The sequence below is a fragment of the Caulobacter sp. FWC2 genome, assembly GCF_002742625.1.
Taxonomy (GTDB): Bacteria; Pseudomonadota; Alphaproteobacteria; order Caulobacterales; family Caulobacteraceae; genus Caulobacter.
On sequence record NZ_PEBF01000001.1, the window covers coordinates 4,717,820 to 4,775,166 of the forward strand.

The 57,347-nt window shown below is 67.5% G+C and carries 47 protein-coding genes and 1 pseudogene (2 of these 48 running past the window's edge); 14 read left to right on the forward strand and 34 right to left on the reverse strand.

The genetic code is table 11. The annotated features are described in order from the left end of the window. The 5 genes from CSW62_RS22275 to phnC form a co-directional block, all read right to left on the reverse strand. Window positions 1-340, reverse strand: partial view of an OprO/OprP family phosphate-selective porin gene (locus tag CSW62_RS22275; protein WP_099581663.1) — the 5' end (the start) only. The gene continues 920 nt to the left of window position 1, outside the view; 340 of the gene's 1,260 nt are visible here — the first part of the coding sequence; its start codon is at window positions 338-340; the stop codon falls past the left edge of the window. Window positions 341-635: 295 nt separating this feature from the next. Continuing rightward, window positions 636-3,044 (reverse strand): TonB-dependent receptor, encoded by a 2,409-nt coding sequence (locus CSW62_RS22280; protein ID WP_099581665.1) that lies wholly within the window; start codon window positions 3,042-3,044, stop codon window positions 636-638. Between the two features lie 409 nt (window positions 3,045-3,453). Further along, window positions 3,454-4,302: a phosphonate ABC transporter, permease protein PhnE gene (gene phnE / locus CSW62_RS22285; RefSeq protein WP_099581667.1), complete on the reverse strand. Its 849-nt coding sequence runs from the start codon at window positions 4,300-4,302 to the stop codon at window positions 3,454-3,456. Window positions 4,303-4,310: 8 nt separating this feature from the next. After that, window positions 4,311-5,336, reverse strand: a complete 1,026-nt coding sequence (gene phnD, locus CSW62_RS22290; protein WP_099581669.1) for a phosphate/phosphite/phosphonate ABC transporter substrate-binding protein — start codon at window positions 5,334-5,336, stop codon at window positions 4,311-4,313. Then, the gene (phnC, locus tag CSW62_RS22295; RefSeq protein WP_099581672.1) at window positions 5,333-6,124 is read right to left on the reverse strand and encodes a phosphonate ABC transporter ATP-binding protein; all 792 of its coding nucleotides are present in this window, start codon (window positions 6,122-6,124) and stop codon (window positions 5,333-5,335) included. The genes phnD and phnC overlap by 4 nt, the downstream gene beginning before the upstream one ends. Window positions 6,125-6,360: 236 nt before the next feature. Here phnC and CSW62_RS22300 point away from each other — a divergent pair, with 236 nt between their 5' ends. The 3 genes from CSW62_RS22300 (at window position 6,361) to CSW62_RS22310 (ending at window position 9,686) form a co-directional block, all read left to right on the forward strand. After that, complete coding sequence (locus CSW62_RS22300) at window positions 6,361-7,620, forward strand: type III PLP-dependent enzyme (protein ID WP_099581674.1); 1,260 nt, start codon at window positions 6,361-6,363, stop codon at window positions 7,618-7,620. 162 nt (window positions 7,621-7,782) lie between these two features. Then, window positions 7,783-8,850 (forward strand): deoxyhypusine synthase, encoded by a 1,068-nt coding sequence (locus CSW62_RS22305; RefSeq protein ID WP_199170675.1) that lies wholly within the window; start codon window positions 7,783-7,785, stop codon window positions 8,848-8,850. 62 nt (window positions 8,851-8,912) lie between these two features. Continuing rightward, the gene (locus tag CSW62_RS22310) at window positions 8,913-9,686 is read left to right on the forward strand and encodes a phosphatase PAP2 family protein (RefSeq protein WP_099581678.1); all 774 of its coding nucleotides are present in this window, start codon (window positions 8,913-8,915) and stop codon (window positions 9,684-9,686) included. A 69-nt stretch (window positions 9,687-9,755) separates the two neighbouring features. Here the strand turns inward: CSW62_RS22310 and CSW62_RS22315 are convergent, their stop codons facing one another. Beyond that, window positions 9,756-10,301 (reverse strand): hypothetical protein, encoded by a 546-nt coding sequence (locus tag CSW62_RS22315; RefSeq protein ID WP_099581681.1) that lies wholly within the window; start codon window positions 10,299-10,301, stop codon window positions 9,756-9,758. A 325-nt stretch (window positions 10,302-10,626) separates the two neighbouring features. Between CSW62_RS22315 and CSW62_RS22325 the strand changes: the two genes are divergently transcribed. Both CSW62_RS22325 and CSW62_RS22330 read left to right on the forward strand, forming a co-directional pair. Further along, window positions 10,627-11,112: a Fur family transcriptional regulator gene (locus CSW62_RS22325; protein ID WP_099581683.1), complete on the forward strand. Its 486-nt coding sequence runs from the start codon at window positions 10,627-10,629 to the stop codon at window positions 11,110-11,112. 120 nt (window positions 11,113-11,232) lie between these two features. Continuing rightward, window positions 11,233-12,180 (forward strand): thioesterase family protein, encoded by a 948-nt coding sequence (locus CSW62_RS22330; RefSeq protein WP_099581685.1) that lies wholly within the window; start codon window positions 11,233-11,235, stop codon window positions 12,178-12,180. A 66-nt stretch (window positions 12,181-12,246) separates the two neighbouring features. Here the strand turns inward: CSW62_RS22330 and CSW62_RS27155 are convergent. Both CSW62_RS27155 and CSW62_RS22335 read right to left on the reverse strand, forming a co-directional pair. After that, window positions 12,247-12,321: pseudogene (locus CSW62_RS27155) on the reverse strand (hypothetical protein); the annotation flags it as partial. Then, window positions 12,318-13,208 (reverse strand): alpha/beta fold hydrolase, encoded by an 891-nt coding sequence (locus tag CSW62_RS22335; protein WP_099581687.1) that lies wholly within the window; start codon window positions 13,206-13,208, stop codon window positions 12,318-12,320. The pseudogene CSW62_RS27155 and the gene CSW62_RS22335, both read right to left, overlap by 4 nt. A 71-nt stretch (window positions 13,209-13,279) precedes the next feature. Here CSW62_RS22335 and CSW62_RS22340 point away from each other — a divergent pair, with 71 nt between their 5' ends. Further along, window positions 13,280-13,714, forward strand: coding sequence for a DUF488 family protein (locus CSW62_RS22340; RefSeq protein WP_099581688.1), 435 nt, complete (start codon window positions 13,280-13,282; stop codon window positions 13,712-13,714). A gap of 126 nt (window positions 13,715-13,840) precedes the next feature. Here CSW62_RS22340 and CSW62_RS22345 read toward each other — a convergent pair whose 3' ends face one another. Then, the gene (locus CSW62_RS22345) at window positions 13,841-14,632 is read right to left on the reverse strand and encodes an SH3 domain-containing protein (protein ID WP_099581689.1); all 792 of its coding nucleotides are present in this window, start codon (window positions 14,630-14,632) and stop codon (window positions 13,841-13,843) included. 101 nt (window positions 14,633-14,733) lie between these two features. On the opposite strand from CSW62_RS22345, the gene CSW62_RS22350 reads away from it, so the two are divergent. After that, window positions 14,734-15,594: a crotonase/enoyl-CoA hydratase family protein gene (locus tag CSW62_RS22350; protein ID WP_099581690.1), complete on the forward strand. Its 861-nt coding sequence runs from the start codon at window positions 14,734-14,736 to the stop codon at window positions 15,592-15,594. A 3-nt stretch (window positions 15,595-15,597) separates the two neighbouring features. Here the strand turns inward: CSW62_RS22350 and CSW62_RS22355 are convergent, their stop codons facing one another. The 7 genes from CSW62_RS22355 to CSW62_RS22385 form a co-directional block, all read right to left on the reverse strand. Beyond that, the gene (locus CSW62_RS22355) at window positions 15,598-17,025 is read right to left on the reverse strand and encodes an alpha/beta hydrolase (RefSeq protein ID WP_099581691.1); all 1,428 of its coding nucleotides are present in this window, start codon (window positions 17,023-17,025) and stop codon (window positions 15,598-15,600) included. 75 nt (window positions 17,026-17,100) lie between these two features. Continuing rightward, window positions 17,101-17,862 carry a MipA/OmpV family protein gene (locus CSW62_RS22360; protein WP_099581692.1) on the reverse strand — a complete coding sequence of 254 codons (762 nt, stop codon included), beginning with the start codon at window positions 17,860-17,862 and terminating at the stop codon, window positions 17,101-17,103. 68 nt (window positions 17,863-17,930) lie between these two features. Then, window positions 17,931-19,169: a pentapeptide repeat-containing protein gene (locus CSW62_RS22365; RefSeq protein WP_099581693.1), complete on the reverse strand. Its 1,239-nt coding sequence runs from the start codon at window positions 19,167-19,169 to the stop codon at window positions 17,931-17,933. 148 nt (window positions 19,170-19,317) lie between these two features. Continuing rightward, window positions 19,318-19,518, reverse strand: a complete 201-nt coding sequence (locus CSW62_RS22370) for a hypothetical protein (RefSeq protein ID WP_099581694.1) — start codon at window positions 19,516-19,518, stop codon at window positions 19,318-19,320. A gap of 20 nt (window positions 19,519-19,538) precedes the next feature. Continuing rightward, on the reverse strand, window positions 19,539-20,498 hold the full coding sequence (locus CSW62_RS22375; protein ID WP_099581695.1) for a magnesium transporter CorA family protein: 960 nt from the start codon (window positions 20,496-20,498) through the stop codon (window positions 19,539-19,541). Window positions 20,499-20,563: 65 nt separating this feature from the next. After that, window positions 20,564-21,265 (reverse strand): CHAP domain-containing protein, encoded by a 702-nt coding sequence (locus CSW62_RS22380; RefSeq protein WP_099581696.1) that lies wholly within the window; start codon window positions 21,263-21,265, stop codon window positions 20,564-20,566. Window positions 21,266-21,332: 67 nt separating this feature from the next. Further along, complete coding sequence (locus CSW62_RS22385; protein WP_099581697.1) at window positions 21,333-22,430, reverse strand: acyltransferase; 1,098 nt, start codon at window positions 22,428-22,430, stop codon at window positions 21,333-21,335. Window positions 22,431-22,561: 131 nt separating this feature from the next. Here CSW62_RS22385 and CSW62_RS22390 point away from each other — a divergent pair, with 131 nt between their 5' ends. Continuing rightward, window positions 22,562-23,350: a TerC family protein gene (locus CSW62_RS22390; protein WP_099581698.1), complete on the forward strand. Its 789-nt coding sequence runs from the start codon at window positions 22,562-22,564 to the stop codon at window positions 23,348-23,350. Between the two features lie 67 nt (window positions 23,351-23,417). Beyond that, window positions 23,418-25,016 (forward strand): MDR family MFS transporter, encoded by a 1,599-nt coding sequence (locus tag CSW62_RS22395; RefSeq protein WP_099581699.1) that lies wholly within the window; start codon window positions 23,418-23,420, stop codon window positions 25,014-25,016. Here CSW62_RS22395 and pstS read toward each other — a convergent pair whose 3' ends face one another. Beyond that, a complete protein-coding gene (gene pstS, locus CSW62_RS22400) occupies window positions 25,017-26,030 on the reverse strand; it encodes a phosphate ABC transporter substrate-binding protein PstS (protein ID WP_158235478.1) in 1,014 nt (337 codons plus the stop codon). 129 nt (window positions 26,031-26,159) lie between these two features. After that, entirely contained in the window at window positions 26,160-28,319 is a 2,160-nt protein-coding gene (locus tag CSW62_RS22405; protein ID WP_099581701.1) for a primosomal protein N', read from the reverse strand. Window positions 28,320-28,444: 125 nt separating this feature from the next. Here CSW62_RS22405 and CSW62_RS22410 point away from each other — a divergent pair, with 125 nt between their 5' ends. The 3 genes from CSW62_RS22410 to CSW62_RS22420 all read left to right on the forward strand — a co-directional run bounded on the left by CSW62_RS22410 (window position 28,445) and on the right by CSW62_RS22420 (window position 32,181). Continuing rightward, on the forward strand, window positions 28,445-29,122 hold the full coding sequence (locus CSW62_RS22410; RefSeq protein ID WP_099581702.1) for a DUF484 family protein: 678 nt from the start codon (window positions 28,445-28,447) through the stop codon (window positions 29,120-29,122). After that, window positions 29,119-30,048, forward strand: coding sequence for a tyrosine recombinase XerC (locus CSW62_RS22415; RefSeq protein ID WP_099581703.1), 930 nt, complete (start codon window positions 29,119-29,121; stop codon window positions 30,046-30,048). Before CSW62_RS22410 ends, CSW62_RS22415 begins: the two co-directional genes overlap by 4 nt. A 144-nt stretch (window positions 30,049-30,192) precedes the next feature. Further along, window positions 30,193-32,181, forward strand: a complete 1,989-nt coding sequence (locus tag CSW62_RS22420) for a methyl-accepting chemotaxis protein (RefSeq protein WP_099581704.1) — start codon at window positions 30,193-30,195, stop codon at window positions 32,179-32,181. A gap of 220 nt (window positions 32,182-32,401) precedes the next feature. On the opposite strand, the gene CSW62_RS22425 is transcribed toward CSW62_RS22420, so the two are convergent. Both CSW62_RS22425 and lpdA read right to left on the reverse strand, forming a co-directional pair. Then, a complete protein-coding gene (locus CSW62_RS22425) occupies window positions 32,402-32,683 on the reverse strand; it encodes a hypothetical protein (protein WP_099581705.1) in 282 nt (93 codons plus the stop codon). A gap of 91 nt (window positions 32,684-32,774) precedes the next feature. Beyond that, window positions 32,775-34,175 (reverse strand): dihydrolipoyl dehydrogenase, encoded by a 1,401-nt coding sequence (lpdA, locus tag CSW62_RS22430; RefSeq protein ID WP_099581706.1) that lies wholly within the window; start codon window positions 34,173-34,175, stop codon window positions 32,775-32,777. A gap of 263 nt (window positions 34,176-34,438) precedes the next feature. On the opposite strand from lpdA, the gene CSW62_RS22435 reads away from it, so the two are divergent. Further along, window positions 34,439-35,134, forward strand: coding sequence for an AcvB/VirJ family lysyl-phosphatidylglycerol hydrolase (locus CSW62_RS22435; RefSeq protein ID WP_099581707.1), 696 nt, complete (start codon window positions 34,439-34,441; stop codon window positions 35,132-35,134). Here CSW62_RS22435 and CSW62_RS22440 read toward each other — a convergent pair. From CSW62_RS22440 to CSW62_RS22500, 13 genes are all read right to left on the reverse strand, one after another. Further along, a complete protein-coding gene (locus tag CSW62_RS22440; protein WP_099581708.1) occupies window positions 35,131-35,475 on the reverse strand; it encodes a DUF3088 family protein in 345 nt (114 codons plus the stop codon). The two genes, CSW62_RS22435 and CSW62_RS22440, sit on opposite strands and share 4 nt — an antisense overlap. 69 nt (window positions 35,476-35,544) lie before the next feature. Further along, window positions 35,545-36,777 carry a 2-oxoglutarate dehydrogenase complex dihydrolipoyllysine-residue succinyltransferase gene (odhB, locus tag CSW62_RS22445; RefSeq protein ID WP_099581709.1) on the reverse strand — a complete coding sequence of 411 codons (1,233 nt, stop codon included), beginning with the start codon at window positions 36,775-36,777 and terminating at the stop codon, window positions 35,545-35,547. Between the two features lie 59 nt (window positions 36,778-36,836). Continuing rightward, a complete protein-coding gene (locus CSW62_RS22450; protein WP_099581710.1) occupies window positions 36,837-39,800 on the reverse strand; it encodes a 2-oxoglutarate dehydrogenase E1 component in 2,964 nt (987 codons plus the stop codon). A gap of 178 nt (window positions 39,801-39,978) precedes the next feature. Beyond that, window positions 39,979-40,863 carry a succinate--CoA ligase subunit alpha gene (gene sucD / locus CSW62_RS22455; RefSeq protein WP_099581711.1) on the reverse strand — a complete coding sequence of 295 codons (885 nt, stop codon included), beginning with the start codon at window positions 40,861-40,863 and terminating at the stop codon, window positions 39,979-39,981. Further along, a complete protein-coding gene (gene sucC / locus CSW62_RS22460) occupies window positions 40,864-42,063 on the reverse strand; it encodes an ADP-forming succinate--CoA ligase subunit beta (protein WP_099581712.1) in 1,200 nt (399 codons plus the stop codon). A gap of 270 nt (window positions 42,064-42,333) precedes the next feature. Then, window positions 42,334-43,947, reverse strand: a complete 1,614-nt coding sequence (locus CSW62_RS22465; protein ID WP_099581713.1) for an esterase family protein — start codon at window positions 43,945-43,947, stop codon at window positions 42,334-42,336. A gap of 72 nt (window positions 43,948-44,019) precedes the next feature. Further along, window positions 44,020-47,397, reverse strand: coding sequence for a glycosyltransferase (locus tag CSW62_RS22470; RefSeq protein ID WP_099581714.1), 3,378 nt, complete (start codon window positions 47,395-47,397; stop codon window positions 44,020-44,022). Between the two features lie 111 nt (window positions 47,398-47,508). Next, window positions 47,509-48,834, reverse strand: coding sequence for an MFS transporter (locus CSW62_RS22475; protein WP_099581715.1), 1,326 nt, complete (start codon window positions 48,832-48,834; stop codon window positions 47,509-47,511). 85 nt (window positions 48,835-48,919) lie between these two features. Beyond that, a complete protein-coding gene (locus CSW62_RS22480; protein WP_099581716.1) occupies window positions 48,920-51,160 on the reverse strand; it encodes a TonB-dependent receptor in 2,241 nt (746 codons plus the stop codon). A 323-nt stretch (window positions 51,161-51,483) separates the two neighbouring features. Further along, the gene (locus tag CSW62_RS22485; RefSeq protein WP_099581717.1) at window positions 51,484-52,170 is read right to left on the reverse strand and encodes a TetR/AcrR family transcriptional regulator; all 687 of its coding nucleotides are present in this window, start codon (window positions 52,168-52,170) and stop codon (window positions 51,484-51,486) included. A gap of 92 nt (window positions 52,171-52,262) precedes the next feature. Continuing rightward, window positions 52,263-53,726, reverse strand: coding sequence for a carotenoid oxygenase family protein (locus tag CSW62_RS22490; RefSeq protein WP_099581718.1), 1,464 nt, complete (start codon window positions 53,724-53,726; stop codon window positions 52,263-52,265). Window positions 53,727-53,737: 11 nt separating this feature from the next. Then, window positions 53,738-54,184, reverse strand: coding sequence for a DUF2141 domain-containing protein (locus tag CSW62_RS22495; RefSeq protein ID WP_099581719.1), 447 nt, complete (start codon window positions 54,182-54,184; stop codon window positions 53,738-53,740). 31 nt (window positions 54,185-54,215) lie between these two features. Continuing rightward, window positions 54,216-54,776 carry a DUF2306 domain-containing protein gene (locus tag CSW62_RS22500; RefSeq protein ID WP_099581720.1) on the reverse strand — a complete coding sequence of 187 codons (561 nt, stop codon included), beginning with the start codon at window positions 54,774-54,776 and terminating at the stop codon, window positions 54,216-54,218. A 149-nt stretch (window positions 54,777-54,925) separates the two neighbouring features. Here CSW62_RS22500 and CSW62_RS22505 point away from each other — a divergent pair, with 149 nt between their 5' ends. Beyond that, complete coding sequence (locus CSW62_RS22505; RefSeq protein WP_233206760.1) at window positions 54,926-55,666, forward strand: LytTR family DNA-binding domain-containing protein; 741 nt, start codon at window positions 54,926-54,928, stop codon at window positions 55,664-55,666. Between the two features lie 13 nt (window positions 55,667-55,679). On the opposite strand, the gene CSW62_RS22510 is transcribed toward CSW62_RS22505, so the two are convergent. Continuing rightward, window positions 55,680-57,347 carry the 3' portion of a hypothetical protein gene (locus tag CSW62_RS22510; RefSeq protein WP_143324447.1) on the reverse strand. Its footprint extends 498 nt past the window's final position, so 1,668 of the gene's 2,166 nt are visible here — the last part of the coding sequence; its start codon lies beyond the right edge, outside the window; its stop codon occupies window positions 55,680-55,682.

Genomic DNA, 57,347 nt, shown 5'->3' on the forward strand with positions numbered 1-57,347 from the left:
TGACCACGTCGTCCCACGAGGCCGCGCCACCGTTCACCCAGCCGCCTTCGGCCTTGTAGGCGAAGTAGTTGTTCAGCTTGCCTTCGACGCCCAGGAACACCTGGCGACCGCGCCAGTTGCTGGTCTTGTAGTCCCCGCCGGGGCCATCGCGGCTGACGTCCTGGTTGACATAGTCGACCAGGATGCGGCCGCGGAATTTGAACGAGGTGTCGTCGTTCGAGAATTGCGGAGCGCCGCTCCACTTGTAGGCCATATCCTGGGCTTGGGCCGCGACGCCCATGCTCAGAGCAAGCGCGACGCCCAGCGCCGAACCGGCGACCAGCGAGGTCTTGATGCTCATTATGATTTCCCCTTGAAGGTGCCCCTGCCTCTCTCGCCCGATGAAGGACGGGATCAGGATGTCGCGGGCTTACCGGGGCGCCATGACGGTTCCGCCACCGATTTGTGACACCGGCGCGACAACTGTTTTTCACCGGTTAATCTGTGTCGTTACAGCAACATGGCGACATCGAGGGTCGAGGAAGAAAAGTCCGTTTACCGACGGAGTGGTCTGGATCGTGACAGTCGATCCTCGCCCCCCGTTCCGGGTGTCGGAAGGGCGGCCCGTCGCTGGGCCGCCCTTCGTCACGTCAGGCCTAGTACTTCACGCGCAGTTCGATGCCGTAGGTGCGCGGCGGGTTGAAGTTGGCGTAGTCGCCGATCGTGCCGCGGTTGGCGGCCGAGATCCGGTAGATGTGCGACTCGTCCAGCAGGTTGCGAGCCCACAGCGACAGGCTGGCCGAACCGGCGTCGCCCATCGTGATGTCGGCCAGGGTCAGGTTGCCGTTGACGATGAAGCTGCTGTCGCCCTTCACAGCGACGTTCTGGACCAGCTTGCCGGTCGGCGAAACGTCGGCGAACTCGGTCTGGAACGAGTACTGGGCGTCGGCGTAGTTGGCGTCCAGGTGAGCCTTGAACGTCATCGAACCCACCGGCTGCTTGAAGTCGATATAGGCCGAGGCGGCGTTCGGCGGCGTGTAGACCACGTTGACCGGGAACGGCGTGCCCTGCGGGACGTCGGCGTTGCCGGTGAACGGGAACGGCGCGGCCGGCACCTTGACGTCCGTGTAGGCGTACGAGACGCCGACCTGGATCTGGCTGGTGACCTGGGCGGTCAGGTCCGCTTCGAAGCCGCGGATCTTCGAGGTGCCCGGCGCATTGCGGGTTTCCTCGGTGTGCGCGCCTTGCGTCGGGCTGCCGGGGGTGGTGTCGACGTTGTCGAAGTCGATCTGGGTGCCGTCGCGGTTCATGGCGTAGGCGGCCAGGTTCAGACGGACGCGGTTGTCGAGGAAGTCCATCTTGGCGCCGATTTCGTACGCCTTGACCTTTTCGGCGTCGAACGCCTGGAAGGTCTGCGAACGGTCGTTGGCGCCGCCGGCGCGATAGCCGGTCGAGAACTTGGCGTAAAGGTTCACGCCTTCAGCCGCGTCGTAGGCCAGGTTGACCAGCGGGTCGAAGCGGCCCTTGTCGTAGGTGAACGTGAAGTTCGTGGCCTTGCCGTTGACGATGTAGAGCGTGCCGTCGCGCTTGTCCTTGGTGTAGCGACCGCCGACCGTCAGGTGCAGCTTTTCCATCGTGGCCGGCGTGTAGGTGCCCTGGCCGTAGATGGCGTAGCTCTCGGCGTCGGCTTCCGAGGCGCGGGTCAGGAAGCGCGTGCCGCGCTCCCAGCCGGCGGTGCCGGCAGCGGCCTTCGACGTACCCGCCGACGAGCGGATCGTGTAGGCCGTGCCGTCGGCGTTCCACTGGTTGGTGAACGGCGTGGCGGCCGATTCCTTGGCGTGTTCCTTGAAGTAGTACAGGCCGGCGACGTACTGGAACGCATCGCCGAAGTCGCCGACAGCCTGGAATTCCTGGCTGTACTGGTTCTGATACAGGTCCGACAGGCTGTAGCGGCCGAAGTTGGCGTTCGGGGCGAAGACGTTACGGGCTTCGACGCCCGAGTTGTCCCACTGGTTCGTCGCGACGGCGCGGGCCGCCGTGATCGAGCGCAGCTGCAGGTTCGGCGAGACGTTGTACTTCAGCGTCATCATGGCGCCGCCGGTCTCGTCGACGCTGGGCTGCTGGACCGTGCCGATGTCCGAGACGGTCTGGCGGTCGGTATGGACCTTCACCAGCGAGGCCAGCGGGTTGATCGTGCCGGCCGGGGCGCTGGCCGTGGCCGTGACCTCAGCCAGGGTGCGGACGCGCTTGCCATAGGGGTTGTAGTTGATCAGCTGGCTGAAGAACGGGGTGTTCTCGTCCTTCGAATAGTCGACCGAGACCAGGGCGCTGAACTTGTCGTTCGGCTTGTAGAGGCCCGAGATGCGGCCGCCCTTGCGGTCATACTGATTCCAGCCGGCTTGGCCCGCCATCGGGTTCTTGATGGTCGGATCCTGGTGTTGAAGCAGGCCGTCGACCTTGATCGACAGGCCGTTGAACTCCTGGAAGTCCTGGTGCAGCTCGGCGGTGTAGGCGCCGTAGTTGCCGACGCCGGCGACGATGCGGCCGCCGGCCACGCCCGATGGGCCCTTCGAGACGATGCTGACAGCGCCGCCTTCGGTGTTACGGCCGAACAGCGTGCCTTGCGGGCCACGCAGCACTTCGACGCGCTCCAGGTCGAGAAGGGCGACGTTCAGGCCTTGCTGCCGGCCCAGATAGACGCCGTCGACATAGACGCCGACGCCTTGGTCGCGGGCGGTCTGGTTGGCGTCGAAGGGGACGATGCCGCGGATGCCGACGGTCAGCGCCGACTGGCGGGCTTCGAAGGTGGCGACGCGCAGCGAGGGGATGGCGCCGTCCATCAGGCTGATCAGGCTCTCGGCGTGGCGGTCGGCCATGGCCGTGGCGCTCATCACCGACACCGCGATCGGCGTCGATTGCAGGTTGGTTTCACGCTTGGTGGCCGTGATGACGACTTGTTCCAGCGCCGTGCCGTCCGCCTCGGGCGCCGGGTCGGCGGCGTAGGCGGTCGAGGCCGTGGCGGCCATCAGAGCGACGAGAGCCGCCCCACCGAAATAGTTACGCATTAGGAGGTACCCCTGTTTGGTTGGCCGGGGGATAGTCCGCATGCAGTGATGGTTCAGTGACGCCACTATGTATGTTTTAAGACGTGATAATTTTGCGCCACGCGGGCTCTACTCAAAATATCCATTCGCATTCGCCCACCACGCGAGCCCAGACACATAACGTTACGATGCAGAAATAAACCGTCTAAGTCTGGACAAGTTTCAGAAACGCGATATCGGCGTTATCCGTTTCATTCCGATACATGAAGCAGCCGATGAAACTTGGTGAATAGTCCGCCGAATACTGCAGTCCGAAATTCGAGAGGCGTTCCGCTGGCCCCGCTCGGAACGCCATAAACGCGACGGGCGCGCCAGCATGTGGCTGGCGCGCCCGGGCTTTTCGGTCGGGTCGGAATGAAGAACGGACCGCTTAAAGCAGCCGCGTACGGATCACTTGCGACAGCAGGTCGATGATCGACACCGCCACGACGATGACCAGCACGATGCAGCCGGTCTGGTCGAACTGGAAGGCGTTGATCGAGTCGAACAGGATCTGGCCGATGCCGCCGGCGCCGATGATGCCCAGCACGGTGGCCGCGCGGGCGCTCGATTCGAAGCGGTAGAGGGCGTAGCTGGTCCATAGCGGGGCGACCTGCGGGATCACGCCCCAGACGATCTCCTGCAGCTTCACCGCGCCCGTGGCCCGCACGCCCTCGACCGGGGCCTTGTCGATCGACTCGACGGCCTCGGCGAACAGCTTGGCCAGCACCCCGCCAGTGTTGAACATGATCGACATCACGCCGGCGAACGGCCCCAGGCCCACGGCGGTGATGAAGATCAGGGCCACGACAAGGTCGGGGATCGAGCGGATCAGGTCCAGCAGGCGGCGAACCGGCTGCTGGATCCAGATCGGGGCGATGTTGCGCGCGCCCAGCAGGCCCAGCGGGATCGCCGCGATGATCGCCAGGGCCGTGCCCCAAAGCGCCATCTGCACGGTCTGCCACATCTTGCCGATGAACAGGCCCCACTCCATCGACATGAAGAGCTTGGGATCGGTGAACGGCTTGAAGAACAGCTTGGCGAAGGCGCCGGTCCGCTCGGTGTCGGTGAACAGCTGCGGGAACTTGTCGATCTCGGCCGGCCTGAAGCTGACGATCAGCAGCAGGATCACCCCGCCCCACAGCAGGGTGTCGAAGGCCAGGGCCGAGGCCGAGCGCTTGGGCGGCGCGGGAACGCCGCCTGCACTCGGATGGGGCGCGCGGATACCGGCGTCGCTCATCAAGGACCTCAGTTGGCCGGCGTCGCGGCGACGCCCGCCTTGCCATCGGCCGCGACGCGTTCGGCCTTGATGCCTTCCAGCGTCTTCTGGGCCGCGGCGATCTTGGCCTGGTCGCCCGACTCGCGGGCCAGGCCCAGCTGCTCGGTGGCTTCCATTTCACGCACCACCAGCAGGTGGGTGTCGTCAGCCGGCTTGAAGCCGCCGATCGACAGCTTCTTCAGATAGCCGCGCTGCTGCTCGGCGGCCGGCGTGTCGCCCTGGGCGTAGGTCAGGAAGAACTGGCGCAGCTTTTCCTTCACGACCGGGTCGAGATCCTTGCGCCAGACGATCGGGTCTTCCGGCAGGGTCGGCGATTCCCAGATCACGCGGATCTTGTCGGTGACGCCCTCGCCGCGCGCCTTGGACAGGTTGATGGCCGTGGAGTTGTTGGTCGCCGCGTCCAGCTTGCCGTTGGCCACCGCGAACAGGTTGGCCTGGTGGTTGGCGCTGAGCACGGTCTTGAAGCAGTCCTCGGGCTTCTTGTTGGCCGGGATGAACACATAGGTCATCGGCGCCAGGGTGCCCGAGGTCGACTTCTTGTCGCCGATGCCGAAGTCCAGCGACTTGTCGCATTTCAGCAGGTCCTGGAGCGTCTGGATCTTGCTGGCGGCCGGGACGATGATCACCGACTTGTAGCCGTCGGTGCCCGACGGATCGAACGTGCGGGCGAACACCTCGCCGTTCGAGCGGCGCACGGCTTCCAGGCCCGACTGGTTCGAGAACCAGCCCACATCCGTCTGCTTGGCGCCCATGGCCACGATCAGCGACGAGTAGTTGGACGAGAAGAACGGCTTCACCTTGAGGCCGGTCTGCTTCTCCATGTCGGCCAGGATCGGCTTCCAGTAGCCTTCCATGTTCTGGGCGGACTCGGTCGACAAGATCGAGAAGGTGATCGTGTCCTTGGCGGCCGAGGCCTCGGGCTTCTTGGAGCACGAGGCGAGGGCCAGGGCCGAAAGGCCGGCGGCGAACACGAGGGCCGTACGGCGGCTGATCATTGGGGGGCTCCTTCCCAGAACACGTCTTCGAATTCCGGCCCGTAGATATCGATGAGTTTTTCACGCTTCAGGCCGGAGGCCGGGCCGTCATAGACCTTCTGGCCGGCCTTCAGCGCCACGACCCGGTCGCAATAGCGCAGGGCGTAGTCCACCTGGTGCAGGGTGACGACAACGGTCAGGCCGTCGCTTTGATTGAGATCACGCAGGATCTCCATGACCTTGCGCGCCGAGACGGGGTCGAGCGAGGCGACCGGTTCGTCGGCGAGAATGATCTTGGCCTTCTGGACCAGGGCGCGGGCGATGGCGCCGCGCTGCTGCTGGCCGCCCGACAGGGTATTGGCGCGCTGGCCGGCATAGTCGGCCACGCCGACGCGGGCCAGGGCCGCCATGGCCGCCTCGCGCGTCTCCCTCGGCCAGGCGCCGAACAGACCCTGAAGGAAAGGGATGCGACCCAGCGAGCCGAGCGCCACGTTGCTGAACAGCGACAGGCGGCCGACCAGGTTGAACTGCTGGGCGATGAAGCCGATGCGGATGCGCGCCTTGCGCACCTCGCCCGACACGCGGCCCTTGGCCTGCACCGAACCGCCGAAGGCGTCGATCTGACCGCCCTCATCAATGGTCTGCAGACCGTCGATGGAGCGAAGGAGCGTGGATTTCCCCGAGCCCGAAGGCCCAATGAGCGCGATCATCTCGCCTCGATTGACATCGAGAGAGACGGTGTCCAGCGCACGGCGAGACCCGAAGGTCTTGGAGGCGGCGCGGATCGAGAGAACAGGGTCCGACGTCATGGTCGGGGCGAATCCTTAACGTGGTTTCAGGGCTTGGGAAATGCGTTCTCCGGTTTGGGGCAGGTAAGCAATGAATTTGTGACAACCGGTGGATGGTTTGGTCTCAAAACGGGGCCGCAAAAGGGACTTTACATCCCGGACCATTGCCCCTATTTCGCTCGCTCCGGCGGACCCGAAGTCCTCATAAGCGCTGCTAACGCCGGCCTGGGTTTAACTTCTGCAGGGGTCTACGTGAATTGCACACGTACCATACTCCCCTGGACCTGGTCCGCGAGCGGTCACCGGAACGTCCTGTCGCCCTCGTGCGACCGGACGCGGTGTCGGTAGCGGCGCGCTGGTTCCAGTCCGAATTTAAAGGCGACGTCTTTTACGCGGTGAAGGCCAATCCTTCGCCCTGGGTGATCCGTGAGCTGGCGCAGGCCGGCGTGCGGTCGTTCGACGTCGCGTCGCTGAACGAGATCGAGCTCGTGGCCAACGAGGCCCCGGGCTCGCGCATGGCCTTCATGCATCCGGTCAAGAGCCGGGTGGCCATCGCGGCCGCCTATTTCGACCACGGCGTGAAGACCTTCTCGTTCGACACCCATGAAGAGCTGGCCAAGATCCTGGACGCCACCGGCCAGGCCAAGGACCTCAACCTGATCGTCCGCATGGGCGTGCAGGCCGAGGGCGCGGCCTACAGCCTCTCGGGCAAGTTCGGCGTCGAGCCGCACAACGCCCCGGGCCTGCTGCTGGCCGCGCGCCGCGCCACCCAGGACCTGATGGGCCTCAGCTTCCACGTCGGCAGCCAGTGCATGCGCCCGACGGCCTACCAGGCCGCGATGGCCCAGGCCTCGCGGGCCCTGGTCCGCGCCGGCGTACTGGCCGATGTCGTCGACGTCGGCGGCGGCTTCCCGTCGATCTATCCGGGCATGGCCCCGCCGGAACTCTCCGAGTACCTGGCGGCCATCGACCGCGGCTTCTCCGAGATGATGGTCCACGAGACCACCGAGCTCTGGTGCGAGCCGGGCCGCGCCCTGGTGGCCGAGGCCTCGTCGCTGCTGGTCAAGGTCGAGCTGAAGAAGGGCGATGCGCTCTATCTGAACGACGGGTCGTACGGCTCGCTGTTCGACGCGGCGCACATGAAGTGGCCCTTCCCGGTCAAGCTGTTCCGCAAGAATGGCGAAGTGGTGGAAGAGGGCCTCAAGCCCTTCCGCTTCTACGGCCCGACCTGCGATAGCGTCGACCACATGCCCGGCCCGTTCTACCTGCCGGAAAGCGTCGACGAGGGCGACTACATCGAGATCGGCATGCTGGGCGCCTATGGCGTGGCCATGTCGACCCGCTTCAACGGCTTCGGCGACAACGAGACCGCCGAGGTCCAGGACGCGCCGATGGCCTCGATGTACGGCCTGGCCAAGCGCTCGATCCCGGCGGTCCGCCAGGAGAACGAAGAGCGCAAGATCGTCCGTTTCTCGCGCCCGAAAGGCGCGGCGGGCAAGCGCAAGCGTCGTCGCTAAATCGACGTGGTTCGTCAGTAGACTGTTTCTGAGTTAAACCGCGCGCCGCACTCGACGTTATGAGACGTCGAGTGCGGTTCGCTTTCAGCCCCCACCGGTCGCTCCGTCCCGGTGGACGGCCACTTTCAACGACGGGCGTCCAAAGTCAGGGAAACCGAAGCGATGAACGCTCCCGTTCCGAACAACACCCCAATTGGCAATACCAAGGCCGAACTGCTGCAGAACGTCGTCGAGCACATCGACATCACGTCGTTCGACGCCCGTCCGATCATCGACTCCATGCGCAAGATGTCGTTCTCGAGCCGCGACACCGCGCGCGCCGCTGACATCTTCAACATGGCCCTGGAAGACAAGGGCTGCTCGCCCTGGCTGATCCTGGCCGGTTCGACCTCGGCCGGCGGCTGCATGCACGTCTACCGCGACATGGTGAAGAACGGCATGATCGACGCCGTGGTCGCCACCGGCGCCTCGATCGTCGACATGGACTTCTTCGAGGCCCTGGGCTTCAAGCACTATCAGGCCGCCGGCCCGGTCGACGACAACGTGCTGCGCGACAACTACATCGACCGCATCTACGACACCTATATCGACGAAGAAGAGCTGCAGAACTGCGATCACACGATCCTGGAGATCTGCAACCGCCTGGAGCCGCGCGCCTATTCCTCGCGCGAGTTCATCTGGGAAATGGGCAAGTGGCTGTCGGAAGGCAACGCCAAGAAGCCCGGCTCGCTGATCCAGACCGCCTATGAAGAAGGCGTGCCGATCTTCTGCCCGGCCTTCGTCGACAGCTCGGCGGGCTTTGGCCTGGTCAAGCACCAGAAGGAACGCATCGCCGCCAAGCAGCCCTATCTGATGATCGACGCGGTCGCGGACTTCCGTGAACTGACCGACATCAAGATCGCGGCCGGCACCACGGGCCTGTTCATGGTCGGCGGCGGCGTGCCGAAGAACTTCGCCCAGGACACCGTCGTCTGCGCCGAGATCCTCGGCGTCGAGGCCGACATGCACAAGTACGCTGTCCAGATCACGGTCGCCGACGTCCGCGACGGCGCCTGCTCGTCCTCGACGCTGAAGGAAGCCGCCTCGTGGGGCAAGGTGAACACCACCTACGAACAGATGGTCTTCGCCGAAGCCACCACGGTCGTGCCGCTGATCGCCTCGGACGCCTATCACCGCGAAGCCTGGAAGGGCCGCGAGAAGCCGCGCTGGAACAAGCTGTTCGGCAAGTAAGCTTGATCCGACTCCAGTGAAAATGCAGGGTCCCCGGAATTGCTCCGGGGACCCTTTTTCATATGCGTGTTCTGGCCTTCGCCGCCGTCCTGGCCCTGACCGGCTGCGCCACGCTCGGCGGCGACACCGCCACGGCCGGCCGTTATCTGACCCAGGCCCAGTTCGACGCGCGCGACCACCTGGCCCCGCCGCCCGCCAAGGGATCGGCGGAGGCGGAGAAAGACCGCCAGATATTCCTGGCCACCCGCAAGCTGGAAGGCACGCCGCGCTGGGCGATCGCCCAGGCCGACGACGCGGAGGAGAACGTCCTGGCGGCCTATAGCTGCGCGCTGGGCTACACGCCGACCCGCGAGAAGAACCCCAAGCTGGCGGCCATGCTGCTGCGCATCAGCCGCGACGTGCGGCCGGCGGTGTCGGGTCCGAAGATGAAGTACCGGCGCGCCCGGCCCTTCCGCTCGCAGAGCGGGCCGCTGTGCATCAAGCCCAGCCTCGGCTTTTCGCTGTCGCCGGACTATCCGTCGGGCCACGCCACCTGGGGCTGGACCGTGGGCCTGCTGCTGGCCGAGGCCGCGCCGGACCGCGCCGAGGTCATCCTGGCCCGGGCCCGCGCCTTCGGCGAGAGCCGGGTGATCTGCGGCGTCCACAACGCCAGCTCGGTCGAGGCCGGCCGCAAGAACGCCGAGGCCCTGTTCGCGGCCCTGTGGGGTTCGGAAGCCTTCAAGAACGACCTGGCCGGCGTGCGGGCCGAGCTGGACGCCACCCGCGCCCAGGCCTCCCCGCCGGATCCGGCCCATTGCACCGCCGAGGCCAACCTGCTGAGCGCGCCGCTGCCATAAGGGCGGCCTTGCTACAGCATTTTCCGACGAAGTGGATCCAGTTCGTCGTGCGCGCTGGGCTTCACGCCGTCACTGACGGCGACGCCGCGCATGTTCGTCACGATGGGCGTTCATGGCTTCGGCATATTCACGGGAGGCCAGAAGCCGCGCCATGTAGCGGATAGGACGGCGCGTGGTGAACGGATAGTCGACATGCGTCCCATTGTCGAACGCACCGCGATTACCACAGCTGAAAGCCCGACAGCCTTCATTGACATCATTGAGGATGATGCCCTGCTTATTAACCGTAAACCTCAGCTCGCAGGGCTGGTTATCGTCAGTTTGCCGAAAGACGAGCGCGTGAGGTTCCAGATCGGCGATCCCCCACAGACTGCAGGTATGCCCGTTATAGAACTCGCTGTGGATGCGAAAATAGGCGGTATTGGGCGTGACCTTGACGACCTCCAATATGTCCTCCGACATATAGGTCTCGCCAGCGACCGTGCCGTTTTTGAAACGCGTCTTATAGACCCCCGCGATCTGATCGATCTGAGGAGCAACGGAGGGCAACACCGCCGGATTTGCCACAGCGCCAACCGGCAACAAGGTCAAGGCCAGAATAAATAGAGCCTTCATCGCCCACCCCTATTGATCTAAGAATTAACTATACATGCCATAAGACCGTCTGCAATCACATATATCTGGCGATAAAGGTGGCCTGGCTCAACCGCTTCGCCTCTGCTTGGTCAAAGACCTCGCGAAGGATGGCCCGGCCCTTTTCGATATCTGGCAGTCTGCTGCGCCCGCAGTTCAACATCGGCGCGGCCTGATGGCGGCGGTCGCCCAGAACCGCAAGGCCGGCCCCACTCCTGACGCGGCTAGGTGCGCGGCGGAGGCGGCGCTGGTCGCCCAGGCCCGCCTCTAGCTTGCGCATACGGGCCGTGGCCTCTACCTGTTGGCCATGGCCCACGGCTCTTCCTGCGGACACGATCACCACAATCACGGCGTCGCCGGCGCCAGCCTCGCGGCCGAGCTCGAGGCGGCCGAGGCCCGCTGCGCGGCCGCCGAGCAGCGCCTGACCGCGCCCCGCCGCCGGGTTCTGGAACTGCTGCTGGAAGCTGGCCAACCGGTGAAGGCCTATGACCTGATCTCGACCTTCGGTGGCGATGGCCCGCCGGCCAAGCCGCCGACCGTCTATCGCGCGCTCGATTTCCTGGAGAAGCAGGGCTTCGCCCACCGGATCGAGAGCCTCAACGCCTATGTCGCCTGCCGCAAGGAGGCCGACGGCCACGCCGCCGCCTTCCTGATCTGCGACTGCTGCGGCGCGACCCGCGAGATCGAGCCCCAGGCCAGCGCCGACATCATCGCCGCCGGCGCCACGGCCGGCTACGCCCTGACCGCCGTGACCATCGAGGCCCACGGCCTCTGCGGCGATTGCCGAAACTGAGAGAACGCGGCTAGGTTCGAACAGCTGTTCAACACCGTTCGAGAGACGCCATGACGACCGCTGAGAGCCTCCCCGGCGTCGAGATCTGGCGGGCCATTCTTGCCTTGAGGGAGCCGCGCCATGACGACCGCTGAGGTTCTTCCTGGTGTCGAGATCTGGCGCGGCGGCGTCAACACCTGGGACTGTGACGAGATGGGGCACATGAACGTGCGCCACTACGTGGTCCGCGCCCAGGAGGGCCTGATCGGCCTGGCCGCCGAGCTGGGTATGCCCCAGGCTTTCTCGCCGCACGCCAATGCCACGCTGCTGGTCAAGGAGCACCACATCCGCTTCCTGCGCGAGGCCCACGCCGGCGCGCCGCTGACCATGCTGGGCGGCGTGATCGAGATGGGCGAGACCGAGGCCAAGCTCCTCCAGCTTCTGATCCATCCGGCCTCGGGCGAGCTGGCCGCGACCTTTCAGACCACCGTGGTCCACGCCACCCCGCGCGAAGGCCAGCCCTTCCCCTGGCCCAGCATCGCCCGCGCGCGCGCTGAGGCCCTGAAGGTCGAGATTCCCGAGAAGGCCCGCGCCCGCAGCATCGACCTGTCGCCGTTCGCCACGACCGCCAGCCTGGAGCGCGCCGACGCCTTGAGCCTCACGCGGATCGGCCTGGGCGGCCTTCTGCCGTCCGATTGCGATGTATACGGACGAATGCGCGCCGAGCAGTTCATCGGCCGGGTCTCCGACGGCATCGGCGCGTTCATCCACCCGTTCCGGGATGTCGTGGTCGACCACGCCGAGCCCAAGCCCACGCGGTATGGGGGCGCGGTCCTGGAGTACCGGATCGTCTACCTGGCCTGGCCCCGGCCCGGCGACCGCGTCGAGCTCCGCTCGGGCCTGATCGGCACGGACGCGCGCACCATGCGCATGGCCCACTGGATGCTGGACCCGGCGACGGGACAGTCCTGGGGAACCTCCGAGGCGGTGGCGATCACCTTCGACCTGGACGCCCGCAAGGTCGTGCCGGTGACCGACGCGGCGCGGGCGGCTTTGGCGGCGCATGAGGTGGAGGGGTTGGCGCTGTAGCGCCCCCTCCGTCTCGCTGCGTATTCGCAGCGATCCACCTCCCCCGCGGGCGGGGGAGGAGAAGCGGCGCCATTCCTCCTCACCCGTGAAACGGGGGAGGTGGCGCGGCGCGAATACGCGCCGTGACGGAGGGGGCGTTAAGCCGTCGCCATATCGAACAGCGCGTCCCGCACCACGTCCGGGCGCTCCATCGGCAGGAAGTGGCTGGTCCCCGGCACGACCTCGATCTTCACGTCCCGGCCCCGCCGCGCGAAGCGGTCGCCGGCCATGCAGGTCGAGTGCTTCTCGGCTTTCAGGATCCGCACCGGCGCCTTGACCCGCTTCACCGCGCGCCACGGGTCATGGGCCTGGGCCGCGTAGTTCGAGGCTTCCCACGCCGGGGCGCAGGCCAGTTCGACCTTGCCGTCCTGGCGCAGGACGAAGCCGCCGGCCACATAGTCGGCCAGCATGGTCTCGGGCCAGGTCTTGAAGGCCCCGCGCCCCTTGTACCCGGCGAACACCTGCTCGCGGTCGTCGAACACGGCCCGGCGGCGCAGGGCCGACTGGACCAGGGGCATGTGCTTCCACAGACGGCCCGAGGTCCACGGCGCCTTGGCGTAGAGGGTGGCCAGCCAGGGCATGATCACCGGGTCCAGCAGGACCAGGCCCTTGACCCGGTCCGGGCGCTCGGCGGCGGCCAGCAGGCTGACCGTGCCGCCCATCGAGTGGCCGGCCAGCACCACCGGCGGACCGTCCAGGACATCCAGCAGGCCCGTCAGGTCGCCCTGCAGATCGCGCCAGGACCGGCGGCCCTCGGGATTGGCCGGCAGCGTGGTGTCGCCGTGGCCGCGCTGGTCGATGGCCAGAATCCGCAGGCCCGCGCCCAGCGGCGACAGCAGCACGCGATAGGTCTGGGCGTTGAAGCCGTTGGCGTGGACGAACACCACGTCGATCGGCCGGTCCTGAGGGCCGAACTCCAGGGCCGCGATCTCGCCGCCGGGTACGGCCACGGAGCGCTTGCGAGGTTCGCGAAAGACGGCCGCGTCCATGGGCGTGGCTCCTTTGGAGTTACGAGCGTTAAGTTAGGCCTGCGAAGCCCCCGCGTCCATGGAACCTTCAGATGAATAAGCTGGCCACCATCGGCTATGAGACCGACACCCAGGGCGGGATGATCGCGCGGCTGAAGGCGGCCGATGTGGAACTGGTCGTCGACGTCCGGGCCGTGGCCAGCTCGCGCAAGGCCGGCTTCTCCAAGACCCTGCTGGGCGCCAGCCTGAAGGACCGGGGCATCGACTATCTGCACCTGCGGCCGCTGGGCACGCCCAAGCCGGGCCGGGAAGCCGCACGGGCGGGCCGGATCGACGAGATGCACCAGATCTTCAGCGCCCACCTAGAGGAGCCGGAGGCCGTGCTCGCCCTGGCCCAGGCGACCGAACTGGCGAAGACAAAAAGGGTCGCCCTCCTTTGCTACGAGGACGACCCCAATTGCTGTCACCGACAGATCGTCGCGGAGCGGATCCGCCAGACGCTGAAGTGCGAGATCATCGACCTCTGAACTTCAGGCCGTAGCGAAGCGGAGAGCCGGGACCCAGGGGCGACCGCACAGGGCTTGGCCCCTGGGTCCCGGACAGCCTCTTCGAGGCTTCCGGGATGACAAGGATTGGGAGCTTGGGTTGACGTTCTAAGCCTGGGTCACCTGCCACTCGCCGCGCGTGTCCTTGCAGGCGCTGTAGCGCTGGCTGGAGGCGCGCTGGGCGCCGCCCGACACCGAGGCGTCGATCACGCGGCAGCTGGCGACCTGCTGGCCATAGGGGCGCACCAGGGAGGCGGCGGCATAGCCGGTCGCGTAGCCGTTGCGGCCCACCAGCACCCAGCCGCCCGTCGGAACCACGCCCAGCGCGTCGAAGCTTTCTCCCGCCGCGACCTTGCCGACCACCTTGGCCTTGGTCGACGGACCGGCGCGCAGGTTGGCGTTGGAGCTGGCGACATAGGCGCCGCCGGCGGCCTCATAGCTGGGCAGGCTCTGGACGCCGGCCGAATAGCGGAGGTTGCGACCGTCGATCGGCGGGCCGTAGCTGGACGAGACCACCGCGATACGGCCCGAATTGCCGGTGCGGCTGTTGGACCAGGTCTGGGCGACGCCGGTTTCCAGCGCCTTCTTGGTGGCCTGCTCGGCCAGGGCTGCGTCGGTCGACTGCATGCGGCAGCCGATATAGCCGCCCGCCGCCGCGCCAGCCGCCGCGCCGACCAGCGTACCCAGGGTCTTGTTCTTGCCGCCGATCTTGTTGCCCAGCAGGGCGCCGGCCGCCGCGCCGATCAAGGCGCCGCCTTCCTGCTTGCCGCCCGAGCCTTCGCAGGCGAACAGGCCGCTGAGGCCGCGCGACTGGGCCAGGACCGGGACGGGCGCGGCGAGCAGGCTGGAAGCCGTCACGGCGGCCAGGGCCAGGGCGGTCGCTGTCTTGCGAGTGGTCATCGCGGAGTTCCTCTTCCGTTAGGTCAGTGTTGTCGCCGTCTCCCGCCGGGTTGATAGTCCGTAGTCAACGACACGAAACGTTTCTTGGGGAGACCAAAGGCATGAGCGGCCACGATCAGGACGAGTATAGCTGTTTCAAGGTCGAGATCGAGGCCGGCGTCGCGCACATCCAGTTGAAGCGCCCCGAAGCCATGAACACCATGACACGGCCCTTCTGGAACGAGCTTCCCGCGATTGTAAAAGATATTGATGACAACGCGCGCGCACGTTGCATCGTCATCTCCTCAACCGGCAAGCACTTCAGCGCCGGCATGGATCTGTCGGTGTTCACCGATGACGAGGGCGTCACCGCCCGCCAGGACGCCGACCGCTGGGTGGCCGCCGAAAGCTTCCGGCGCTTCGTGCACGTGCTGCAGGACAGTTTCTCGTGCCTGGACAAGGCGCGGATGCCGGTGATCATCGCCATCCAGGGCGGCTGCATCGGCGGGGCGGTCGACTTCGTCAGCGCCTGCGACATCCGCTACGCCAGCGCCGACGCCTTCTTCCAGATCCAGGAGATCAACATCGGCATGACCGCCGATGTCGGCACCTTCCCGCGCCTGTGCAAGCTGATCCCCGAAGGCTGGGTGCGCGAGCTGGCCTATACGGGTCGCCGCCTGCCGGCCCAGCGCGCCAAGGAGATCGGCCTGGTCAACGAGGTGTTCGACACCCACGAGGCCCTGGTCGACCACGCGCTGGCCACCGCCCGCGAGATCGCCGGCAAGTCGCCGCTCGCCGTGGCCGGCAGCAAGGTGATGATCAACTACGCCCGCGACCACAGCATCGCCGACGCCCTCGACTACATCGCCACCTGGCAGACGGGCATGTTCTCCGGCCCCCACATGGCCGAGGCCTTCACGGCCAAGGCCCAGAAGCGCGACGCGGTCTATCCGGACCTGCTGCCGCTGAAGAAGAAGATGTAGGGGCTACCCCGCGTAGGTGAACGTCATCGGCGTGTCCGCCGCCGGCAGGCAGGTCCGGTCCACAGGCTTGGTCGGATCCTGGAAGAAGCTCCGGATCATCTTGCGCGTGCAGGGGCTGGCGCGGCTGACGCCGTGGGTGGCGTTGGTGACGATGACCACCTGCGAGCCCTTGTAGCCCTTGGCGGCGGCCTTGGTCAGTTCCGGCGGGCAGCCGGGATCGATCTCGGCGGCCAGGAACAGGGTCGGGATGGCGGTCTTGACCGGCTCCTGCTCGGCCTTGGAGATCGAGCCGACATCGATGGCCTTGCAGACGTCGTGGATGCGCTGCATCGACACCACCATCAGGCGGGCGATCGGATCGTTCTGCGTGCCCTTGGCCACGTCAGCGCGGGCCTCGAACGGGATCTCTTCCTTGCACAGGTGGGTCATGAACTGGCCCTCGCTGTAGTAGTCGCGGCTCTCGACGAAGTCGGCGACCGGCGCGACATCGCCCTCGATCACCTTCCACAGATCGCGCGGCAGCACGCCGGCGGTGAAGTAGCTGGCGTCCATCAGCCAGCCGCCCAGGTCGTCGGCGGTGTATGTCTTGCCGTTGACCGTCTGCGGGCCGGCCAGCCAGCGCTCGGCGACCACGGCCAGCTTGGCCTTCAGGTCCGGGTAGCGCTTGGCGCACTCGGCCACGACCGCGCACTTGGCCATGACGATGTCGATCGAGTTGGAGACCATGGCCGGGCCGCCAACGGTCCAGTCGGCCTCGGGCGGCCAGGGCGAGTCCTGGACCACCGCGCGCACGCCCTGCGGCTCATGGGCCTGGATGGCGGCCTCGATGCGGGTGCCGTACGAACCGCCGAACAGGTCGATCTGCTTGAAGCCCAGGAGCTTGCGGAGGTCCTGGACGTCCTTGGCCACCTCGACGGCGTTGTAGCGCGAGATGTCCACGCCCTTGGCCTGGAAGCCCTTCAGGCAAGCGACGATGCCTTGCGCGTCCTGGTCGGTCGGCGGGCCGGCGTCCGTCAGGTGCGTGCCGGGGCAGTCGAGATTGGGGACGGACTGGCCGCCGCCGCGCTGGTCGATGAACACCCAGTCCTGATCGAGGGCGACGAACTCGCGCGAGGCCTTGCTGGTCAGCAGACGCGGCAAACCCCTCAGGGCCGAGCCGCCAGGGCCGCCGTGGAGGTAAATCACCGGCGGCAGGCCAGCCTTGGGCTCGCTGGCGTGGACCACGGCGAAGGCGACCTTGATGCGGCGGCTCTTGGGATCGCCGCGCGTCTCGTCGACGATCAGGTTTCCGCAATCGACCTTCAGGCCGCTGGCCTTGTAGTCACCGGCGCAGGCGGTCTGCTCGATCGCGGGCGCGGCCGCGTGGGCTGATCCGGCCATGGCCGCCAGGGCGAGGACGCCAGTGGCGGCGATCCAGGACAAACGCGACATCGGAGACTCCCACGGTTTTCGTGCATCAACACCAAGGTTAATGCCTACCGCAAGGCTTCAATGCGCGGCCGCCCGCTAGAACCTGTAAGAGACCGACAGCACCGCCGAGGGCTGGGTCGGGTCGAAGACGATCGGGCTCTTCCTGGCGTCGCCGGTCAGCTTGGTGACCGAGCCGGTCGCGCCCAGGCTGACGCGGTCAGTCAGGCGATAGCTGGCGGTCAGCGAAGCCGAGACGTCCTTGATCCCGCCGCCGGGGCGATAGGCCGGGAGGCCCGAGGCCGCGGCCTGGCTGGCGCTGATCCCGAAATAGCTGCGGGTGTAGGCGCCGTCGGCCCAGGTGGTCGACACGCTGGGGATCAAGGTCAGCCGGTCGGACGGTCGCAGCGGCATGGCCAGGGTCGCGTCGATCAAGGCCCCGTCGAGATCGCCGGACAGCACCTTGGTCGCGCCCAGGCTGGCCATGACCATGCCGGCCTTCATATCGGCGGAGATCCGCGCTCCGGCGCCGCCCGACACCCGGCCGACGCCCGTCGGGGCGTCGCGACGGCGGTAGCCTGGCACGAAGGTCACGCCCGCCCCGACATCCACAGTGTCGCCGTCGACCAGATTGGCGCCGATCCCCCGGCGCGAACCGGCGAAGAAGCGGCCGTATTTCAGGTCGATCACCGGGAACGGCAGTACACGATAGTCCTCGGCGCCCTGGTAAGCCGGCGCGTAGATCACCGCGCCGCCGACGACCGTCCGGTCAGACGCGCGATCCTGGGCGCTGGCCTTGGTGGCGAGGCTCACGGCGGTGAGCACGCAGAGCAGCGCGACTGGCGTTAGAGCGTGGATCATACTGCCTCCCTATCGAAATCCGTGTCCGATCATCGACACAGATACGACCTCAACGCGAAGACAGACGTTTAGGCGCCGCCAAAACCCGACGGCATCTCGGCGTCGGTCAGATCCGCCCCCTCGAGGCGGGCGCGGGTCAGGTCGGCCTCGATGAAACGGGCCCGCCGGGCGCTGACGCCCTTCAGATTGGCCCCGCGCAGCACGGCGCGGGTCAGGTCAGTGCGGATGACCCGGTCCTCGGCGATCTTCAGCGGGCCGAGCTTGGCGCCGGTGAGATCGGCGCGCGTCAGCTGGGCGCCGACCAGGCGCGCGCCGCGCAGGTCGGCCCCCCGCAGCTTGGCGCCGCGCAGGTCGGCGCCGGCCAGGTTCGCGCCCTGCAGGTGGGCGCCGTCCAGGTCCATGCCGAAGAACACCGCCTTGGGCGCGGACAGGCCGCTGAGCCGGCGGTCCTTCAGGCGACGCAGGGGGCGGAAGTCGACCTCGGCAAGGTTCGCCACCTTGCCGTCGCGGCCGTCGGATTTGCAGAACAGCTCGTGGGCTTCCAGCACCTCGTTGAGGGGTAGGTCGTCGACATAGAAGATCGGCGGCGGCGCCCGAAGCACCTCGGTCATGTCGGCGTCGGTCAGGTCCGCGCCGCTGACGTCGACCCCCACCATGATGGCCCGGCGCAGCGAGACCTTGGACATCTCGGCATTGTGCAGGTTGGCGCCCGACAGGTCCGCCCCGTCCATGACCGCATTGGTCAGCTTGGCGCCTTGCAGGGTGACGCCCGTGAGGTCGGCGTCGGTGAAGTCGGCCTGACGCGCGAAGGCGCCCGCCATCTGAGCCCCGTTCAGGTTGGCCCCCTGCAGCATGGCGTAGTCCAGCTCGCCCGGCCGCTTGGAATGCTCCAGGATCCGCAGGCCCTTCTCGCCGTCCTGCACGGCGGTGACGCCCTCGCGCAGATCGCAGCCGGAGAGGTTGGCCCCGCCCAGATTGGCCCCGCGCAGGCAGGCGCCGCGCATGTCGCAACGGGAAAGGTCGGCGTCGCGCAGGTCGGAATCGCGCAGGTCGGTCCCATACAGCGTGGCGCGGCTCAGCTTGGCCCGGCGCAGCGAGGCCCCGCCCAGCAGCGCCCCGGTCAGGTCGGCCTCCGAGAGGTCCACCCCGTCCAGCTCGTAGTTGTTCAGGTTGACGTACTGCAGCACCGCCCGGCGGCCCTTGGGCAGGCCCTTCATGTAGCGCCCATGAGCCTCCAGCGCCTCACGCACCACGGAGGCGTGAAGATTGCGGATCAGGCTCGGTCGTGAAGACGCGGCGGCGGGCATGGCGGGTCGCGGAGCGCTCCGGCGAATACGCTGTGAACGGGGAACAGCGCACAACCTACGAGATCAGCTTTAAGCCATCGTTTAGAGCGCGACGAAAAGTCGCGCCTTGCCCATGCTTCCCGTCAAGCGCCCTTCTTGGACCGAGCGCTTATGTGCAGACCCTGAAGCCATCTTTTTCAAGATTGCGGACGATCTTCTCGTCGTAGTCGAAGGATACCTTCACGCGCCAAGTCTGGCCGTGCGGCTTCACAGCGTAATCGATGCTGGAATGGGCGCGCTTGTAGGCGGATCCAGCTGTTTTTGCCTCGCCCTCACTATGAAAGGCTTTGCAGTAAGAAAACAGGATCATGATTTTTCGCGCCGCTATTTCTACAGCCAGCCCTTACGCCGAAACCACAGCAAGGGCGCGGCGGCGGCCAGGATCATCATGCCGATGGCCATCGGATAGCCTTCCAGCCAGTTCAGCTCGGGCATGTGGACGAAGTTCATGCCGTAGATGCCGGCCACCAGGGTCGGGGGCAGGAACATCACCGAGAACACCGAGAACACCTTGAAGATCGAGTTCTGCTCGATGTTGATCAGGCCCAGGGCCGCGTCGAGCAGGAAGGTGATGTTGCTGGCCACGTAGCTGGAATGGTCGGTGATCGACTGGACGTCGCGCTGCAGCGATTTCAGGTGATCGCGCAGGTCCTTGGACCCTTCGAACTGGTCGGCCAGGGCCGCGAAGCTGAGCAGGCGCGCCAGGCTGACCAGGCTGTCGCGAGCCTTGGAATTGACGTTCTGGGCCCGGCCCAGGCGGTTGAGGATGCTCTCGAAGGCCGCGCCGCGCGGGCGGCTGAAGATGGCGCGCGACTGCACCTCGACCTCGGCGGCGGTGCGTTCGAGGATGTCGGCGGTGCGGTCGACGATGGCGTCCAGCAAACCGAGGAAGGTCTGCAGGCCGTTGGGGCACAGGCTGGGCTGGCGCTCGGCCTGGGCGGCGAACACCGAGAAGGCCTTGGGCTCGACATAGCGGATGGTGATCAGGCGCGCGCCGGCCAGCACGAAGGTGACGGGGGCGGCGGTCGGCAGGTCGCCGTCGGCATTGACCAGCACCGTGGCGGTCATGAACGTGCCGCCGTCCTCCTGATAGAGGCGCGAGGAGGCCTCGATCTCGGCCATCTCCTCGCGGGTGGGCAGCAGCAGGCCGATCGACTGTTCGACGGCGACTTCCTCGGCGCGGGTGGGATCGACCAGCTCGATCCAGACGGCGTCGGCCGGCACCCGCCAGTCGGGCGACAGACCACCGGACTCGAAGCCAGGAGCGCCGTGACGGAGGATTCTAAGCATCGCTGGGCGTCCTAGCTGCGGGTCGGGTGTGCCCCGGCCCGCGCTCTAGGTCAACGCGCTCCCGATTACCGAGGGGCGTTCTGCTTGTTGCTCGTGTCGCTCGACGAACCACCGCCAGCGGCGGCCTCGATCAGGGCGGCGATACGATCGGTCGAATCCGCGGCCTGGCCGATGATGTCCAGCGGCGAAGAGCGAACCGAATTGGCGACCTGGTTGGCGGCCTGCTTGGCGGCCGAGACCACGGCGTTCTGGGCCATGGCGATCTTGCTGGTGGCGACGGCGATCTTGGTCGCCTGGGCGTCCTGATAGATGAAGCCGTTGGTCGGATAGACGCTGGTGCCCAGATCGCGGATCGGGTCGTACCAGACCTTGACCTGCGTCCAGTCGCCGTTGGGCGAGACGTCGACGACGGTGACGTCCTTTTCGATCTGGCCGCGATCGCCTTCGATGATCGACCAGTTGGCGTGGGTGACCTGGATGACCCGGTCAGTCAGCACCTGGCTGACGAAGGCCACGTGACCGAGGTTCATGCGGGCGGTAGGCTTGAAGGAGAGAACCGAGCCGATCTTCGGGACCGAGCCCGTGTCGTACTTGCCGGCGGCTTGCGACCACCAAGTGCGGGCGTCGCCAAAGATCTGGATACCCGACATCAGACGGGCGAACGGTACGCACTGCCAATAGCCGTCAGCACTGGCCGTCACCGGCGCAAAGCTGATCATGGCGGCAGCGAGCAGGGAACCCAGAAGGGCCCTGGTCCGTTTCGTCATGCTGTGGGTACTCCCCCGCGTCACTGGGCTAAGGGATAACCCTGCCAGAGACTGGTGAAAAGAGTGTTTATGCCGCACCCGCGAGCGCCAAGCGCCGCTGTTTCCGGTTGGCGGCCAGAGATTTCATCCATTCCCGAGCCGGGTTCTCGATGAAATGGTAGGAAATCGCCGACAGCGGGATCAACGCGGCGACAATTAACACCCAGACCAACAGCGGCAATTTGTCACTCTGGATATTGAACAGCTTGGTCGCGGCATTGATCGCCAGGATCTTCCACGGGATGCAGATCATATAGGTCGAGTAGCTGATCTCGCCTAGATAGACGAAGACTGACTGTCCAGCAAACTCGTAACCGGTCTTGGCGAGGGTCGCGAGCATGAAAATAAGCCCCCCCAGGAGCATCACGATCACCAGATCGGGTGCGGAAAACTGGATCGCGGCAAGCGTGGCCATGCCCAATAAAGCGGCGCCGTAGCCGCTGAGCCGGGTCGGGAATCGGTCCGAACGCCAAAGCGCGTGCAGGGCGCAGCCGAAGGCGAAGCACGGCACGATGCGCAGGGCGCCCCATTGGATGGTCGCCTCGGTCAGCGGAAAGCCGGCCAAGGCCTGGAAGGCAGGGTAGAGCCCGGCGATCACCGCCAGGGCGCCTAGCACCGCGACGACCGGCCGCTCGCGCAGCTTCCAGGCGGCGAAGGCGAAGGCCGGGAAGCTCAGATAGGCGAACCACTCGGCCGAGATCGACCACGAGGCGTGGTTCCAGCCGGCCACCGGCGCGAAGCCCCAGGCATGGACCAGCAGCAGGTTCGCCGGCAGCGACTTCCACGACAGGATGTTCGGATCGACGTTCAGTCCCGCCATCGCGCCGACGATCGCCATGGCGCCAACACCGATCAAGGTGGCCAGGTGCAGCGGATAGACCCGCGCCAGCCGGTTCCACAGGAAGTCGCCGTAGCGGAACCGCCCCTCCCCGAAGCCGCGAAGATAGACGTGGCACAGGATGAAGCCCGACAGCACGAAGAACGCCTCGACCCCCAGATAGCCCTTTTGCGCGACCGCCGGCGTGAAGCCGACGTCCAGATTGGGCCAATAGTGGAACATCACCACCCAGAAGGCGGCGAAGAACCGCAACGCGGTCAGGGGCTTTATGTTGGCGGCGTCCGGCATCGACGGCGTCCCTTAAGGGCCTGCCTTTCCGCCCCCAAGGTGGAAAGATCAGCGTTACCCGCCTATCTCGCTTGTGATACATGTATGCGTACGCGAAACAGCGGCTTGGCCGATAACCTTAGAGAGGACCGATGAACGAACTCCTTAGCCTGGTCGCCGATCCGGCCGCCTGGGCCGCTCTGGTGACGCTGGTCGTCATGGAAGTGGTTCTGGGGATCGACAATCTGGTCTTCATTTCGATCCTGTCGAACAAGCTGCCGCCCGAGCAGCGCACGCGCGTCCGTCGCATCGGTATCTCGCTGGCGCTGATCATGCGCCTCGTCCTGCTGTCGACCATCGCCTTCATCGTCGGCCTGACCGCGCCGGTCTTCGACCTGGGCGTCAACGGCCCGGTCGGCGCGCACGGCGAGCCCGGCTTCGAGACCGCCTTCTCCTGGCGTGACCTGATCCTGATCGCCGGCGGCGTCTTCCTGATCTGGAAGGCGACCAAGGAGATCCACCACAGCGTCGATCCCGGCAACGGCGACGAAATGCTGGAGAAGGACAAGGCCACCGTCGTGATCTCCAATGTCGGCGCCGCGATCTTCCAGATCATCCTGCTGGACCTGGTGTTCTCGATCGACTCGATCCTGACCGCCGTCGGCATGACCGATCACCTGCCGATCATGGTCGCCGCCGTGGTCATCGCCGTCGCCGTCATGATGCTGGCCGCCGATCCGCTGGCCAACTTCATCAACGACAACCCGACCGTGGTCATGCTGGCCCTGGGCTTCCTGCTGATGATCGGCACCGTGCTGATCGCCGAGGGCTTCGGCGCCCACGTGCCCAAGGGCTACATCTACACGGCCATGGCCTTCTCGGCCGGCGTCGAGGGACTGAACATGCTCTCGCGCAAGCGCGGGGCTAAGAAGGACCACTAAGCGCTACGTCCACACCTTGGAGCGTGGTAGGTCGGCGACCCCGGCTTATCACGCTCTCAGGGCCCCGATGACCTCGCAGACTTCCAAGCCACAGGCCTTCACCGACGCCGAGCGCCGCCTGACCCTGACGGCGCTGATGATCGTGTTCCTGCTCAGCGCGCTGGACCAGACGATCGTGTCCACGGCCATGCCGCGGATCATTTCCGAGCTGAACGGCCTCAATCTCTATTCGTGGGTCACGACGTCCTATTTGCTGACCTCCACCGTGATGGTGCCGATCTGGGGCAAGCTGGGCGACATCTTCGGCCGCAAGCCCGTGCTGATCACCGGCATCTCGATCTTCCTGGCCGGCTCGTGGCTGTCGGGCCTGGCGGGCGAGTTCGGAACCATCCTGGGCATGCCGGGCATGGTGCAGCTGATCGTGTTCCGCGCCCTGCAAGGCATCGGCGGCGGCGCGCTGTTCACCACCGCCTTCGCCATCATCGCCGACCTCTATCCGCCGCGCGAGCGGGGCAAGTTCGCCGGCATCTTCGGCTCGGTGTTCGGTTTGGCCAGCGTGTTGGGGCCGATCATCGGCGGCTATTTCACCGACCACGGCACGGTGCAGATCGGGAGCCAGACGATCGCCGGCTGGCGCTGGGTGTTCTACGTCAACCTGCCGCTGTCCCTGCTGTCGCTGTTCATGGTCATCGTGAAGATGCCCAAGCTGGAGCATCGTCGGGCGGGCAAGATCGACTTCCTGGGCGCGGCCCTGCTGATCGCCGCCTTCGTGCCGCTGCTGCTGGCGCTGAGCCTGGGCGGCCACAGCTTCGCCTGGCGCTCGCCGCAGAGCCTGGGTCTCTTCGCCCTGGCGGCCGTGTCGCTGGCCGCCTTCGTGGTGGCCGAGACCAAGGTGTCCAATCCGATCCTGCCGATGCACCTGTTCCAGAACAAGGTGTTCACCACGGCCAACCTGGCCGGCTTCCTGATCTCCATGGCCTTCATGGGCGTGGTGATGTTCCTGCCGCTGTTCCTGCAGCTGGGCCGGGGCGTGCCGGCCACGGTCAGCGGCATGACCATGCTGCCGCTGATGGCCGGCCTGATCATCAGCAGCACGGTCGCGGGCCAACTGGTCAGCAAGACCGGCCAGTACAAGCCCTACATGCTGGCCGGCGCGGCCATCCTGCTGGTCGCGGTGTTCATGCTGCACGACCTGTCGAAGATCCACAGCCTGCCGCTGCTCTGCGTGCTGCTGGCCTTCGTGGGGCTGGGCCTTGGCCCTGGCCAGAGCCTGTTCAACATCGCCACCCAGAACGCGGTCGACCCGCGCGACATCGGCGTGGCCACCAGTTCCAACCAGTTCTTCCGCCAGATCGGCTCGACGGTCGGGGCGGCCCTGGCCGGGACGATGCTGACCGCGCGTCTGGCCGACCTGCCCGGCGGCGGCCTCGACCTCGGCAAGCTGGAAGGCATGGCGGTCAAGGCCGCCGCCAGCGGCCAGGCGGCCCACGCCGACCCGGTGCTGCAAGGCGCGCTGATCAACGCCGTCAGCGGGGTGATGATCGCGGCCCTGTTCGTGATCGCCGCCGGCTTGGCGACGATCCTGATGATCCCCGCCCTGCCCCTACGCTCGCACCAGCCAGCGTCGGGGGCTCCGACACTGGACAAGAGCGAGCCGACGAACTGACTACTTCCAGCGGGCCTGCACCGCGGCCTTCACCGAGGCCGGCACAGGCGCATAGCCCAAGGCCGTGATGGCGGCGTCGCCGTTCGCATAGCCCCAGCTGAAGAAGTCGCGCACCCGCTTGGCGCGGTCGGGCGCGGCGTCGTCGCGCAGCAGGCCGTAGCTGACGAGCACGAGCGGCCAGGTCGCCTTGCCCGGCTGGTCCAGGGTCTGGACGCCGAAGCCCTTGCTGGCGGTCCACGGCGCCGAAGCGGCGAACGACGAGAAGGCGGCCGGCGACGGCGCCACGAACGCCCCGTCATGGTTCTTCAGCGCCACCAGATCGAGCTTGTGGTCCAGGGCGTAGGCGTATTCGACATAGCTGATCGTGCCCATGGTGCCGGACATGATCTCGCTGATCCCGGCATTGCCCTTGCCGCCCAGGCCCGCCGGCCAATTGACCGTCTCGCCGGCGCCGGGGCCCGCCTTCCACTCGGGGCTGACCGACGACAGGTAGCTGGTCAGCAGCAGGCTCATGCTGGCGGGATCGGTGCGGTGCGCCACGGTGATCGGCCAGTCGGGCAGATCGAGGCCCGGGTTGAGGGCCTTCAGCGCCGGGTCGTTCCACTTGCTGATCTTGCCCATGAAGATCGCCGCCAAGGCCTGACCGTCCAGCTTCAGCTTGCCGCTCTCCAGACCCGGGACATTGGTGACCAGCACCGTGCCGCTGATCACGAACGGAAACTGCGACAGGCCCTTGGCCTTCAGGTCGGTGTCCGACAGCGGCATGGCCGTGACCCCGAAATCGGCCGCCTTGCTCTCGATCTGGCTGATGCCGAAGGCCGAGTTCTGACCCGTATAGGCGATCGGCTCGCCACCGGCCTTCTGGTAGTCAGCGATCCAGGCTTTGAACAACGGCGACTGGATCGAACCGCCAGAGCCGGCCAGGGGGGCGGCAGCGGGGGCCGTCTGGGCCATCGTCGAACCGGCCGCGGCGAGGCTGAACGCGAACGCCACCGATGTGAGAAATGATTTCATGGGTCTCCTCCGGCGCGCCTGAGCGCGCCTAGCCTTCCGCGACGGGTTCATCCCTTCGTCGGGCGCCGGACATTGGCCGCATGGTCAAGCTCAAGGAAATGCGACGCGAGGCCGCTGCGACACTTGGGCTCAGAGGAAGCTGTAGGGGTCGATATCGATCACCACGCGGACCGAATTCGGGACCTTCGCCCGCGCGCGCCAGGCGGCCATGAAGCCTTGAAGGTCGACATTGCGCTCGGCCCGAACCAGGAACCGCTTGCGCCGGCGGCCGCGCATCAAGGCCAGCGGCGCGTCGGCGGGGCCGAACACCTCGACCCCCTCGGCATTGGGGATCACCGCGGCCAGGGCGTCGACATAGGCCTCCAGCGCCGCGGCATCCGGCCCCGAGGCGATCACCGCCGCCAAGCGTCCGTACGGTGGCAGGCCGGCGTCCTGGCGCATCGCCATCTCGGCCTCGATGAAGGCGTCGCGGTCCTGGGCGGCCAGGGCCTGCATCACGGCGTGTTCGGGCGAATAGGTCTGCAGCAGCGCCCGGCCCGGCTTCTCGTGACGCCCCGCGCGGCCGGCGGCCTGGGCCAGCAGCTGGAAGGTCCGCTCCCCGGCCCGCAGGTCGCCGCCCCGCAAGGAGAGGTCGGCGTCGACCACGCCCACCAGGGTCAGGTTCGGGAAGTTGTGACCCTTGGCGGCGGCCTGGGTGGCCACGAGAATGTCGATCTCGCCCGCCGCCATGGTCGCCACCAGGGTCTTGGCGGCCTCGGCGTCCATCACCGTGTCGGACGAGAACACCGCGATCCGCGCGTCGGGGAAGATATGCCGCGCCTCCTCCTCGACCCGCTCGACGCCGGGACCGATCGAGACGAGACTGTCCTTGGCCCCGCAGTGCGGGCAGGCCTCGGGCTTCTTCATCGAGAAGCCGGTCAGGTGGCAGACCAGCCGACCGGTATAGCGGTGCTCGACCAGCCAGCTGTCGGTGTCGGGCGACTTCATCTTCTCGCCGCAGGCCTTGCACAGCACCAGCGGCGCATAGCCCCGCCGGTTCAGGAACAGCATGGCCTGCTCGCCGCGCTGCAGCGTCACGGCCATGGCCTTGATCAAGGGCGGGGACAGCCAGCGGCCGGGCTCCGGCGGCGTCTGGCGCATGTCGATCAGGTCGATGTCGGGTAGCTGGGCCGCGCCGTGGCGCGCCGATAGCCGCAGCCAGCGGTAGCGGCCGGCTTGGGCGTTGAACAGGCTCTCCAGAGACGGGGTCGCTGACGCGAGAAGCACCGAGGCGCCCTCGATCTTGGCGCGGGCCACGGCCAGGTCGCGGGCCTGGTAGATGAAGCCCTCTTCCTGCTTGAACGAGCTGTCGTGCTCCTCGTCGACCACGATCAGGCGCAGCTTGCGGAACGGCAGGAACAGGGCCGACCGGGCGCCGACCACGATGCGGGCATTGCCGCTGGCCACCGCCTCCCAGACCTGCCGGCGACGCGGCGGCGAGACGCCGGAATGCCACTCGGCCGGCAGGGCGCCGAACCGCTGCTCGAAGCGGGCCAGCACGGCCTGGGTCAGGGCGATCTCGGGCAGCAGCACCAGGATCTGGGCTTCGGGATCCTCCAGCGCGGCCGCGACGGCCTCCAGATAGACCTCGGTCTTGCCCGAGCCGGTCACCCCGTCCAGCAGCGCCGCCTGGAAGCCGCCGGCGTCCAGCATCTCCTTCATCACCGCGACGCAGGCGGCCTGGCCGGGGTTGAGGTCGCGCGGCGGCAAGGACAGGTCCGGCTGCGGCAGGCCGCGCTCGGGCTCTACATAGTCGACCGCCAGCACGCCCTCGTCCACGAGGCCCTTCACGACACCGGCCGAGACGCCGGCGGCCGAGGCCAGGGCCGCACCCGAGAGCTTCACGCCCTCGGCGGCCGCAAGCACCTTCAGCCGCGCCGGCGTCATGCGGGCGGGCTGGGTTCCGGAAAGGACCAGCACCTTGTCGGGCTTGGGCGGCGGATGGCGCAGGCCGCGCAGAGCCATGGCCAGCGGCCAGCCGGGCAGGTCGACCGAATAGCGCGCCGCCCACTCGACGAAGGCCAGCACGCCCGGCGGCAACGGCGGATCGTCGACCCGGCCCTGGATCACCTTCAGCGGCCGGTTGCCGCCCGTCCCGTCGCGCAGGGCGACGACCACGCCGCGAATCACGCGCGGGCCCAGGGGCACCGCCACATGGTCGCCGATGCTCAGATCGAGTCCGTCCGGCTCGGCGTAGTCGAAGGCCTCCGGCAACGGCATCGGCAGCAGGACGGAAGCGATACGGGACATGACGGCATGCTTTTGCCGCCAAACCGTCCCCAGGTCGAGAGCCGCGGTCGAGTCGTCATCAAGCGGACATTAACCGTCTTGCCCGCTTCATCCGGGCGGAGTGCTTTTTACCGGTGGGGACGACGATGAGCGACGCGACGAACGCCAGCAGAAAACCGGTCGACGCCGAGAGCGTCCGCGACTTCCTGCGCGTCCAGCCGGAATTCCTGCGCCACGACGAAGACCTGCTGGGCGAGCTGGGCCTGAGGGTCGACGCCGCCAATGTCGTCGACTTCGGACCGCGCGCCCTGGCCCGGGCCGCCGCCGCCCACAAGCGGGAGGCCAGCGTCCGCCAGGCGATCGAGGCCAACGCCCGCGCCAACTATTCGGCCCAGGCCCAGACCCACGCGGCGGTCATCGACCTGCTGGACGCCCGCAACCACTCCGACCTGGCCCGCCGCGTCGACGAAATGACCCAGCTGCGATTCGGCCTGGCGACCGGCGTGATGGCGCTGGAGGGCCCCAGCCGAGTTCCGGCCGGCTGGCACATCCTGGCCGAGGGTCAGGTCGACATGATCCTGGGCGAGGCCCCGATCGCCCGCATGGGCTTCTTCGCCCCGGCCCTGCCGCTGTTCGGCGACAAGGCCGAGACCATCCGCAGCATGGCCCTGGTCCGCATGGCGATCTGGGAGCCGCGCCGCGAGGCCCTGGTCGCCTTCGGCTCGACCGATCCGGAAGGCTTCACGCCCGACATGGGCACCGAGCTGGTCAACTTCCTGGCCCGTGTGGTCGAGCGCACCGCCGAACGCTGGCCCGTGTTGTGACCTCGGGCGTCGGGAGCGCTCGCCAGGCCTATGCCGCCTGGCTGGACTACCTGACGCTGGAGCGCCGGGCCTCGCCGCGCACGGTGCGGGCCTATGGCGACAACGTCCTGGCCTATCTGAACTTCCTGGAGCGGCACCGCGGGGAGAGCGTCAGCCTCTCGGCCATGGGCGAGATCTCGGCCGCCGACCTGCGCGGCTATCTGGCCTTCCGCCGCCAGGGAGAGGACGCCCTGGCCCCGCGCTCGATCAGCCAGGCCCTGTCGTCGATCCGCGCCTTCCACCGCTATCTCGATCAGCGCCACGGCGTGGCCAACGCCGCCGTCGAGCTGGTGCGCGGCCCGCGCCTGAAGATCGGCCTGCCGCGTCCCGTCTCCGAGGACCAGGCGCGCGACCTGATCACCGAGGCGGCCGGCGACACCGAGCGCGAGCCCTGGGAGACCGCCCGCGACGAGGCGGTGCTGACCCTGCTGTGGGGCTGCGGCCTGCGGATCAGCGAGGCGCTTTCGCTGACTTTCTCACAGGCCCCGCTGGGGCAGGCCATTCGCATCACCGGCAAGGGCGGCAAGACCCGCATCACGCCCGTGCTGGACGCTGTACGACACGCCATCGACGTCTATCTGAACGAGCTGCCGTTCGTGCTGACCGCCGACGAGCCGCTGTTCCGGGCCAAGCGTGGCGGACCGCTGTCGCCCCGCCACGTCCAGAGTCTGGTCCAGACCCTGCGCGGACGTCTCGGCCTCTCGGATCGGGTGACGCCACACGCCTTCCGCCACGCCTTCGCGACCCACCTGCTGGGCGCGGGCGCGGACCTGCGGGCCATCCAGGACTTGCTGGGTCACGCCTCGCTGTCGACGACCCAGCGCTACACCCAGGTCGACGCGGCTGGCCTTCTGGCCGCCTACCAGGCCGCTCATCCCAAGGCGTGAGACACGCGATCGAGCGCCTGGATGCAGCGGCGCCCCACGCAACCTTGGGCATTAACCGCGACTTTACGTGACTCTGATTTCTAGCTGCCAAGAGCGTTTCCGCCGGGCCCTCCCCCCACTCGCCCGCGCCGCATGAGGCCTGTGATGAAGTTCGACGACCTGAAGATTTCCACCAAGGTTATGACGCCGGCGATCGTGCTGGCCCTGGTCGCCCTGGCCTGCGTCGGCACGGGCGTGTGGCAGGTCAAGACCGTCGAGCGGGCCGCCCAGGCCCTGGTCGACGAGCGCGCGCCCACGGAGCTGAACACCGCCCGCTTCAATCGCCAGGTCGCCACCGTCGGCTACGCCGCCTATCGCACCATCGCCAACGACGGCGCGTCGGACGCCGCCAAGTCGGGCTCGGACGACATCGAAACGGCCTTCGCCCAAGGCAACGCCTTCCTCGACGCCGCCGTCAAGGCCGACCCCGACTCGGCCAAGGACATCAACGCCTTCCGCACGCGCTTCAAGGCGGTCCACGACAACGCCCGCGCCGGCGCGGATATGGGCCTGCAGAACGCCAAGGAAGCCGCCATCATGATGATGGGCGGCATCGACACCGATATCGCCAAGCTGACCACGGACGTGGCGACCTGGATCGACCATCACAACAAAGAAACCCAGGGCATGATCGCCCAGGCCAAGAAGGACAGCGCCACCGGCGCCATCGTGCTGCTGCTGTTCGGCGCGCTCTCGGCCAGCGCGGCCATGCTGTACGCCATGTGGGTGGGTTCGGCGAAGATCGCCAAGCCGCTGATCAGCCTCTCCAAGACCATGGAAGTCCTGGCCCAGGGCAGCGTCGACGTCGATGTCAACGGCGCGGACCGCAAGGATGAGGTCGGCGCCATGGCCCGCTCGGTCCAGGTGTTCAAGGACAACGCCCTGGCCCTGCGCACCGCCGAAGCCGCCCAGCAGCGCGCCAGCGCCGAGACGGAATCCGAGCGCCGCCGCAACCAGGAAATCGCCGAGGCTTCGGCCAAGGAGCAGGCCTTCGTGATGGAAGCCATCGCCACCGGCCTCGCCCGCCTGTCGGACGGCGACCTGACCTACCGCCTCGAACAGGAATTCCCGGACGCCTACAAGCGCCTGCGCATGGACTTCAACGGCGCCATCGGCCAGTTGGAAGACGCCATGGGCACCATCGTCCACGCCGCCAACAGCATCGGTGCGGGTTCGGACGAGATCGCCTCGGCCGCCGACGACCTGTCGCGCCGCAGCGAGCAGCAGGCCGCCAGCCTGGAAGAGACCGCCGCCGCCCTCGACGAGATCACGGCCACGGTGAAGCGCTCGTCGGCCGGCGCTCAGGAAGCCTCCAAGGTGGTCGGCTCGACCCGCGGCGACGCCGAGCGCTCCAGCATCGTGGTCCGCAACGCCGTCGAGGCCATGAACCAGATCGAGAAGTCGTCGCAGTCGATCAGCCAGATCATCGGCGTCATCGACGAGATCGCCTTCCAGACCAACCTGCTGGCGCTTAACGCCGGCGTCGAAGCGGCTCGCGCCGGTGAAGCCGGTCGCGGCTTCGCGGTCGTCGCCCAGGAAGTGCGGGCCCTGGCCCAGCGCTCGGCCGACGCCGCCAAGGAGATCAAGACCCTGATCTCGACCTCGTCGCAGCAGGTCAACCAAGGCGTCTCGATGGTCGGCCAGACCGGCGAGGCCCTGCAGGCCATCGCCAGCAAGGTCAGCGAGATCGACGCCCTGGTCAGCGAGATCGCGGCCTCGGGCCAGGAGCAGGCCACCGGCCTCAACCAGGTCAACGCCGCCGTCAACCAGATGGACCAGACCGTCCAGCAGAACGCCGCCATGGTCGAGCAGTCGACCGCCGCCTCGCACGCCCTGAAGGGCGAGGCCGGCAACCTGATGCAGATGATCGGCCGCTTCCGCGTCAATGGCGCGACCGCGACCATGACCCAGAGCGCCAGCCGCTCGACCCACCGTCTGGCCACCCCGGCGCCCGCACCCCGCGCCGCGCCGGCTCCCAGCCGTGGTCCGGCCCTGGCCAGCACGGTCAGCCGCCCGGGCGTCAATCCGGTCGCCGCCGCCCAGGCCAAGCTGGCCAAGGCCGTCGGCGCCAGCGAGGACTGGGAAGAGTTCTGATCCCGCACCGCTCAGGCGGCCCACCAAGTTCAGTAAGCGTAAGCGCCCGCCCCTCGGGCGTTCCTCCCCTCGAAGACGCGTACAGCCCCGCCGGTCCGCCGGCGGGGTTTTTCATTCGGGGCGATCAGCGTCCGACGTTGAAGCGGACGGTCGAGGAGACGGGGCAGCCGTCCTCCGTGCGCAGCACGGTCAGCGTATGGTTGGCCATCGGCAGATCGCCCTATCGCGTGGCCTTCTCCGACTGCCGGCGGGCCAGCGCCTTGGGCGAAGCAAAAGCCTCGTCCGGCGCGCCCTGGGCGTTCTGAAGGCCGTTGGCGCCGCAGTGGGCGATGCGATTTAGGCGAGCCTTCCAGGCCTCGACTTGCCTATCGCTCAGCAAGGTCTCGGGCGGCGCACGGCGCGGCCGCGCCTTGATCGGCGGCTTAGCCAGCGGCGTGGCCGGAAACTCGGCGGACGGCGCGGCCTGGAGGGCGGTGGCGAGGATCAACGCGGACAAAAGCATGGCGGGGCTCCGTTGCCGAAACCCCGCCACTCTACGTCCGATTGACGAACGTGGTCATCACTTATCGTAAAGACCCGTTACGCGTGCCGTCCTAGGCCTGGGTCACCCAGCCCTCGACGCCCATGGCCGCCTGGCGCAGGGCTTCCGAGCGGGTCGGGTGCGGGTGGCAGGTGCGGGCCACGTCTTCCGAGGCGCCGCCGAACTCCATGGCCACGCAGTATTCGGCGATCATGTCGCCGACGTTCGGGCCGACCATGTGGGCGCCCAGGATGCGGTCGGTCTTGGCGTCGGCCAGCACCTTCACGAAGCCGTCGGTCTCGTGGTTGATCTTGGCGCGGCTGTTGGCCAGGAACGGGAACTTGCCGACCTTGTAGGCGACGCCCGCGGCCTTCAGCTCGTCCTCGGTCTTGCCGACCGTGGCGACTTCCGGGCTGGTGTAAACGACGCCCGGGATGATGTCGTAGTTCACGTGGCCGGCCTTGCCCGCGATCAGTTCGATGCAGGCGATGGCCTCGTCCTCGGCCTTGTGGGCCAGCATCGGACCCGAGGTGACGTCGCCGACCACCCACACGCCGGCCACGCCGGTCTTGTAGTGGTCGTTGGCGATCATGCCGCGCTTGTCCGGCGTGATGCCGACCGTTTCCAGGCCCAGGCCCTGGGTGAACGGGCGGCGGCCGATGGCGACCAGCACGTAGTCAGCCTCGATCGTGGCGGCCTCGCCGCCCGCGACCGGCTCGTGGGTCAGCTTCACGCCCTTGGCGCCGGCTTCGGCGCCAGTGACCTTTGCGCCCAACTGGAACTTGAAGCCCTGCTTGGTCAGGATCTTCTGGAAGGCGGTGGCGACCTCGGTGTCCGTGCCCGGCAGGATGCGGTCCAGATATTCGACGACGGTGACTTCGGCGCCCAGGCGCTTCCACACCGAACCCAGCTCCAGGCCGATGACCCCCGCGCCAACCACGACCAGATGCTTGGGCACTTCCGGCAGCGACAGGGCGCCGGTGGAGTCGAGGATGCGCTTGTTGTCGACGCTCACGCCCGGCAGCGGGGTGGGTTCCGAGCCCGTGGCGATGACGATGTTCTTGGTCTCGAGCACGGTTTCGGTACCGTCCTCGGCCTTCACGACCACCTTGCCGGGTCCGTCGATGCGGCCCCAGCCCTTCACGTAGTCGGCCTTGTTCTTCTTCATCAGGAACTCGACGCCCTTGGTCAGGGCTTCGACGCTCTCGGCCTTCTGGGCCATCATCTGCGGCAGGTTCAGCTTCGGCTTGACCTCGATGCCCAGCTTGGCGAACTCAGGACCGACGGCGGCCTGGTACATTTCCGAAGCGTGCAGCAGGGCCTTGGAGGGCATGCAGCCCACGTTCAGGCAGGTGCCGCCCAGCTTGCCGCGGCCTTCGACGATCGCGGTCTTCAGACCCAGCTGACCGGCGCGGATCGCCGCGTTGTAGCCACCGGGACCACCACCGATGATGACGACGTCGTACTGAGCCATGGGTCTTCGCCTTCAGGACGCGCCGAAAGCGGCGCCGGACAAAATATGGGGCCTCGCCGGCCATATTGTCAGACCTCTGGAGGCGCGTGTTCCTTAGAGGCATGCGGCCTAAAACGGAACCCGCTTTCGACGCGCCCGGCCTTGAAACTCAAGGAGAATGGCGGGTTTTTGCAAACCCGCCGCGACGACCCGCCGCAGGCCGCGCCACAAGCTTGACATCAGCCGGCCTGGAGAGCGCCACCGGTCGGTGGCGTCTTACCAGCATGACCATGCGCGTTCGCCTCATCGCCGCCCTCACCGCTATCGCCCTGAGCCTCGGCGCGCCTGTCGCCGCCTCGGCCTGGCCGGGCGCGAGCGGCGACCAGATCCCGGTGGCCAGCGCCAAGCCCGGCGACACCCTGGCGGTGTTCTATTCGGGCGACGGCGGCTGGGCGGCCCTGGATCAGGGCGTGACCCAGTACCTGGCCGACAACGGCCTGCCGACCCTGGGCGTCAATTCGCTGAGCTATTTCACCACCAAGCGATCGCCGGCAGGCGCCGCCGCCGACCTGGCCCAGGCCCTGAGAGACTACGAGCGCCTGTGGGGGCGCTCCAAGGTGACGCTGATCGGCTATTCGTTCGGGGCCGACGCCCTGCCGGCGATCATCCCGCACTTGCCCGCCGATCTCCGCGGCCACATCGGACGCCTGGTGCTGATCGGGACCGGCCCGAACGGCGACCTGCAGTTTCACCCGACCAGCTGGCTCAACATCGCCACGCCAGACGCCTATCCGGTGCGCCCGGCGATCGCGGCCTTAGCGGGCATGAAGATCACCTGCGTCTACGGCGACGCGGAAAAGGCCGACATCTGCCCCACCCTGCCCGATGCCGAAGTCACCAAGATCCGCCTGCCCGGCGACCACCACTTCAACCGCGACTACGCGGCGCTCGGCGCGGCGGTGCTGAAGGCCAGCCGCTAGAGCGGCGCGGGCAGTTCGTACTTCGCCGCCAGCCACCGCGTGATCGGGCGGGCGTCGCTGAGGAAGCTTAGGCCATTGGCCGTCTGGATTTCGCCGTGCGGGCCGGCGTCGGGAGAGGCCTGCGCCAGGATCAGGGTCGGAGCGTTCTGGTGCTCTTCGCCCAGGCGCTCGACCAGGGCCGGGCGCGGGCGGGGGTAGTCGACGCGGACGATGTCGAGGACCTCGCGCAGCTGCGGATAGGCGGCCAGGTAGCCTTCCATCATCGCGCAGTCGGGGCAGAAGCGCTGCTGGCCGTCTTTGTCGAAGCCCATCGCCAGCAGGTAGAGGGTGTCCTTGGCCATGACGGCTCCACAAGCGAAGAAGCCCGCCGGTGAGGGCGGGCTTCTCGTTGGTTCCTAGAATGGGAGTCCTTAGAGGTCCAGCAGCAGACGCTGCGGGTCTTCCAGGGCTTCCTTGACCTTGACCAGGAAGGTCACGGCGCCGGCGCCGTCAACGACGCGGTGGTCGTAGGACAGGGCCAGGTACATCATCGGGCGGATCTCGATCTTGCCGTTCACGACCATGGCGCGTTCCTTGATCGCGTGCATGCCCAGGATGCCCGACTGCGGCGCGTTCAGGATCGGCGTCGACATCAGCGAGCCGTAGATGCCGCCGTTGGTGATCGTGAAAGTGCCGCCTTGCATGTCCTCGATGGACAGCTGGCCGTCGCGGGCCTTCTTGCCCAGGGCGCCGATGGCCTTTTCGATCTCGGCCAGGTTCAGCGCGTCGGCGTCCCGGACGACCGGAACCACCAGGCCCTTGTCGGTGCCGACGGCGACGCCGATGTCGTAGTGGTTCTTGTAGACGATGTCCGTGCCGTCGATCTCGGCGTTGACGTCCGGGATCGCCTTCAGCGCGGCCACCACGGCCTTGGTGAAGAAGGACATGAAGCCCAGCTTCACGCCGTGGCGCTTTTCGAACACGTCCTTGTACTGGGCGCGCAGAGCCATCACGGCGCTCATGTCGACCTCGTTGAAGGTCGTCAGCATGGCGGCGGTGTTCTGGGCTTCCTTCAGGCGACGGGCGATCGTCTGACGCAGGCGCGTCATCTTCACGCGCTCTTCGCGCTCATGGATCGGACGCGGCGCGGCCGGAGCGGCGGCCGGGGCCGGAGCCGAGGCGCGAGCTTCCAGGGCGGCCAGGGCGTCGCCCTTGGTCACGCGACCGTCCTTGCCGGTGCCCGCGACCTTCGACAGGTCGAGATTGTTCTCGGCGGCGACGCGGGCCGGGGCCGGGCTGACCGGCGCGGCGGCGGGCGCCGAAGCGACGGGAGCCGGGGCAGCAGCGGCGGGAGCCGGCGCGGGGGCCGGAGCCGGAGCGGCGGCCTTCGGGGCCGGGGCAGCGGCGGCCGGAGCGGCCGACGCGGTCGCGCCTTCGGTCACCACGCCCAGGATCGTGCCCGGAACGACGGTCGCGCCTTCTTCGGCGCCGATGGCCGACAGCACGCCGTCAGCGGGCGAGGCCACTTCGAGGCTGACCTTGTCGGTCTCCAGCTCGACGAGGATCTCGTCCTTCTTCACGGCCTCCCCGACCTTCTTGGTCCAACGGGCGACCGTCGCTTCGGTGACGGATTCGCCGAGGGCGGGGGTGTTGATGTCGGCCATGGGGCTTTCCAGGTCTCTCTTGTTTGGTCCGGCGGATGTCTAGAACGAGGTGGCGACGCTTACGCGAAGGCCTCGTTGAGGAACGTCTCGAGTTCTTTCAGGTGGCGGCTCATCAGGCCCGCAGCGGTGGACGCCGAGGCCGGACGACCCACATAGCGGGCGCGCTTGGCCTTGATGTCCAGCTTGTCGAGCGTCAGCTCCAGCCACGGATCGACGAAGGTCCAGCCGCCCATGTTCTTGGGTTCTTCCTGGCACCAGACCAGGTCGGCGTTCTTGAAGCGGCTCAGCACGTTCATCAGCGACCGCATCGGCCACGGATAGAACTGCTCCAGACGCAGCAGATAGACGTCGTCGCGGCCGGTCTTGGCGCGATGGTCGACGAGGTCGAAATAGACCTTGCCCGAGCAGATGACGACACGCTTGATCTGGTCGTCGCTCTTCAGCGTGATCCCGCCGACGTCGCAGCCGGCTTCCGCGCCGTCCACCATGACGCGGTGGAAGGCCGAGCCTTCGGCGAAGTCGTCCAGGTTCGAGACGGCGCGCTTGTGGCGCAGCAGGCTCTTGGGGGCCATCACGATCAGCGGCTTGCGGAACTCGCGGTTCATCTGGCGGCGCAGGGCGTGGAAGTAGTTCGCCGGCGTCGTGCAGTTGATGACCTGCATGTTGTCTTCGGCGCACGACTGCAGGAAGCGCTCCAGGCGGGCCGAGCTGTGCTCGGGGCCTTGGCCTTCGTAGCCGTGCGGCAGCAGCATGACGAGGCCGCTCATCCGCAGCCACTTGCGCTCGCCCGAGCTGATGAACTGGTCGATGACCACCTGGGCGCCGTTCACGAAGTCGCCGAACTGGCCTTCCCACAGGGTCAGGGTGTTCGGGTCTGCAAGCGAGAAGCCGTATTCGAAGCCCAGCACCGCCTCTTCCGACAGGGCCGAGTCGATCACTTCGTAGTGGGCCTGGCCGGCGCGGATGTTGTTCAGCGGCGTGTAGTGCTCTTCGGTCGTCTGGTCGATGACGTCCGAGTGGCGCTGGGTGAAGGTGCCGCGCACCGAGTCCTGGCCCGACAGGCGGACCGGGAAGCCCTCGTCGAGAAGCGTGGCGAAGGCCAGGTGCTCGGCGGTGCCCCAATCGATGCCCTCGCCCTTCTCGATCGCTTCACGGCGATTGTCGATGGCGCGCTTGACGGTCTTGTGGGCGTTGATGCGGTCCGGGATCGTGGTGATCTGGCGGCCGATTTCCAGCAGGCGGGTCTTGGGGAAGGCGGTCTTGCCGCGACGCTCTTCGTCCCCCGGCAGGGCCAGGCCCTTCCACTTGCCGTCCAGCCAGTCGGCCTTGTTGGCCTTGTAGCTCTTGCCGGCGTCGAACTCGGCGTCGAGGAACTTCTCGAACTCGCTGACCCAGGCGTCCGACTCGGCTTGCGAGATCACGCCCTCGCCGATCAGGCGGTTGGCGTAGAGCTCGCGGGTCGGCGGGTGGCCCTTGATCTTGGCGTACATGATCGGCGACGTCATGGTCGGATCGTCGCCTTCGTTGTGACCGAAGCGACGGTAGCAGACCATGTCGATGACCACGTCCTTGCCGAACTTCTGGCGGTACTCGGTCGAGACCTTGGCGGCGAAGACGACCGCTTCCGGGTCATCGCCGTTCACGTGGAAGATCGGGGCTTCGACCATCAGCGCCATGTCGCTGGGATACGGCGAGCTGCGCGAGTAGCGCGGGCTGGTCGTGAAGCCGATCTGGTTGTTGACGATGAAGTGGATGGTGCCGCCCGTGCGGTAGCCCTTCAGGCCCGACAGGGTGAAGCACTCGGCCACCACGCCCTGGCCCGCGAAGGCCGCGTCGCCGTGCAGCAGCAGCGGCAGCACGTGGCCGCGACCGGCGTCCGGCTGTTCGCGCAGGGTGAAGGCCTGCTTGGCGCGGGCCTTACCGATCACGACCGGGTTGACGATTTCAAGGTGCGACGGGTTCGCGGTGAGCGACAGGTGGACCTTGTTGTCGTCGAACTCACGGTCCGACGAGGCGCCCATGTGATACTTCACGTCGCCCGAACCCTCGACGTCCGAGGGGACCGACGAGCCGCCTTGGAACTCGTGGAAGATGACGTGGTAGGGCTTGCCCATCACGGCGGCCAGCACGTTCAGGCGACCGCGGTGCGGCATGCCCAGGACGATGTCCTTCACGCCCAGGGCGCCGCCGCGCTTGATGATCTGCTCCATGGCCGGGACCATGGATTCGCCGCCGTCCAGGCCGAAGCGCTTGGTGCCGGGGAAGCGCTTGTGCAGGAACTTCTCGAAACCCTCGGTCTCGATCAGCTTCTTCAGGATGGCGACCTTGCCCTCCTTGGAGAACACGATTTCCTTGTCGCGGCCCTCGATGCGCTCCTGCAGCCAGGCCTTCTCGTGCGGATCGGAGATGTGCATGTACTGCACGCCGACATTGCCGCAGTAGGTGCGGCGCAGGATCTCGAGCATCTCGCGGATGGTCGAGGTTTCCATGCCCATGACGAAGTCGAGGAAGATCGGCCGGTCGTAGTCGGCGTCCGAGAAGCCGTAGGTGGCCGGATCCAGTTCCGGGGCGGGCTTCGGCGGCTCCAGGCCCAGCGGGTCGAGGTTGGCGGCCAGGTGGCCGCGCATCCGGTAGGCCCGGATCATCATGATGGCGCGCAGGCTGTCCAGCGTGGCGGCGCGGACGGCTTCGGAAGAGGCGCCGGGGGCCTTGCCCTCGACGGCCTTGGCGATCTTGGCTTCGACGGCGGGGGCGACGCTGGCCCACTGGCCGTCCAGGGCCGACAGCCAGTCGGGGCGAACGCTGGGCACCTTCTTCGGCTTCCAGGCCGGGTCCTGCGCGGCGCGCTTAACCTGGTCGGCCTGCTCGGCGAGGCTGGCGAAGAAGGCGTTCCACGAGGGTTCGACCGATCCAGGATTCTCCGCCCACTGGGCGTAGAGGTCTTCCACGAACGCCGCGTTGGCGCCGTAGAGGAAGCTGGTCTCGGTCAAGACCTGGTTGATGATGCCTGCGTCGTCCGCCATCGTTCTGTGCCTTCGGATCCGGGTGCTCTACGAGGAGCGCTACCGCACTGCCCGTAAATATAGTCTCTCAATCACCCGAGCGCCCGTCGCTTGGCGGGGCCCAGGTGATTTTTTCGGATCGTCGACTGGCGGTCGCAAAAAACCTGGGCCCCGCGCGCGGCGGGGTTTCGGTGTCTAGTTAGCCCTTCAGGACTTCCAGCAGGGTCTCGCCCAGCTTGGCCGGCGAAGGCGAGACGCGGATGCCCGCCTCTTCCATCGCCGCGATCTTGTCCTCGGCGCCGCCCTTGCCGCCCGAAACGATGGCGCCGGCATGGCCCATGTGACGGCCGGGAGGGGCCGTGCGACCGGCGATGAAGCCGACCATGGGCTTGCTGCGACCGCGCTTGGCTTCGTCCTTCAGGAACTGGGCCGCTTCTTCTTCGGCCGCGCCGCCGATTTCACCGATCATGACGATCGACTTGGTGGCTTCGTCGGCGAGGAACAGTTCCAGCACGTCGATGAACTCGGTGCCCTTGACCGGGTCGCCGCCGATGCCGACAGCCGTCGTCTGGCCGAGGCCAGCGTTGGTGGTCTGGAACACGGCTTCATAGGTCAGGGTGCCCGAACGCGACACGACGCCGACCGAGCCTTCCGAGAAGATGCCGCCCGGCATGATGCCGATCTTGCACTGGTTGGGCGTAAGAACGCCCGGGCAGTTCGGGCCGATCAGGCGCGACTTGCTGCCGGCCAGGGCCTTCTTGACCTTGACCATGTCCAGCACCGGGATGCCTTCGGTGATGCAGATGATCAGCGGGATCTCGGCGTCGATGGCTTCCAGGATCGAGTCGGCCGCGAAGGGCGGCGGGACGTAGATCACCGAGGCGTCGGCGCCGGTGCGGTCCTTGGCTTCGGCGACGGTGTCGAACACCGGCAGGCCGATGTGGGTCTGGCCGCCCTTACCGGGGGTGACGCCGCCGACCATCTTGGTGCCGTAGGCGATGGCCTGCTCGCTGTGGAACGTGCCTTGAGCGCCGGTGATGCCCTGGCAGATGACCTTGGTGTGCGAACCGATCAGAACCGACATTTAGCGGGCGCCCTTCACAGCGGCGACGATCTTCTCGGCGCCGTCAGACAGATCGTTGGCGGCGATGACGTTCAGGCCGCTTTCCGAGATGATTTTCTTGCCGAGTTCGACGTTGGTGCCTTCCAGGCGGACGACCAGCGGAACCTGGAGACCGACTTCCTTCACGGCGGCGATGACGCCTTCCGCGATGATGTCGCAGCGCATGATGCCGCCGAAGATGTTGACCAGGATGCCTTTGACGGCCGGATCGGCGGTGATGATCTTGAAGGCCGCGGTGACCTTCTCCTTGCTGGCGCCGCCGCCGACATCCAGGAAGTTGGCCGGCTCGGCGCCGTACAGCTTGATGATGTCCATGGTGGCCATGGCCAGGCCCGCGCCGTTGACCATGCAGCCGATTTCGCCGTCCAGGGCGATATAGGCTAGGTCGTACTTCGAGGCTTCGATTTCCTTGGGGTCTTCTTCGCTCTCGTCGCGCAGCGCCTTGATGTCCGGGTGACGGAACAGGCTGTTGCCGTCGAACGACAGCTTGGCGTCCAGAACCTTCAGGTGATCATCCGCCGTCACGATCAGCGGGTTGATCTCCAGCATGGCCATGTCCTTGGCCATGAACGCCGTATAGAGCTGCGTCAGCAGCGCCGCGGCTTCCTTGGCCAGGCCGCCGGTCAGGCCCAGGGCCTTGGCCAGGGCGCGCTGGTGGGTCGGCCACACGCCCGTCGCCGGGTCGATGGTGAAGGTGTGGATCTTCTCGGGCGTCGAGTGGGCGACGTCCTCGATGTCCATGCCGCCTTCGGTCGAGGCGACCACCGAGACCTTGCTCGAGGCGCGGTCGACGAGAAGCGACAGGTAGAATTCCTTGGCGATCGCCGCGCCTTCTTCGATGTAGAGGCGGTTGACCTGCTTGCCCTTGGGGCCCGTCTGGTGGGTCACCAGCACGCGGCCGAGCATTTCCTCGGCGTTGGTGCGGACCTCTTCGACCGACTTGACGACGCGGACGCCGCCCTTGGCGTCGGGGCCCAGGCCCTCGAACTTGCCCTTGCCGCGGCCGCCGGCGTGGATCTGGCTCTTCACGACGAAGACCGAGGTGCCGAGCTTTCCGGCGGCTTCGGCGGCTTCGGCGGGCGTGAAGGCGGCGAAGCCGCGCGGCACGGGGGCGCCGAACTCGGCGAGTACGGCTTTGGCTTGATGTTCGTGGATGTTCATGAGGGCCCGGTCTCGACGACGGCTTTCTGAAATGTGGCCGGGTTATAGGAGCGCTATTTCGCAGGCGCAACCGCACGAAGACGATAAGGTGAGGGCTTGCGCCGTTATCTTGTCCAACGAGACACCCGGACCGGGCATCTGCACGCTCCGGGCACGGGAAGCCCTTGACGCTGCGTAACTGTTACCGGTCACAAATTTCCCCGCCTCAGCGGCTGTCTACCGGTGTCAGAAAACGCGTGTGCCGTTGAGGCGCGATAACCGGCCCGACGGTCAGGGCTTGGACGCGGCCGGCGGCTTCGAACCCGGCCGGGCGACGGCGTACATCTCCCAGGCGATCTGCTTCATCAGGGCCTGGCGGTCGTCGCCGACCTGGTAGAGGTCGCCGTGGGTCTTGTCCTTCAGGTAGCGGAAGTCGGTCTTGGCCCCGAGGCCCTGCATGACCGCCTCGAGCTTTCGGGCCGCGCCATCCAGATAGAAGGTGTCGGCGGTGCCGACGATCAGGTGGACCTTGCCGTCCAGGTCCGGCTTCAGCGCCGGCCAGTTCGCCTTCAGTCGCGCGGCGATGTCGTAGTGCTGGCTCCAGTAGGCGACGACGACCGGATCGACCGCGCCCGTCGCCCGGTCGAACATCGGCACGGGCCGGCCCGCGGGACCGCGCGGCGAGAACACCCAGTCGAACGAGCCGAACTGGCCGCCATACTCGCCCAGCACCTCTTCCAGCGCGACCATGTCCTTCAGCGTGGCCAGCACCTTGTCGTGGTCGCGGGCGATGGGGCGCAAAGACCCGTCCGGCTTGAAGTAGACGTTGGCGTTGGGGGCGTAGAGATCCACGCCCGTGAAGTCATGGAAGTCGCTGGGATCGGGCGAGGTCGACCACGTACCGCCGAACACCTTCGGATAGCGGGTCTGCAGCCACAGGGTCGCCCAGCCGCCCGAGGAGTGGCCATTGAGGAAGCGGCCGCCGGCCTTGGCGTCCATGCGCCAGTGCTTTTCGAGGTCCGGGATCAGCTCCTCGGTCAGGGCCTTGCCCCACGGACCGTTGTTGAGGCTGTCGGCGAACTCGTGGGTGCCGGTGGCGCTGCTCTCGTCCAGATAGACCCAGATCATCGGCGGGGCCGCGCCCTTGGCCATCAGGTCGTACATGCGGGTCGCCTGGCCGACCAGGTACTCGTTCGAGCCGCCAAAGCCGTGCGTGTAGTAGGCCGTCGGATAGCGGGTCTTGCCGGTCTCGTAGCCGGGCGGGGTCAGGACCCAGCCCTTCATGGTGATCGGCCGCCCGAAGAAGGCGCTGAGCGCGGGGCTGACGAAGTTCACCGCCGCGATGTGCGGCTTGGCCGCCGCCAGCCGGGCCACGGCTTCCTTGGACGCTTCAGGCGGCAGCTTGAAGGGGTCATAAGCCGGCTCGACCTTGTCCAGCACCAGCTTGGTCCCGGCGGCCAGCGGCAGCGTCACGGTGGTGACCGGGCTGACCAGGTCGCCGCCGCCCCGGCCGTTGTAGTTGTAGCTGTGGTTCTGATCGAGCACCGCCTGGACCGCGTACTCGCCGGGCTGCAGCTTCGAGAACACCTGCGGGGCGGCGACGCCGTCCAGGTCGATCTCGACCGTGGCGCCGGCGCGGACCGTGCCGACCTCGCGCGCGGCGACCTGGCCCTTGCCTTCGAACGGATCGGCCTCGACGCTCTCGATCACGCCGTCCTTGGCGCCGGCCTTGGCCGCGGCCAGGGGCTGGGCGAAGACCAGCAGGCGGCCCGAGACCGGCCCCTGGATCTGGGCGCCGACCTCGACCTGCAGGATCGGATGGCCGTCGGCCGCCCAGGCCTGAGCGCCGCTCACCGCCAGCAGCATCGCCGCCGTTACGATCCCACCCCTGATCATCGCCCGCATGGTCGCTCCCCCAAAAACTCGGCGAGAGATTGGCCATGCCGGCGCGAGGCTGGCAAGCGGTTCAGGCGGTGATCAGCCGCCCTTGCCGACCAAGGCCGACCCACGCCGCTCCAGCTTGCCCCAGCCGACCCGGCCGCCGCGAATGGCCATGATCACCGACTTGACCACGACATAGTACATCAGCTGGCGGTAGCCGAACCGCTGCACCGGCAGGAACGGCAGGTCAGCCCAGGGCGCGCGCTTCTCCAGGGCCATGCCCAGGGCGCCGGCCGAGAGGTCGACGGCGATGAAGATCGCCCAGTAGACCAACCCCAGCAGCATGTCGTCCGGACGCCATTCCACGGGGTGGGCGATCGCGCCGTAGAGACCGCTGATCAGACTCCAGATGACGGCGAAGTCGACCAGCGGCGCGGCCACGGCCAGGATGATCTGGAACAGCCAGATCTGCGGCAGGGCCACGAAGCCCAGCACCGGCGTCTTCGTATTGAACATCGCCTTGCGGTGCTTCCACACGCACTGCAGCGTGCCGAACGACCAGCGGAAGCGCTGCTTCAGCAGGCCGCCGACGGTGTCGGGCGCCTCGGTATAGGCGCGGGCCTCGGGATCGAAGGCGACCTTCCAGCCGGCGCGCTGGCAGGCGATGGTCAGGTCCTGGTCCTCGGCCAGGGTATCGGCCGGATAGCCGCCGAGCGCATCAAGCACGCTCTTGCGCCACGCCCCGACGGCGCCCGGCACCACGGTGACCGCGCCCAGGGCCGACAGCGCCCGGCGCTCCAGGTTCTGGGCGGTGACATATTCCAGCGCCTGCCAGCGGGTGACGATATTGACCCGGTTGCCGACGATGGCGTTGCCGGCCACCGCGCCGATGTCCGGATCCTGGAACCAGCGGGCCAGGCGGCCGATGGTCTCGGGCGGGAACAGGGTGTCGGCGTCCAGGGCCACGACGAAGTCGCCCTTGGCCACGGCCAGGCCGCGATTGACCGCCCGCGCCTTGCCGCCGTTCTCGAACGACAGCAGCGTCACGCGCGGATCGTTGGCGAAATGGTCGCGGACCTCCTGGGCCGTGCGGTCCTTGGACCCGTCGTCGAGAACCAGCACCTCGAGGTTCTTCCAGTCGCTCTCCAGGATCCGCGCCACCGAGGCGGCGATCACCTTCTCCTCGTTGAAGCAGGGGATCAGCACCGAGACCAGCGGACCGTTCTCGCTATCCAGATCCGCCGGCTCCTCATGCGTCCAGAAGCGGTGGACCAGGGCCAGGCTGGCCAGGAACACCAGACGCGCCACGCCCAGGAAGATCGCGGTGATGAACAGCCAGGTCATCACCACCTGCGCCCAGCGGAAGAAGTCGAAGCCCAGGCGGTCCAGGAACAGGTCGGCGGCCGTGCGCGAGGTCGGCGGCATCACCTGCTGCGGCGTCATGCCGGCCAGCTCGCCGATGGTCACCAGGCGATAGCCGCGCGCCCGGATCTGGTCGATCAGGCCGGGCAAGGCCGCGACGGTGCGGCTGCGGTCGCCGCCGGCGTCGTGCAACAGCACCACCTGGCCCGGGCGGGCGCCCGGATTGTCCAGGCGGTCCAGGACCCGGTCGATGATCTCCTGCGACGAGGGCTTCTGCCAATCGTCCGGGTCGATGCGCAGGCCGACGGTCATGTAGCCCAGGGTCTGGGCGATGACGAGCGGGGCCACCTCGTGGGGGGTCGAGGGTTCGGCGTCACCGAAGAACGGCGGGCGGAACAGACGCATCGAACGGCCGGTCAGCACCTCGAACAGGCGCTGGGTGGCGTTCAGCTCGACCTGCACCTGCGCCAGAGGCGTCTCGGCGATGTTGGGGTGGGTCCAGCTGTGGCCGCCGACATTATGGCCCTCGGCCACCTCTCGCTCCACCAGGTCAGGGCGGCGCTGCATGTTCTGGCCGATCACGAAGAAGGTCGCGGGCGCGTTCTTCTGCTTGAGGATGTCCAGGATCTTCGGCGTCCAGCGACCGTCGGGGCCGTCGTCGAAGGTCAGGGCCACCAGGCCCTTCTTCTGACCATAGCGCTCGATAACGTAGCTGCTGGGAATGACGTCGTAACGCTCGCCCGAAATCAGGCCCGTGCCCGGATCGAACTCAAAGCTGCGCTTGCCGGGCGTGGGCAACTGGGCCACGCGCAGCACCTCGCCGCCACCGTCGAAGTCGACGCCCTGGCCGTTGGCCAAGGTGGTGAGGCCGCCGGCCGAGGCCTTGCCATAGGGCTTGCCCAGCAGCGACCAGACGCCCGGATCCTCCATACCCATCCGCCACAGGCCATAGCCGCGCGGCTTCCAGGCGTCGGAAACCTTGATCTGGTTGAACAGGGTGACGGCGTCCAGGAACCAGACGACGTGGTTGTCGCCATTGTCGTCCGTATACTGATAGGTAGGATTCAGAGCGTTGACGTCCATGCGGATCGTCGCCCCGGCGTCCTGGGCGTTGCGCATGGCCTCGTGGAAGGTGGTCGGCGCCCCGGACGCGCGCGAGCCGTCCTTGTTCAGGGTCCAGTCATAGCCGTAGGCGCCCAGGGCCAGGACCGTGCGGTTGGGGTCCAGCTGTTTGGCGAAGCGCTTGGCCAGCTCGGCCTGGTACCAGTCCTGGCCGGCGTTGGGACCGGGGTCGCCCAGCGCGTAGTGCTCGTCATAGGCCATCAGCACCAGGGTGTCGGACGCTTGCTCCAGGCGCTTGAGCGGCCAGCCTTCCTCGTCGAACGGGGCGGTGACCCAGACCTCGCGGCCGGTCCCGGCCAGGGCGGCGCGGGCCTCGGTCAGGAACAGCGGATAGGCGTTCAGGCCCTTGGCGGAGAGCGCCTCGAAGTCGAAGACATAGCCGCCGTAGCCATGCTGGTCGGCCAGGACCTTCAGGTTGTTGATCAGCTTGGCGCGCGCGGCCGGGTCGGTCAGCAGGGCGTCGGCCAGCGGACCGTTGAAGGCGGCGTTGGCCGAGTTGTGAACCAGCGGCAGGACGGCCGGCTTGTTCGGCGCATTGGCGATGCGCGCCACGCCCTCGGCGTCGTCGACCAGGCTGATGTCGCCCTTGGCGCCGTTTATCGCCACCCACTGCGGCGACACCACGTCCAGCTTGTCGATGTTGCGGCGCAGGGACTCGCGGCTGTCCTCGTCCCAGGCGACATAGAAGCCGACCGACAGCGGATGCGCGGCGTCGCTGGGCGCGGCCTCGCCTTTCGCGGTGAGCGGCCGGGGCACACGACGCCACGACTTCACAATCTTGGTCTTGCGCGGGGTTTCCTGGTGCAGCGACGTCAGGACGTGGGGATCCTTCAGCGGCGCGTCGGGCAGGCGCGGGGCGAAGGCCAGGGTGGCGACGAAGCCGGCCACGATCGCGGCGACCAGCGAAATGATGATGCCGAGCACCAGCTTGGCCCGGCGCTCGCGCTTGCCGGAGGGATCGTGAAAGATATGTCGGTCTTCGGGTGTCATTCTGGCGCTCTGGTTTAGCGCCCTTTGATACCCGAAATTGACCGAACAGTGGCGCTATACATGTGGGTGATTTGGGGCGACGTCTCGCCGCGCCCTACTCTACCCAATCCCCTACTCCACCCAGTCCTTGTCCAGTCGGCGCGAGGCCAGGAAGAACAGCAGGGCAGCCAGCAGGTAGAAGCCCATGCCGGTATAGATGGCCCAGCGCAGGGATTCCGCGCCGAAGGTCGGCTTCAGGAAGTCGGCCATGGCCCCGAAATAATAGACCCCGACGGCGATGCCCAACAGGTTGTTGATCAGCAGGAACAGGGCCGAGGCCGTGGTCCGCATGGGCGCGGGCGCCAGGTGCTGCACCGCCGCCGTGACGGGTCCCAGCCAGGCCAGGTTCAGGCCGGTGGGGACCAGGAAGATCACGAAGGCCAGGGCCAGCGAAGCGTGGCCGCCCAGGCCGCCGACCAGCGATCCGCTGTTCATGGCCAGCAGGAAGCAGGGGACCGAGATCAGGAAGGCCACGGCCGGGGTCAGCGGGTAGCCGGCCTTGGACTTGGCGCCCAGGCGGTCGGCCATCACGCCGCCCATCCAGATGCCGACCACCCCGCCCAGGAAGGCGATGCCCGAATAGTACCAGGCGGTCTGGGTCAGGGTCAGGCCCAGGCTGCGCATGAAGAACGACGGCAGCCAGGCGGCGACGCCATAGCCGCAGACAGACGACGAGGCCGCCCCCAGGGCTAGCAGCCAGAAGCTGGGCTTGGCCGCCAGCAGGCTCGCCACCTCGCGCACCGGGGCGGCCGGGGCCGGCGCGACCGGCGGCGCATTGGGCGCACGGTCGGCGCCGCCGCGCGGCGGGTCGCGGACGACGAAGCGGAAGATTGGGGCCAGCACCACGCCCATCGCGCCGACGACGATGAAGGCCGTGCGCCAGCCGTAGTGCACGGCCAGCAGACCGCCGACCAGGGTGCCGGCCGCCGTGCCCAGCGGGATGCCGAAGGCGTAGGCCGCCAGGGCCCGGGCGCGCTGGTGCTTGGGGAAATAGTCCGAGATCAGCGAATAGGCCGGGGCCACCCCGCCCGCCTCGCCGATGCCCACGCCCATGCGGGCCAGGAAGAGATGCGAAAAGCTGCCGACCACGCCGCACAGGGCGGTGAAACCGCTCCACAGGGTCAGGGCGGCGGTCATGATCCAGACGCGGCTGAAGCGGTCGGCCAGCCAGGCGATCGGGATGGCCAGGGTCGTGTAGAGCAAGGCGAAGGCCAGGCCGCCCATCAGGCCGAACTGGGCGTCGGTCAGGCCGAACTCGTCCTTGATCGGCTTGGCCAGGATGCCGAGGATCTGCCGGTCCAGAAAGTTGAAGGTGTAGGCGAGGATCAGCATCGCCAGGACCACGTAGCGATAGCCAGACCCTTCGGTCTTCGTCGCCGTCTGCTGCTGCTCGCTCATGCCCGCCCCCGTTTAAGCTACCGCCCACACAAAGAAAGGGCGGGACCCGTTGCAGCAGGTCCCGCCCTAGCTAAGTCGCCTAGATTTAGAACGCCACCTCGACCGAGCCGGCGAAGGTGCGCGGCGGGCCGTAGAAACCGATCACCGAGTTGTTGTAGGTCGGCGCTCCGAAGTTGTAGCCGCCCGTGCGGTACTTCTCCTTGGTCAGGTTCTTGCCGGTGAAGGCCAGCTTGTACTTGCCGCCCGGAGCGGTCCAGATCGCCGTCAGGTCGACCAGGGTGAAGGCTTTCTGGTCGAGGGCCGGCAGCGGCTGTTCGAACTGCTGGTACTTGTCGCGATAGCTGACCATCGGTGTGATGGCGATATCGCCGCCGGCCAGCTCGGTGCGCCAGGTCAGGCTGACATTGCCCGTCCACTTCGGGGTGTTCTGGAAGCCGTAGAGGTCGGCGACATTGACCACCTGGCCGGTGGCCAGCACGGTCGACGGGTTCAGCGGGTTAGGCGCGCCAGCCGGCACGAAGCGGCTGAAGGTGTCGTACTTGGCGTGGATATAGCCCAGCGCGACATTGCCCGACAGGTGCTGGCTGAACTTGGTCGTGGCCTCGAACTCGGCGCCGTACAGGGTCGAGGCGCCGGCGTTGTCGACCGAGCTGGCGATGCCCGAGGGCACCACGACCTGGGTCGTGACCTGCTGGTTGGTGTACTTCGACAGGAAGATCGCCGACGAGAACGAGACGCGGCGGTCGATCGCATAGCCTTTCAGGCCGGCCTCGTAGGTCTTCACGACTTCCGGCAGGTAGCCCTGGGTCGTCTGCGGGGTGATGAACGCGTCGCCGCGCATGTCCCAGCCGCCCGACTTGTAGCCCTTCGAGAACGAGGCGTAGGTGTTCAGGTCGTCGGACAGTTCGTACGAGACCGAGATGCGCGGCGTGAACTGTTCGAAGGTGCGGGCGGCGTCATAGTTGGTGCGCACCTGCAGGATCGGACGGTTCGTTCCGCCCTGATACGGCGACGGCGTGGCGCCGAGATAGAAGAAGCGGAACACGTTGGCGCGCTTGTGGTCGCGGGTGGCGCGGGCGCCCAGCGAGACCTTCAGGCGGTCGGTCAGGTTGGCGCTGAAGTCGAAGAACGCCGCGAAGCTCTGGGTGTTGACCTTGCCGCCGTCGGCGATCGAGACGCCCAGATTGCCGGCGATGGTGTCGAACTCGCCCGAAGCCTGGCTGTTCATGTAGTACAGACCGAAGACGCCCTGGACGTTCTCGTCCGAATAGACCGCCTGCAGTTCCTGCGAGAACGAGCGGTCATTGTAGGTGGCCGGCACGTCCAGCGTCGGCAGCGGGGTGCCGTCGAAGTCGATCAGGGTCTGGGTGTGGCCCTTGCGGTTGGCGGTGATCGACTTGAACGACAGGTTCTTGGTCGCGTCCCACTGGCCGGTCAGCGACAAGCCTTCGGTCTGGACGTGGTTCTTGTCGCCCAGGCCGGCTTGGGTGTCGTAGATGCCCAGGATCGGATAGGCGCCGACGGTCGGCAGGGTCTCGCGGTGGCCGTGACGCGGGTTCGAGTTGTCGACGACCTTGTCGTAGGCCAGGCGGAAGAACAGGTCTTCGGTCGGCTTGTACTCGGCGCTCAGGCGATAGGCCTCGACGTCCTTGTCGTACTGCTCGGCGCCGGTGGTCAGGTTCTTGCCGTAGCCGTCGCGCTTGTATCGGGCATAGGCGCCGCCGACCGACAGGCCGCCGGCGACCGGCGTCTGACCCGAGACCATCAGGTCGGTCTGGTTGTAGCTGCCGTAGGTCGCGCGGACCTTGGCGCCGGCTTCGTCGCCCAGGCGCCTGGTCACGTACTTGATGGCGCCGCCGATGGTGTTGCGGCCGTACAGCGTGCCCTGCGGGCCGCGCAGCACTTCGATGCGCTCGATGTCGAAGATGTCGAGCACCGCGCCCTGCGGACGATAGATGTAGACGTCGTCGACATAGAGGCCGACGCCAGGCTCATAGCCCCACAGCGGATCCTGCTGGCCGACGCCGCGGATGTAGCTGATCAGGGTCGAGTTCGAGCCCCGGGCGGTCTGCACCGTGATGTTCGGGGTGGTCTGCGAAAGCACGGTGATGTCCGTGCCGCCCGAGCGTTCCAGCTTCTCGGCCGAGAAGGCCGAGACGGCCACCGGCACGTCCTTCAGGTTTTCCTCGCGGCGACGGGCGGTAACGACCACCTCGTCGACCGAGACCTTGTCGCTCGCCGCCGGCGCCTCTTGCGCCGACGCGACGCCCGCGATCGTGCTCCACGCCGCGCCAGCCAACAGCGCAGCCTTCCACATCGAAGTCATGGGGTTCCCTCCCTTGCGTTCCGCCCGTCCGAGCCGGATCCGTCTTGTGCGGACGCGTGCTCGGGGTTCGCCATTTCATCGAACAGCGAATTGCCAGCACCATCACCCGAACCCGCGCCAAGCGCCAGAACTTTTTCATCAAGTGATGAAAAAGAGTGTGGGCGGATGATACCAAGACGGAAAGCGCCCCCTCCGTCACGCTGCGTATCCGCAGAGCGCCACCTCCCCCGCTTCGCAAGGGAGGAGGAAAGGCCTCTCCTCACCCGTGACACGGGGGAGGTGGATCGGCGCCGATAGGCGACGAGACGGAGGGGGCGCTCCGCCTAAGCCTTGGCGATCACGGCCTCGAAGCCGGCGGCGCAGTATGAGAACAGGCGGCGGCGGACCGCTTCAAGGTCGCTGGAATGGCACTCGCCTTCCGACAGCGAGTCGATCCGTCCGGTCTCGGACAGCGACAGCATCATCGACCCGGTCAGGAACTGATAGCACCAGTAGAGGTCGCGATACTCGGCCTGGGGGCGGACGATCTTCAGGGTCTCGACCAGTTGGTGGACCACCGGATCGAAGAACCGGGCCATGGTCTCGCCGCCCCAGGCGGGCGTGTTGTTCACCTGGGCGACCAGGGCGAAATAGCTCTTCCAGCCGGGACCGCCCTCCTGGGAGATGCGCAGCAGCGGATCGATGAAGGCCTCGATCACGCCCTCCACCGTCATGGTGGTGGCGTCATGCCCCGCGACATAGGCGTTCATCGACGCCTCGCGCGCCTGGTTGAGGATTTCGGCGCGCCGCACGAACACCGCGTCGAACAGCTCGCGCTTGGCCCCGAAATAGTAGTGGATCAGCGCCGTATCGACGCCGGCCTCGGCCGCCACCTGGCGCGTCGTCACCCCGTGGAAGCCGTGACGGGCGAACAGCCCCTCGGCGGCGTCGAGGATGGTCTCCTTGAGATCCAGCCCCTTGGCCTTGGATGGACGGCCCCGCCCGCTGACGCGGGTCTTGGTTGCGGTCATGGAAATGGAGGTCCGCCGTGGTTGCGCTCCGTCCTCGGATAGGCGCATCCCGGCGGACCTGGCAAGGGACCGTTGTTATCCAGGCCTGTTCTCTAGGCCTGGGCGAACACCCCGTGGAAGGTCACCGGCAGGGCCACGGGCGCCCGCCAGGAGACCACGGGCCCTTGCTTGACAAGGCGCGCGTCGAAGACGTGCAGCTCTGTGGCCTTGGCGTCGAGATTGACCGTCGTGCCGACCAGCCAGCCGTCCAGTTCCTCGGCCGAGCCGGGGCGCGGGACGAAGACCACCTCCTCGACCAGGTGACGCGGGCCGAAGTCGAACACCTGGTCGCGATCGTTCTTCCAGTCGCGGACGGCCACGCTCTGGAACAGCGGACGGTCGGGCCGCTCGTTGGTGACGTGTACGGAATAGCGACGGGCCAGGCCGGCGAAGCGGGCGTCGCCGCGCGGGAACTCGGCGCTCACCGCCTCCCTGGCGAGTTCGCCCTTGCCGTCGGCGCGCAGGGTGATCTGGGCCCGGCGCGGCGGGGCGGCGCGGACATGCTGGCCCTGCAGAAGCAGGCCGGCGTTGATCGCCGTGCCCGACGCATCGTCGTCGACGCAGGCGTCGAAGCGGATCGTCCCGTCGGCTTCCTCCCAGGCGTCGCCCAGGTGGAAGAAGAAGAACGGCGGCAGCTCGAACGTCCGGCGCTTGGACAGGTCGTCCTTGTCCAGCACCAGCACCTGGGTCCCCAGCTCGGGCTTCCAGGCCATCGAGGTCGAGAACGGCATGACCATCCGCTCCTGCATCCAGGGCTGCAGCACCAGGATCAGGTGGCGGTCGGTGGCGGTGAAGTCGTGCATGTAGCTGGCGCGCGGCAGCTTGATCATCTCGGCCTTCTGGAGGGCGCCGTCCGGGGCGAGCTTCCAGACCACCGCCTGGGCGCCGCCCAGACCGATGTTCCAGACCGTCCCGTCGGGCTGGACGCGCGGATGAGCCGAGAAGGGCATGCCCTTCAGGTCCGGCCGCAGGGTCTTGAAGCCCTTGGTAGCCAGGCTGGCGGGATCCAGGGCGGTCGGCGAGCCGCCCTCCCACAGCGCCCACAGCTCGCCGCCCGCCATCAGCACCGAGGTGTTGGCGGCGTTGGCGTCGTCCGGGCCGGTGATCACCGAGCCGGGACCGGCGGCGGTGCCGAAGCCCGGGGTGATCACCGCGTTGGCGGCGGTATCGTTGCGGCGCTTCACCGTGTCCACGAAGCGCGCGCTCATCCGCGCCTGACCGCCGGCGATCTGGAACTTGCGGACCATGCCGTCGCCGTCGAACCAGTGGCCGACCGAACGCCCCGGGCGGCGGAACTTGGCCGGGCCGTTGCGGAACAGGGTCCCGGCCAGCTCGGCCGGCGCCTTGCCGTGCAGCCGGGTCAGGCCGGTCGGCGCGATGTCGGCCTCGACATCGGCCAGGCCCAGGGTCCAGTCCCCCGCCTTGGCGTTGGCCGCGGCGGCCCAGACCGCTTCGGGGGTCAGCAGGGAAGCGCCGCCCATCAGGGCCGCGCCGCGCAGAATGTCGCGCCGGTTCATCGCTATGGTTCCTAGTGCAGGTGGACGACTTGGGTGTTGGCGCCAGCCTTCACCGTGAAGGTCGCGGCGTCGAAGCTGGGCGGGCCCATGTTCGGCAGGGCGTCGTTCGAGAAGCCGTAGGGCTCCACGGGCATGCCGAAGGGGTTCATGCCCATCTTGCCGTCGCCGTCGACGTCCTGGAACGCGCGGACGGCGTAGGTCCCCGGCGGCAGGGCGACGATCCTGGCGGCGGGTTCGGCGTCGGACGCCGCAGCCTGGGCGACGCGGGCCGGCTTGCCCGAACTCCAGCCCTGGGCGCTGTCATAGACGGCGATCATCACCTTGCCCGACTTGGAGGCCAGGGCGGGGAAGCTCAGGGTCAGATCGCCAAAGCCCGCCTGGGAAGGGGCGTCCTGGGCGTGGGCGGCCGGCGCGAGGATGGCGGCGGCGGCCAGGGCGAGGGTCAGGGTCTTGAACATGATGAGGTCCTTTCGATGAGATTTGAGAGGGTCAGCCCAGGAACACGGTCCAGAGCAGGCGACCCGGGATGAAGGCGAAGAGGCCGGCCAGCAGCAGGCCGCCGGTGAACATGCCGGTCATGGCCCGGCGGTGGGCGGCGACCCGGCCGCGCTTGACGGCGTAGACCGCGCCCGGCAAGCCGACGATGGTCCAGCCCGACAGCAGGTGGATGAAGCTGAAGGCGCCGTGGTTGATCTCGCGGATGAACAGCGAGCTGACCGCCGTCGATCCCATGGCCAGCACCCAGGTCCAGCCCAGCAGCTTGTGCAGGCCCGTACCCTTCACCCGCATCATCAGCGCGATGCCGATGGCCAGGGCGGTCAGGGCCGAGACCAGGTGCAGCCTGATGACGGCGGGCGCTTCGGCGATCCGCGACAGGTCCGGCGCGTGAGGGTGGAACGGTATGCGTGCGGCATAGCCCGCGAAGTCGGTGAACAGCTTGGGCGAGGCGACCGCGACGATCAGGACGGCGGCGCCGACGCCGAACGCGGCGTTGCGCAGGCTGGCCCAGCGTTCGGCGCCCTGCGAGATTGACTTGCCCTCCGAGGCCATCTTCGTTCACTCCGGTTTCGAGCGGAGCGGTGGGTCGCCTCGCCGTCGAAAACCTGAGTGGAGGGGCCGAGCCCGTGTCTCAATCGTCGTTGCGTCAGTCGCCGGCTCGGTTTCGTGAACGGCTGGCGGACGCCGTTCGCGCTTCGCGAATGGCGCTGACCACGAAGGAAGCCCTGCGCGGCTTCGCGGTGTCGGCGGTGGGCGGCGCCTTCCTGGCCCTGATCGGCGCTTTCGCGACGACCCAGATCCCGCTGCCCATACGCCTGGCCTATTGGGTGGGTCTGTGCCTGGCCGGGGCGGTCGTCGGCACCGGCGTCAGCCAGCTCATCGGTCGCGAAGGTCGGGCGGATGCACGGCCCTGGCTCTATGGCGCGCTGACCGTGGTCGGCGTCACCCTGCCCTTCACCGTCGTCGTCTGGCTGGTCAGCGAGCTGACCTTCTCCGGCCACCTGCGGCCGGGCGCCCTGGCGATCTACCTGGTCCCGGTGTTCATCGTCACCACGGCGATGACGGGGCTGAACTTCCTGGTCCAGCGGCGGCCGGTCGAGACCCACGCCGCGCCCGTCGGCGCCTCGGGTCCGCGGTTTCTGGAGCGCCTGCCGGCCAAGCTGCGCGGCGCCGAGCTGTTCGCCGTGGCGGCCGAGGACCACTATCTGCGCCTGCACACCTCGCGCGGGCAGGACCTGATCCTGATGCGCCTGTCCGACGCCGTGGCCGAACTGGAAGGCATCGAGGGCGCCCAGACCCACCGCTCGTGGTGGGTCGCCAAGGCGGCGGTCGAGGGCGCCCGGCGCGGCGACGGCCGGGCGACCCTGCAATTAAAGGGCGGCGTGGAGGCGCCCGTCAGCCGCGCCTATGCCAAGGCCCTGCGCGAAGCCGGCTGGTTCTGATCAGCCGCTTCTCCTAGCCGAAGTGGATGTCGACGCTGCCCGCGCCGGTTCCAACGCTTAGGCCGGTGACGCCTACCAGGCGGATCAGGCCGTCGCCGGTATTGACCCCGACGGTGGCGTCCTGGTGGTAGATGTAGGTGTCGCCGTTCCACTCGAAGACACCCGTGCCGTTGGCCGACACCTGGCTGGAAGCGTTGATCAGCGCCTGCTCCAGGGTGGTGGCGGAGCCGGCGCTGATGCCGGTGGTCACCGCTGGGATCACCGTCCCCAGGTCGACGTGGTCCACACCCTTCTCGAAGTCGGTGAGGGTGGCGAAGGTCGTCACCTTGTTGTTCGCGACGCTAAGGTTCGAGAAGCGCGGCGCCGAGACGCCGCTTTCGTACAGCTTGAAGACGTCCGAGCCCGCGCCCAAGGTGAAGGTCGACACGGAGGCCCCAAGCAGGTCGGCGGCCACGCTGTCATTGTAGGCCGACAGCACGACGGTGTTCGGGACGCCGCCCGAGCCGCCGATCCCCAGGACGTCGATCCCCGCCGAGCTGGAGGCGTCCAGGTTATGGGTTGTGAGGTTGTAGCCGCCCTCGCTGCCGATGAAGTTGGCGGTCAGGTGGCCGGTCCCGACAACGACGACCTTGCCGTTGGAGTAGGGCCCGTCGACGGTCTGCGAGTTGATGAGGGCCAGCGTGCTGTCGCTCTGGACGTGCACGACCAGCGCACCGTCATTGCCGGTGACCACCAGCTGGGTCGGCGTGGCGTTGCTGCTGGTGACGTTGTTCAGATAGGCGTTCACGACAGGGGCGCCAACCTGCACCGAGGACATGCCGGTGATCACTAGGTCGACGTGGTAGTTGACCTTCAGCGCGCCGCCGGTGACCCCGTCCATCTTCAGCGCCACGTTCTGAGCGAGGTTGTCGATCCGCGTCGAGATCGACGAGCGCAGGGTGATGTCCTGCAGGCCGGTATAGCCTGTGGCCACCAGCGGCATGACCGTGGTCGTGCCCAGGGTCGGCGAGGTGAAGGACAGCTTGAAGTCCTGCAGCACCAGGTGCTCGACATTGGTGATCTTGGTGGTGCCGAACGTGTCGGTGTCGGCGCCCATCACCAGGGTGTCGTCGCCCGCGCCGCCGTCGACGACCGCGCCGTTGATCATCTTGCCGACCGTGATCAGATCGTTGCCGGCGCCGCCGCTGATCTTGCCGTTCGGCGCGCCGCCCAGGACCTCGACCGCCGCATTCAACTGGCCGACGGAGATCGTATCGTTGCCGTCGCCCCCGTCGATATAGCCGCCTACCGCGCCAGAGAACGTCACCGCGTCGTGGCCGCCGCTGACGACGATCGAACCGCTATTGGTCGTTCCCGTGACCGTGTCGTTGTTGGTCGTCGAGCGCAGCGCGGCGTTGGTCGCGTCGGGCGAGACGCTCTGGGTGTCGGTCACCGCGATGGTCGCGCCGGCCGCATAGGTCGGCTGATCGCCATAGGTCGCGACGAGGTTGGTGTTGAAGGTCGCCTGACCGTCGTTGGCCAGGTCGGCGAGGAAGGCGTCATTGGCCTTGGCGTAGACGCCGATGTGCTCGTTGGCCGCCACGGCCAGCAGGAAGCCGACCATGGCGCCCTTGGTCCCCAGGCCATTCGCGCCGTCGCCGCCGTAGTAGGCGAAGTACTCCGCGCGGGTGAAGGTCCCGCC

Coding starts and splice junctions, on each gene's coding strand:
- CSW62_RS22500 (WP_099581720.1), bottom strand. CDS start 54,776: ATGGCCTCGGAGGGCAAGTCAATCTCGCAGGGCGCCGAACGCTGGGCC.
- CSW62_RS22365 (WP_099581693.1), bottom strand. CDS start 19,169: ATGCCCGCCGCCGCGTCTTCACGACCGAGCCTGATCCGCAATCTTCAC.
- CSW62_RS22375 (WP_099581695.1), bottom strand. CDS start 20,498: ATGCTTAGAATCCTCCGTCACGGCGCTCCTGGCTTCGAGTCCGGTGGT.
- CSW62_RS22350 (WP_099581690.1), top strand. CDS start 14,734: ATGAGCGGCCACGATCAGGACGAGTATAGCTGTTTCAAGGTCGAGATC.
- CSW62_RS22280 (WP_099581665.1), bottom strand. CDS start 3,044: ATGCGTAACTATTTCGGTGGGGCGGCTCTCGTCGCTCTGATGGCCGCC.
- CSW62_RS22310 (WP_099581678.1), top strand. CDS start 8,913: ATGCGTGTTCTGGCCTTCGCCGCCGTCCTGGCCCTGACCGGCTGCGCC.
- CSW62_RS22410 (WP_099581702.1), top strand. CDS start 28,445: ATGAGCGACGCGACGAACGCCAGCAGAAAACCGGTCGACGCCGAGAGC.
- pstS (WP_158235478.1), bottom strand. CDS start 26,030: ATGAAATCATTTCTCACATCGGTGGCGTTCGCGTTCAGCCTCGCCGCG.
- CSW62_RS22435 (WP_099581707.1), top strand. CDS start 34,439: ATGACCATGCGCGTTCGCCTCATCGCCGCCCTCACCGCTATCGCCCTG.
- CSW62_RS22490 (WP_099581718.1), bottom strand. CDS start 53,726: ATGAACCGGCGCGACATTCTGCGCGGCGCGGCCCTGATGGGCGGCGCT.
- CSW62_RS22395 (WP_099581699.1), top strand. CDS start 23,418: ATGACCTCGCAGACTTCCAAGCCACAGGCCTTCACCGACGCCGAGCGC.
- phnE (WP_099581667.1), bottom strand. CDS start 4,302: ATGAGCGACGCCGGTATCCGCGCGCCCCATCCGAGTGCAGGCGGCGTT.
- CSW62_RS22470 (WP_099581714.1), bottom strand. CDS start 47,397: ATGACACCCGAAGACCGACATATCTTTCACGATCCCTCCGGCAAGCGC.
- CSW62_RS22340 (WP_099581688.1), top strand. CDS start 13,280: ATGAATAAGCTGGCCACCATCGGCTATGAGACCGACACCCAGGGCGGG.
- CSW62_RS22305 (WP_199170675.1), top strand. CDS start 7,783: ATGAACGCTCCCGTTCCGAACAACACCCCAATTGGCAATACCAAGGCC.
- CSW62_RS22385 (WP_099581697.1), bottom strand. CDS start 22,430: ATGCCGGACGCCGCCAACATAAAGCCCCTGACCGCGTTGCGGTTCTTC.
- CSW62_RS22390 (WP_099581698.1), top strand. CDS start 22,562: ATGAACGAACTCCTTAGCCTGGTCGCCGATCCGGCCGCCTGGGCCGCT.
- CSW62_RS22405 (WP_099581701.1), bottom strand. CDS start 28,319: ATGTCCCGTATCGCTTCCGTCCTGCTGCCGATGCCGTTGCCGGAGGCC.
- CSW62_RS22505 (WP_233206760.1), top strand. CDS start 54,926: ATGGCGCTGACCACGAAGGAAGCCCTGCGCGGCTTCGCGGTGTCGGCG.
- CSW62_RS22335 (WP_099581687.1), bottom strand. CDS start 13,208: ATGGACGCGGCCGTCTTTCGCGAACCTCGCAAGCGCTCCGTGGCCGTA.
- CSW62_RS22475 (WP_099581715.1), bottom strand. CDS start 48,834: ATGAGCGAGCAGCAGCAGACGGCGACGAAGACCGAAGGGTCTGGCTAT.
- CSW62_RS22465 (WP_099581713.1), bottom strand. CDS start 43,947: ATGCGGGCGATGATCAGGGGTGGGATCGTAACGGCGGCGATGCTGCTG.
- CSW62_RS22425 (WP_099581705.1), bottom strand. CDS start 32,683: ATGCTTTTGTCCGCGTTGATCCTCGCCACCGCCCTCCAGGCCGCGCCG.
- CSW62_RS22370 (WP_099581694.1), bottom strand. CDS start 19,518: ATGATCCTGTTTTCTTACTGCAAAGCCTTTCATAGTGAGGGCGAGGCA.
- CSW62_RS22450 (WP_099581710.1), bottom strand. CDS start 39,800: ATGGCGGACGACGCAGGCATCATCAACCAGGTCTTGACCGAGACCAGC.
- CSW62_RS22345 (WP_099581689.1), bottom strand. CDS start 14,632: ATGACCACTCGCAAGACAGCGACCGCCCTGGCCCTGGCCGCCGTGACG.
- CSW62_RS22440 (WP_099581708.1), bottom strand. CDS start 35,475: ATGGCCAAGGACACCCTCTACCTGCTGGCGATGGGCTTCGACAAAGAC.
- sucC (WP_099581712.1), bottom strand. CDS start 42,063: ATGAACATCCACGAACATCAAGCCAAAGCCGTACTCGCCGAGTTCGGC.
- CSW62_RS22495 (WP_099581719.1), bottom strand. CDS start 54,184: ATGTTCAAGACCCTGACCCTCGCCCTGGCCGCCGCCGCCATCCTCGCG.
- sucD (WP_099581711.1), bottom strand. CDS start 40,863: ATGTCGGTTCTGATCGGTTCGCACACCAAGGTCATCTGCCAGGGCATC.
- CSW62_RS22380 (WP_099581696.1), bottom strand. CDS start 21,265: ATGACGAAACGGACCAGGGCCCTTCTGGGTTCCCTGCTCGCTGCCGCC.
- CSW62_RS22330 (WP_099581685.1), top strand. CDS start 11,233: ATGACGACCGCTGAGGTTCTTCCTGGTGTCGAGATCTGGCGCGGCGGC.
- phnD (WP_099581669.1), bottom strand. CDS start 5,336: ATGATCAGCCGCCGTACGGCCCTCGTGTTCGCCGCCGGCCTTTCGGCC.
- CSW62_RS22480 (WP_099581716.1), bottom strand. CDS start 51,160: ATGACTTCGATGTGGAAGGCTGCGCTGTTGGCTGGCGCGGCGTGGAGC.
- lpdA (WP_099581706.1), bottom strand. CDS start 34,175: ATGGCTCAGTACGACGTCGTCATCATCGGTGGTGGTCCCGGTGGCTAC.
- CSW62_RS22485 (WP_099581717.1), bottom strand. CDS start 52,170: ATGACCGCAACCAAGACCCGCGTCAGCGGGCGGGGCCGTCCATCCAAG.
- CSW62_RS22355 (WP_099581691.1), bottom strand. CDS start 17,025: ATGTCGCGTTTGTCCTGGATCGCCGCCACTGGCGTCCTCGCCCTGGCG.
- CSW62_RS22315 (WP_099581681.1), bottom strand. CDS start 10,301: ATGAAGGCTCTATTTATTCTGGCCTTGACCTTGTTGCCGGTTGGCGCT.
- CSW62_RS22325 (WP_099581683.1), top strand. CDS start 10,627: ATGGCCCACGGCTCTTCCTGCGGACACGATCACCACAATCACGGCGTC.
- CSW62_RS22420 (WP_099581704.1), top strand. CDS start 30,193: ATGAAGTTCGACGACCTGAAGATTTCCACCAAGGTTATGACGCCGGCG.
- CSW62_RS22360 (WP_099581692.1), bottom strand. CDS start 17,862: ATGATCCACGCTCTAACGCCAGTCGCGCTGCTCTGCGTGCTCACCGCC.
- odhB (WP_099581709.1), bottom strand. CDS start 36,777: ATGGCCGACATCAACACCCCCGCCCTCGGCGAATCCGTCACCGAAGCG.
- phnC (WP_099581672.1), bottom strand. CDS start 6,124: ATGACGTCGGACCCTGTTCTCTCGATCCGCGCCGCCTCCAAGACCTTC.